This window comes from Mesorhizobium sp. M6A.T.Ce.TU.016.01.1.1, from assembly GCF_003997065.1.
Taxonomy (GTDB): Bacteria; Pseudomonadota; Alphaproteobacteria; order Rhizobiales; family Rhizobiaceae; genus Mesorhizobium; species Mesorhizobium mediterraneum.
Genome location: NZ_RZTJ01000005.1, coordinates 391,276 through 442,171, shown reverse-complemented (window position 1 = coordinate 442,171; position 50,896 = coordinate 391,276). Strand labels below are relative to the sequence as shown.

Annotated in this window: 59 protein-coding genes (1 of these 59 cut by a window edge); 27 read left to right on the top strand and 32 right to left on the bottom strand. The window is 62.6% G+C overall.

Annotated features, from left to right (window positions below; genetic code table 11):
• Window positions 1–273: 273 nt before the first annotated feature.
• The 7 genes from EOC94_RS13620 to EOC94_RS13590 all read right to left on the bottom strand — a co-directional run bounded on the left by EOC94_RS13620 (window position 274) and on the right by EOC94_RS13590 (window position 6,839).
• Entirely contained in the window at window positions 274–2,472 is a 2,199-nt protein-coding gene (locus EOC94_RS13620; protein ID WP_127291033.1) for an esterase-like activity of phytase family protein, read from the bottom strand.
• A gap of 194 nt (window positions 2,473–2,666) precedes the next feature.
• Window positions 2,667–3,683 (bottom strand): GH25 family lysozyme, encoded by a 1,017-nt coding sequence (locus tag EOC94_RS13615; protein WP_127291031.1) that lies wholly within the window; start codon window positions 3,681–3,683, stop codon window positions 2,667–2,669.
• Between the two features lie 175 nt (window positions 3,684–3,858).
• The gene (locus EOC94_RS13610; protein ID WP_127291029.1) at window positions 3,859–4,074 is read right to left on the bottom strand and encodes a hypothetical protein; all 216 of its coding nucleotides are present in this window, start codon (window positions 4,072–4,074) and stop codon (window positions 3,859–3,861) included.
• Window positions 4,075–4,209: 135 nt separating this feature from the next.
• On the bottom strand, window positions 4,210–4,608 hold the full coding sequence (locus EOC94_RS13605; RefSeq protein WP_127291027.1) for a GFA family protein: 399 nt from the start codon (window positions 4,606–4,608) through the stop codon (window positions 4,210–4,212).
• 189 nt (window positions 4,609–4,797) lie between these two features.
• Window positions 4,798–5,754: an alpha/beta hydrolase gene (locus tag EOC94_RS13600; protein WP_127291025.1), complete on the bottom strand. Its 957-nt coding sequence runs from the start codon at window positions 5,752–5,754 to the stop codon at window positions 4,798–4,800.
• A 26-nt stretch (window positions 5,755–5,780) separates the two neighbouring features.
• Window positions 5,781–6,266: an SRPBCC family protein gene (locus EOC94_RS13595; protein WP_095489677.1), complete on the bottom strand. Its 486-nt coding sequence runs from the start codon at window positions 6,264–6,266 to the stop codon at window positions 5,781–5,783.
• 324 nt (window positions 6,267–6,590) lie between these two features.
• Window positions 6,591–6,839: a ParB N-terminal domain-containing protein gene (locus EOC94_RS13590; RefSeq protein WP_095489540.1), complete on the bottom strand. Its 249-nt coding sequence runs from the start codon at window positions 6,837–6,839 to the stop codon at window positions 6,591–6,593.
• Between the two features lie 157 nt (window positions 6,840–6,996).
• Between EOC94_RS13590 and EOC94_RS13585 the strand changes: the two genes are divergently transcribed.
• The 5 genes from EOC94_RS13585 to EOC94_RS13565 are packed head-to-tail and all read left to right on the top strand — an operon-like array spanning window position 6,997 to window position 12,539.
• Window positions 6,997–8,637 (top strand): N,N-dimethylformamidase beta subunit family domain-containing protein, encoded by a 1,641-nt coding sequence (locus EOC94_RS13585; RefSeq protein ID WP_127291023.1) that lies wholly within the window; start codon window positions 6,997–6,999, stop codon window positions 8,635–8,637.
• A 1-nt stretch (window position 8,638) separates the two neighbouring features.
• A complete protein-coding gene (locus EOC94_RS13580) occupies window positions 8,639–10,015 on the top strand; it encodes an aspartate aminotransferase family protein (protein WP_127291021.1) in 1,377 nt (458 codons plus the stop codon).
• A 2-nt stretch (window positions 10,016–10,017) separates the two neighbouring features.
• Window positions 10,018–10,947, top strand: coding sequence for a 3-keto-5-aminohexanoate cleavage protein (locus EOC94_RS13575; RefSeq protein ID WP_127291019.1), 930 nt, complete (start codon window positions 10,018–10,020; stop codon window positions 10,945–10,947).
• A gap of 45 nt (window positions 10,948–10,992) precedes the next feature.
• The gene (locus tag EOC94_RS13570; RefSeq protein ID WP_164759176.1) at window positions 10,993–11,511 is read left to right on the top strand and encodes a GNAT family N-acetyltransferase; all 519 of its coding nucleotides are present in this window, start codon (window positions 10,993–10,995) and stop codon (window positions 11,509–11,511) included.
• Window positions 11,508–12,539, top strand: a complete 1,032-nt coding sequence (locus tag EOC94_RS13565; protein WP_127291017.1) for a histone deacetylase family protein — start codon at window positions 11,508–11,510, stop codon at window positions 12,537–12,539. Before EOC94_RS13570 ends, EOC94_RS13565 begins: the two co-directional genes overlap by 4 nt.
• 18 nt (window positions 12,540–12,557) lie before the next feature.
• Here EOC94_RS13565 and EOC94_RS13560 read toward each other — a convergent pair whose 3' ends face one another.
• Both EOC94_RS13560 and EOC94_RS13555 read right to left on the bottom strand, forming a co-directional pair.
• Entirely contained in the window at window positions 12,558–13,823 is a 1,266-nt protein-coding gene (locus EOC94_RS13560) for a cysteine desulfurase-like protein (RefSeq protein WP_127291015.1), read from the bottom strand.
• Window positions 13,824–13,882: 59 nt separating this feature from the next.
• Entirely contained in the window at window positions 13,883–14,950 is a 1,068-nt protein-coding gene (locus tag EOC94_RS13555; protein ID WP_127291013.1) for an aldo/keto reductase, read from the bottom strand.
• A gap of 379 nt (window positions 14,951–15,329) precedes the next feature.
• On the opposite strand from EOC94_RS13555, the gene EOC94_RS13550 reads away from it, so the two are divergent.
• On the top strand, window positions 15,330–15,494 hold the full coding sequence (locus EOC94_RS13550; protein ID WP_095489547.1) for a hypothetical protein: 165 nt from the start codon (window positions 15,330–15,332) through the stop codon (window positions 15,492–15,494).
• Between the two features lie 42 nt (window positions 15,495–15,536).
• Here the strand turns inward: EOC94_RS13550 and EOC94_RS13545 are convergent, their stop codons facing one another.
• A complete protein-coding gene (locus EOC94_RS13545) occupies window positions 15,537–16,043 on the bottom strand; it encodes a DUF1993 family protein (protein ID WP_095489548.1) in 507 nt (168 codons plus the stop codon).
• A gap of 123 nt (window positions 16,044–16,166) precedes the next feature.
• Here EOC94_RS13545 and EOC94_RS13540 point away from each other — a divergent pair, with 123 nt between their 5' ends.
• Window positions 16,167–17,216, top strand: coding sequence for a DUF1176 domain-containing protein (locus EOC94_RS13540; RefSeq protein ID WP_127291011.1), 1,050 nt, complete (start codon window positions 16,167–16,169; stop codon window positions 17,214–17,216).
• Here EOC94_RS13540 and EOC94_RS13535 read toward each other — a convergent pair.
• The 7 genes from EOC94_RS13535 to EOC94_RS13505 form a co-directional block, all read right to left on the bottom strand.
• Window positions 17,213–18,094: an alpha/beta hydrolase gene (locus EOC94_RS13535; RefSeq protein WP_185928226.1), complete on the bottom strand. Its 882-nt coding sequence runs from the start codon at window positions 18,092–18,094 to the stop codon at window positions 17,213–17,215. The two genes, EOC94_RS13540 and EOC94_RS13535, sit on opposite strands and share 4 nt — an antisense overlap.
• 31 nt (window positions 18,095–18,125) lie before the next feature.
• Complete coding sequence (locus tag EOC94_RS13530; protein ID WP_127291009.1) at window positions 18,126–19,736, bottom strand: molybdopterin-binding/glycosyltransferase family 2 protein; 1,611 nt, start codon at window positions 19,734–19,736, stop codon at window positions 18,126–18,128.
• Window positions 19,733–20,437: an XdhC family protein gene (locus EOC94_RS13525; protein ID WP_127291007.1), complete on the bottom strand. Its 705-nt coding sequence runs from the start codon at window positions 20,435–20,437 to the stop codon at window positions 19,733–19,735. Before EOC94_RS13525 ends, EOC94_RS13530 begins: the two co-directional genes overlap by 4 nt.
• 87 nt (window positions 20,438–20,524) lie before the next feature.
• On the bottom strand, window positions 20,525–20,863 hold the full coding sequence (locus EOC94_RS13520; protein WP_095489553.1) for an XdhC family protein: 339 nt from the start codon (window positions 20,861–20,863) through the stop codon (window positions 20,525–20,527).
• Between the two features lie 28 nt (window positions 20,864–20,891).
• Window positions 20,892–22,142, bottom strand: coding sequence for a VWA domain-containing protein (locus tag EOC94_RS13515; protein WP_127291005.1), 1,251 nt, complete (start codon window positions 22,140–22,142; stop codon window positions 20,892–20,894).
• Between the two features lie 4 nt (window positions 22,143–22,146).
• The gene (locus tag EOC94_RS13510) at window positions 22,147–23,076 is read right to left on the bottom strand and encodes a MoxR family ATPase (RefSeq protein ID WP_126106794.1); all 930 of its coding nucleotides are present in this window, start codon (window positions 23,074–23,076) and stop codon (window positions 22,147–22,149) included.
• 28 nt (window positions 23,077–23,104) lie between these two features.
• The gene (locus EOC94_RS13505) at window positions 23,105–23,599 is read right to left on the bottom strand and encodes a flavin reductase (protein ID WP_095489679.1); all 495 of its coding nucleotides are present in this window, start codon (window positions 23,597–23,599) and stop codon (window positions 23,105–23,107) included.
• Window positions 23,600–23,790: 191 nt separating this feature from the next.
• Here EOC94_RS13505 and EOC94_RS13500 point away from each other — a divergent pair, with 191 nt between their 5' ends.
• Both EOC94_RS13500 and EOC94_RS13495 read left to right on the top strand, forming a co-directional pair.
• Window positions 23,791–24,864, top strand: coding sequence for a branched-chain amino acid ABC transporter substrate-binding protein (locus EOC94_RS13500; protein ID WP_127291003.1), 1,074 nt, complete (start codon window positions 23,791–23,793; stop codon window positions 24,862–24,864).
• Entirely contained in the window at window positions 24,864–25,883 is a 1,020-nt protein-coding gene (locus EOC94_RS13495; RefSeq protein ID WP_127291071.1) for a P1 family peptidase, read from the top strand. Before EOC94_RS13500 ends, EOC94_RS13495 begins: the two co-directional genes overlap by 1 nt.
• A 46-nt stretch (window positions 25,884–25,929) precedes the next feature.
• Here the strand turns inward: EOC94_RS13495 and EOC94_RS13490 are convergent, their stop codons facing one another.
• Window positions 25,930–26,184, bottom strand: a complete 255-nt coding sequence (locus tag EOC94_RS13490) for a DUF2171 domain-containing protein (protein WP_095489556.1) — start codon at window positions 26,182–26,184, stop codon at window positions 25,930–25,932.
• Window positions 26,185–26,323: 139 nt separating this feature from the next.
• On the opposite strand from EOC94_RS13490, the gene EOC94_RS13485 reads away from it, so the two are divergent.
• From EOC94_RS13485 to EOC94_RS13470, 4 genes are read left to right on the top strand one after another with little or no spacing between them, the layout of a single operon-like run.
• Window positions 26,324–27,049 carry a DUF2259 domain-containing protein gene (locus tag EOC94_RS13485; RefSeq protein WP_127291001.1) on the top strand — a complete coding sequence of 242 codons (726 nt, stop codon included), beginning with the start codon at window positions 26,324–26,326 and terminating at the stop codon, window positions 27,047–27,049.
• The gene (locus EOC94_RS13480; RefSeq protein ID WP_185928225.1) at window positions 27,046–27,567 is read left to right on the top strand and encodes a hypothetical protein; all 522 of its coding nucleotides are present in this window, start codon (window positions 27,046–27,048) and stop codon (window positions 27,565–27,567) included. Before EOC94_RS13485 ends, EOC94_RS13480 begins: the two co-directional genes overlap by 4 nt.
• 59 nt (window positions 27,568–27,626) lie before the next feature.
• Window positions 27,627–28,934: an adenylosuccinate lyase gene (gene purB / locus EOC94_RS13475; RefSeq protein ID WP_126106797.1), complete on the top strand. Its 1,308-nt coding sequence runs from the start codon at window positions 27,627–27,629 to the stop codon at window positions 28,932–28,934.
• Window positions 28,934–29,506, top strand: coding sequence for an alpha/beta hydrolase (locus EOC94_RS13470; protein WP_127290999.1), 573 nt, complete (start codon window positions 28,934–28,936; stop codon window positions 29,504–29,506). Before purB ends, EOC94_RS13470 begins: the two co-directional genes overlap by 1 nt.
• Before the next feature lie 16 nt (window positions 29,507–29,522).
• Here the strand turns inward: EOC94_RS13470 and EOC94_RS13465 are convergent, their stop codons facing one another.
• Window positions 29,523–30,335: a VOC family protein gene (locus tag EOC94_RS13465; protein WP_126106798.1), complete on the bottom strand. Its 813-nt coding sequence runs from the start codon at window positions 30,333–30,335 to the stop codon at window positions 29,523–29,525.
• A gap of 250 nt (window positions 30,336–30,585) precedes the next feature.
• Between EOC94_RS13465 and EOC94_RS13460 the strand changes: the two genes are divergently transcribed.
• Window positions 30,586–31,134, top strand: coding sequence for an alpha/beta hydrolase (locus tag EOC94_RS13460; protein WP_095489682.1), 549 nt, complete (start codon window positions 30,586–30,588; stop codon window positions 31,132–31,134).
• Here EOC94_RS13460 and EOC94_RS13455 read toward each other — a convergent pair.
• Window positions 31,131–31,904, bottom strand: a complete 774-nt coding sequence (locus EOC94_RS13455) for an HpcH/HpaI aldolase/citrate lyase family protein (protein WP_095489562.1) — start codon at window positions 31,902–31,904, stop codon at window positions 31,131–31,133. The genes EOC94_RS13460 and EOC94_RS13455 overlap by 4 nt on opposite strands.
• A gap of 120 nt (window positions 31,905–32,024) precedes the next feature.
• Window positions 32,025–32,345 carry a DUF1476 domain-containing protein gene (locus EOC94_RS13450; RefSeq protein WP_095489563.1) on the bottom strand — a complete coding sequence of 107 codons (321 nt, stop codon included), beginning with the start codon at window positions 32,343–32,345 and terminating at the stop codon, window positions 32,025–32,027.
• A gap of 274 nt (window positions 32,346–32,619) precedes the next feature.
• Between EOC94_RS13450 and purC the strand changes: the two genes are divergently transcribed.
• Genes purC through EOC94_RS13420 form a run of 6 tightly spaced genes read left to right on the top strand, consistent with a single transcriptional unit; the run spans window position 32,620 to window position 35,767 of the window.
• Window positions 32,620–33,414 carry a phosphoribosylaminoimidazolesuccinocarboxamide synthase gene (gene purC / locus EOC94_RS13445; protein WP_023674725.1) on the top strand — a complete coding sequence of 265 codons (795 nt, stop codon included), beginning with the start codon at window positions 32,620–32,622 and terminating at the stop codon, window positions 33,412–33,414.
• Window positions 33,415–33,455: 41 nt separating this feature from the next.
• Complete coding sequence (purS, locus tag EOC94_RS13440; RefSeq protein WP_127291067.1) at window positions 33,456–33,698, top strand: phosphoribosylformylglycinamidine synthase subunit PurS; 243 nt, start codon at window positions 33,456–33,458, stop codon at window positions 33,696–33,698.
• An 18-nt stretch (window positions 33,699–33,716) separates the two neighbouring features.
• The gene (locus EOC94_RS13435; protein WP_091591367.1) at window positions 33,717–33,971 is read left to right on the top strand and encodes a hypothetical protein; all 255 of its coding nucleotides are present in this window, start codon (window positions 33,717–33,719) and stop codon (window positions 33,969–33,971) included.
• Window positions 33,968–34,636: a phosphoribosylformylglycinamidine synthase subunit PurQ gene (gene purQ / locus EOC94_RS13430; RefSeq protein WP_095489564.1), complete on the top strand. Its 669-nt coding sequence runs from the start codon at window positions 33,968–33,970 to the stop codon at window positions 34,634–34,636. The genes EOC94_RS13435 and purQ overlap by 4 nt, the downstream gene beginning before the upstream one ends.
• 47 nt (window positions 34,637–34,683) lie before the next feature.
• Window positions 34,684–35,100: a hypothetical protein gene (locus EOC94_RS13425; protein WP_095489565.1), complete on the top strand. Its 417-nt coding sequence runs from the start codon at window positions 34,684–34,686 to the stop codon at window positions 35,098–35,100.
• 4 nt (window positions 35,101–35,104) lie between these two features.
• Window positions 35,105–35,767, top strand: coding sequence for a Pr6Pr family membrane protein (locus EOC94_RS13420; RefSeq protein WP_126106802.1), 663 nt, complete (start codon window positions 35,105–35,107; stop codon window positions 35,765–35,767).
• A 10-nt stretch (window positions 35,768–35,777) separates the two neighbouring features.
• Here EOC94_RS13420 and EOC94_RS13415 read toward each other — a convergent pair whose 3' ends face one another.
• A complete protein-coding gene (locus tag EOC94_RS13415; RefSeq protein WP_127290997.1) occupies window positions 35,778–36,023 on the bottom strand; it encodes a DUF1127 domain-containing protein in 246 nt (81 codons plus the stop codon).
• Window positions 36,024–36,116: 93 nt separating this feature from the next.
• Here EOC94_RS13415 and EOC94_RS13410 point away from each other — a divergent pair, with 93 nt between their 5' ends.
• The 5 genes from EOC94_RS13410 (at window position 36,117) to EOC94_RS34330 (ending at window position 41,010) form a co-directional block, all read left to right on the top strand.
• Window positions 36,117–37,532, top strand: coding sequence for a PLP-dependent aminotransferase family protein (locus EOC94_RS13410; protein WP_127290995.1), 1,416 nt, complete (start codon window positions 36,117–36,119; stop codon window positions 37,530–37,532).
• A 148-nt stretch (window positions 37,533–37,680) separates the two neighbouring features.
• Complete coding sequence (gene purL, locus EOC94_RS13405) at window positions 37,681–39,921, top strand: phosphoribosylformylglycinamidine synthase subunit PurL (RefSeq protein ID WP_127290993.1); 2,241 nt, start codon at window positions 37,681–37,683, stop codon at window positions 39,919–39,921.
• An 86-nt stretch (window positions 39,922–40,007) separates the two neighbouring features.
• Window positions 40,008–40,241 carry a BolA family transcriptional regulator gene (locus EOC94_RS13400; protein WP_023674714.1) on the top strand — a complete coding sequence of 78 codons (234 nt, stop codon included), beginning with the start codon at window positions 40,008–40,010 and terminating at the stop codon, window positions 40,239–40,241.
• Between the two features lie 30 nt (window positions 40,242–40,271).
• Window positions 40,272–40,781, top strand: coding sequence for a class I SAM-dependent methyltransferase (locus EOC94_RS13395; protein WP_210212079.1), 510 nt, complete (start codon window positions 40,272–40,274; stop codon window positions 40,779–40,781).
• Entirely contained in the window at window positions 40,732–41,010 is a 279-nt protein-coding gene (locus tag EOC94_RS34330) for a hypothetical protein (protein ID WP_210212078.1), read from the top strand. The genes EOC94_RS13395 and EOC94_RS34330 overlap by 50 nt, the downstream gene beginning before the upstream one ends.
• 8 nt (window positions 41,011–41,018) lie before the next feature.
• Here EOC94_RS34330 and EOC94_RS13390 read toward each other — a convergent pair whose 3' ends face one another.
• Window positions 41,019–41,813, bottom strand: a complete 795-nt coding sequence (locus EOC94_RS13390; RefSeq protein WP_127290991.1) for a phosphodiester glycosidase family protein — start codon at window positions 41,811–41,813, stop codon at window positions 41,019–41,021.
• A gap of 164 nt (window positions 41,814–41,977) precedes the next feature.
• On the opposite strand from EOC94_RS13390, the gene grxD reads away from it, so the two are divergent.
• Together grxD and EOC94_RS13380 are read left to right on the top strand one after the other, a co-directional pair.
• Window positions 41,978–42,313 carry a Grx4 family monothiol glutaredoxin gene (grxD, locus tag EOC94_RS13385; RefSeq protein WP_127205613.1) on the top strand — a complete coding sequence of 112 codons (336 nt, stop codon included), beginning with the start codon at window positions 41,978–41,980 and terminating at the stop codon, window positions 42,311–42,313.
• Window positions 42,314–42,486: 173 nt separating this feature from the next.
• Window positions 42,487–43,731 (top strand): multidrug effflux MFS transporter, encoded by a 1,245-nt coding sequence (locus tag EOC94_RS13380; protein ID WP_095489572.1) that lies wholly within the window; start codon window positions 42,487–42,489, stop codon window positions 43,729–43,731.
• Between the two features lie 47 nt (window positions 43,732–43,778).
• Here the strand turns inward: EOC94_RS13380 and EOC94_RS13375 are convergent, their stop codons facing one another.
• The 9 genes from EOC94_RS13375 to EOC94_RS13335 form a co-directional block, all read right to left on the bottom strand.
• Entirely contained in the window at window positions 43,779–44,228 is a 450-nt protein-coding gene (locus tag EOC94_RS13375) for an OsmC family protein (protein ID WP_185928224.1), read from the bottom strand.
• Window positions 44,225–44,890 (bottom strand): GntR family transcriptional regulator, encoded by a 666-nt coding sequence (locus tag EOC94_RS13370; protein ID WP_245465558.1) that lies wholly within the window; start codon window positions 44,888–44,890, stop codon window positions 44,225–44,227. Before EOC94_RS13370 ends, EOC94_RS13375 begins: the two co-directional genes overlap by 4 nt.
• A 115-nt stretch (window positions 44,891–45,005) precedes the next feature.
• Complete coding sequence (locus EOC94_RS13365) at window positions 45,006–45,413, bottom strand: hypothetical protein (RefSeq protein ID WP_127290989.1); 408 nt, start codon at window positions 45,411–45,413, stop codon at window positions 45,006–45,008.
• Window positions 45,414–45,487: 74 nt separating this feature from the next.
• A complete protein-coding gene (locus EOC94_RS13360; protein ID WP_095489574.1) occupies window positions 45,488–46,234 on the bottom strand; it encodes an SDR family NAD(P)-dependent oxidoreductase in 747 nt (248 codons plus the stop codon).
• Between the two features lie 40 nt (window positions 46,235–46,274).
• Window positions 46,275–47,453, bottom strand: coding sequence for an alanine--glyoxylate aminotransferase family protein (locus tag EOC94_RS13355; protein ID WP_127290987.1), 1,179 nt, complete (start codon window positions 47,451–47,453; stop codon window positions 46,275–46,277).
• Between the two features lie 24 nt (window positions 47,454–47,477).
• On the bottom strand, window positions 47,478–48,284 hold the full coding sequence (locus tag EOC94_RS13350; RefSeq protein WP_127290985.1) for a 4-pyridoxolactonase: 807 nt from the start codon (window positions 48,282–48,284) through the stop codon (window positions 47,478–47,480).
• A gap of 48 nt (window positions 48,285–48,332) precedes the next feature.
• On the bottom strand, window positions 48,333–49,268 hold the full coding sequence (locus EOC94_RS13345) for an ABC transporter permease (RefSeq protein ID WP_127290983.1): 936 nt from the start codon (window positions 49,266–49,268) through the stop codon (window positions 48,333–48,335).
• Between the two features lie 4 nt (window positions 49,269–49,272).
• Window positions 49,273–50,370 carry an ABC transporter permease gene (locus tag EOC94_RS13340; protein ID WP_095489577.1) on the bottom strand — a complete coding sequence of 366 codons (1,098 nt, stop codon included), beginning with the start codon at window positions 50,368–50,370 and terminating at the stop codon, window positions 49,273–49,275.
• Window positions 50,367–50,896, bottom strand: the 3' portion of a protein-coding gene (locus EOC94_RS13335) for an ABC transporter ATP-binding protein (protein WP_127290981.1). It continues 1,039 nt past the right edge of the window; the window shows 530 of its 1,569 coding nt (coding positions 1,040–1,569); its start codon lies beyond the right edge, outside the window — the gene reads right to left on this strand; its stop codon occupies window positions 50,367–50,369. The genes EOC94_RS13340 and EOC94_RS13335 overlap by 4 nt, the downstream gene beginning before the upstream one ends.

The following is a 50,896-nucleotide window of genomic DNA, read 5'->3' as shown; positions in this document are numbered from 1 at the left end:
CAATCCGGCAGGATGGCTGCCTAAACCGACAAAGGCCTCGCAAGGGCCGCGGAAAACCGCTCTGCCGGCCTTCAAAAAGGCCCCCACTGACCACCGAACTCCACTTCGCTCCCCGTGCAAAGCCCTCACAAGGGGAGAAGGTGGATCGGCGCGTAGCGCCGAGACGGATGAGGGGTGTTGGACGGAGTGCCGTCGGTGCCAAGCTGGAACACCCCTCATCCGTCGCCTTCGGCGACACCTTCTCCCACAAGGGGAGAAGGGAAGAGCTGCCCCTCAGTTCACGGCGCTGATATTGCCTAGGCGTAAAAACAGCGTTTCGCCGGAGGAATCATCGACGCCGTCATTGTCGGTGGTGACGAAGATGTCGCCATTCTTGTCGATGGTGAAACCTTCGACCTTGTCGACGACATAGCCGTTGGTGGCTGATTTCAGGTCGCCGATGATGTCGCGCACCAGCGTCTTTTCTACCAATGGCAGTTCGCCGCCGAGCTTGGCCGGCTTGAAAGCGTCGAGCGCCACCGAATAGACGCGCTTCACCTTGGCCAGGTCGCCGATCTGGTTGTCGCGTTCGAGGATGTAGAGCTTGCCTTCATGCGCGGTGATCTCCGACAGGCCCATCCAGCCAGCTTCGGTCGCTTCGAGCGGGTAGCGCACCGCCGACCATTCCTTGGCCTTCGGCTTGTAGGCCAGAAGCTTGACCTGGCCCTTCGGATCGTCGGCCCATTCACGCTGCACTGCCATCACCAGCGTCAGGTCGTCGCCCTCGCCGATCGCGGTGATGCCTTCGAGACCGAAGCGGGTCTGGTGGGCGAGCAATTCCATCGGGAAGCCGATTTCCTGCTTGATCTCGCCCTTGTCGTTGACGCGCAGGATGGCGTGCGGGACGAGCTTTGCTGGATCGCCTTCATTGGCCAGCCAGAAGCCGCCTTCACCGTCGGCGACAAGGCCTTCGATGTCGAGCTTCTGTGCGGGGTGGCCGTTACGCGTGACGATGGTCTTGCCGGTGATCAGCGCCGAGGTCTGCGTGGCATCGATCTCGAAGATCGAGGGTGCGTTGGCGTAGAACGAGTCCGAACCCGCGAAGAGCTTGCCGGCAGTGTCGCCGGCAGCGAGCGCCGAAAGCGCGCCCCAGCCGAGCGGCGTGCCGTCTGCCGTGAGCTTTGCCGTGATCATCGGGTAAGTGGCGGGGCCCTCGGAGCGCTCGTAGACCATGACATGCGAGCGGGCGAGCCCGTCCTCGACCAGGTCGGCCTCGTTGGCGGTGACCAGGAGATTGCGCGATGGGATCGCGACCAGGCCTTCTGGAGCGATGCCGGACGGCAGGATCTGGACAAACTGAGGTTCCGCACCGGTGTCCTTGTAGACGCCGACCACAGAGCCACGCTCCGAAGCGACGAAAATCAGCCTGTCTTCGCCGAACGTGCCGGTCTCGAGACCTTCCGGCTCGATGCCCTTCTTGTTGCGGTCGTCGGGATAATGGCCGGCATTGGCAACCTGGTACTCGAAGGACGGACCGGATTCGTAGAGAACCTCGCCCTTCTTGCTGAAGATCGTGAAACCGCGCGAGCCGCCCTTATAGTCGCCTTCGTTGGCGACGACGAGACGGTCATTGTCGAGCCATTTCACGGCGTCGGGTTCGCGGGCGACGTTTTCCATTTTGCCATCGAAGGACAAGGCGCCGTTCTTCTTGGTGTCGATCTTGTCCAGCGTGACCGAGCCTGCGGAGAAATGCGTGACGATCGCGCCGGTTTCGGCGTTGACGATGGCGATGTGGTTGTTTTCCTGCAGCGTGACCGCTATCTCGCCAGCCTCGTTGAAGGCGACGAATTCCGGCTCCGGATCTTCCGCCGCGACTGCGGCAATGCCAGCAAGGTTCACGGTCTTCATCGTCGCGCAGTCAGGCTGGCCTTCGGCAAGCGTGAAAATCTTGAGGTCGCCCGCCGGCATCTGCGGTATTTCTCCGTCGTTCACCTCCTCGTCGCGCTCGTTCTCGATGGCGATGGCGAGGGACTTGCCGTCCTTGCTCAGCGCCAGCGAGTCCGGCTGGCCGCCGAGGTCGCAGGTGCTTTCGATCGCCTTGGAGGCAAGGTCGATGACCGTAAGGTTGCCCGAAGGCTTGGCTTTGCTCTCCGACGTGTTGATGCCGGCCAGCACCTTGCCGCCGATCACCACAACCGAGGTCGGCTCGCCGTCGATCTTGACGATGCCGCCGGCCTTGGGCGCCTTAGGGTCGGTGATGTCGATGAAACCGACCGCACCGAGCGGGCTGTCGGAATAGACCAGCGTCATGCCGTCTTCGGAGGCCGCGATGATCTCGGACGAAGTCGGCGTGGCCTTCTCGACGTCCGCCGGGAGGTTTCCGGCGACTGCGAAGCTCGCGACCCGGTTGAACATCATGTCGGCATGGGCCGGCAGCGAAACGGAGGCAGCAAGCGCTGCCGTCAGGACGAAAAGCGCGGAATGGCGGGGCACGGGTGGCGTCTCCTGTTCGGATGGAAGCCACCTGCTTTGGAGGAGCGACATTTCAATGCGATGACGGATCCATGACAATTCCGCGACAGTCGGTCAGGGTTCCTCAATATTCACGCCAATGCCTGCAAACGGTGGCTTTCTGCGGCCGCGATCAGTGCCGCAGGCGCGAGCGGCAGGATGCTCCAGCCGGCCCTCTACTCCGCATCGGCCACCATCTGCCGCCCGCCAACCCAGTTCCGCCAGGCTCTCTCGTCGCCGTGGAAGACGTTGAGGTCGATGCGGCCCCTCACGCCGTGCGACAGGCCGGAGCCGGAATACTGCCAGAACACCCATTTGCGGCCGGGATAGACCTTTGACGGGTGCTGCGCCACCGCCCGCAGCCAGAACGGATAGTCGGGGAAAGCGCCTCTGAGATTGTCGCGGTAGAAATCGGGCGCGGTGTAGATGATGGGCCGCTGGCCGTAGTGGCGCTCCAGCTTGTCCATGAACACCTGCATCTTCTCCAGCACGTTTTGCCGCGACGGCCGCCGCTTGCAGCTGGATTCGCCGTTCCACTCGACATCGATCACCGGCGGCAAGGCGCCCTCAACCCTCGGCACGTTGCGGATGAACCAGTCGGCCTGCTCGCCGGCCGTGCGGCACCAATAGAAGAAGTGATAGGCGCCGCGCTTGAGGCCAGCGGCGTCGGCATTGCGCCAGTTCTTCCTGAACATCGGGTCGAGATGATCGCCGCCGTCGGTCGCCTTGATGTAGGCGAAGTTCGCGCCCTGCGCGCGCAGCTTGTCCCAGTTCACGTTGCCCTGCCAGCGTGAGACGTCGACGCCGTGAACGGCGAGGTGCCTGGGCGAGGCCCTGCCGAAATTGATCGGCTTGGCGTCACGAAAACGATAGCGCTGGACCGGCTCGGCGAGGATCGGTGCTGCCCGCGCCAGCCGCTTCGGCGCCACCAGGGCAATCGGCTCGGCGGGTGGTTCAATGCTTTCCACAGGCTCTGGAGGAGCCATCGCCACGGCTTGGTCCATCGCCTCTTCCTGAGCAAAGGCGGGTGCGGCATCGGCGGCACCGACCGACGCGACCGGCGCGGGCGGCCGCACAACCGAGCTGGTCGTCTCGCTGGACGGCACTTGCAGCGCGTCGACGCCGGACGTCGACGTGCAGCCGGCAAGGCACAGCGCTGCGATCGAGAAGATAACGACGCCTGATAACCGCATCTGGACCTGTACGCAAAACACAACAGACCGATGGCAAGACAGCGCCGCCGGACAAACCAGTCCAGATTACTAACGAGAAATTACCAACAAAGTTTGAATCAAATTGTTAGGGGCTCTTCATCGAAGCGTCCGCGGGACAGCGCGAAAGACCACTGACCCTGTCAGGCACCGCTGCCTAGCTGCACAGCCATAGCTTGTGGCAGGTCTCGGCTACCATGTGGGCTGGCGGTACAAAGCGATCGGGATTGACCTGCGCATCGTCCTCCGCCCGGCGAACCTTTTCTTCAAGCAGCGTGCGAAGCGCCGCCGGCTGCACGCGATCGCGTTCCATAACGAGCTTGATCATCGGATCGCTCAAAAGCTCATCCAGGGTGTTGATTCTGTCGTTCATCCGTCGCCTCCTCGACCGCCGACCCGCAAGCAATAGATAGGTGGCAATGATGGCTCGCCAATGACGCTTTGCCGGCTATCTCGTGTCCCGAATGAAAAAAATTGGGCACGCCCTGTGCTTCAGTTCGCCTGTGCTTCAGTTCGGCGGCGGGGCGCCTTCATATTGCGGCAGTCCGTCGTCGAGCTGTACCCAGGGCTGCTTCGAGGCGGTCCACATATGCATCTGCGGCTTGAACATGGAGGGATCGTCGAGCGAGCCTGACGTGACGCCGATGACACCGGCGGAGTCGCGCCGGGAAAACATCGTCGTGCCGCAGGCCGGGCAGAAGCCGCGCTTGAGATCGGGCGAGGAATTCACCAACGCCACCGGCCCTTCTGTCGTCACGTCGTCGATGCGGAACAGCACGCGGGCGTTAAAGGCCGCGCCCAGCGCCTTCTGGCAAAGCCGGCAATGGCAGACGCGCTCGTTGATCGGCGCCGCATCAGTGCGGTAGCGCACCGCCCCGCACAGGCAGCCACCCCGATATTTCGCCATAGTTGCGCCCCTCTTTCCTAGGATTGGCGGCAAGGTAGCTGCCGGCATAGCAGCGTCAATTGAAAAGCTTTGATGGCGCCATCTGTTGGCGTGATGCGGCAGGCGGAACTTGTGATGTGGTCAGGCGCGACGCGCAACCGGCGTCGCCGGCCATCTCGCGGGAGACGGCCGGCAGGCAATTGTCAGGCGTCAGTTCGTTTCGCTGACGATCTCGTCCCAGGTCTTCACCTTGGTCTCGCCATTGAGGAAGGGCAGTGCGGCGGCTGTCAATTCCGGCGCAAAGAACACATCGTAATGGGTGCGGTTCGGCAGGATGGCCAAGCGGTTCTGCGACAGGTTCTCGCGCATCCAGCCGGCGTCCTTCAAGCCGCCGCCGAGCATCTGATAGAATTTGATCTCGTGCTCAGGCCGGTACATGTCGCTGTCGCCGAACGCCAGCATGACCGGCATCTTCAGCTTCGGCACATCGGCGGAGTAGTCGTAGTCCTTGCGCATATAGGCGCCAAGCTGATCGAGCAGCTTCGGAAAATCCTGCGGATGCGGCGCCACCGCCACATAGGATTTGTACATCGGCGTGTCCTTCATCATGTCGGCCATCGCCGCGCCGACCTGCGCCTGCTGGCCGCGCATCTCGGCATAGAAGCCGTCCGCGGCATAGCCGGTCGAGACCAGGACGAGCCGGCGCACGGCCTCGGGATGCTGGACGGCCATGCGGAAGGCGACACCGCCGCCCAACGAATAACCCATGACGTCGACCTGCTCGTAGCCGAGCGCCTTGACGATCGCCGCCATGTCGTCGCCCATCGCCTCCAGGCTCAATGGCCGGTCGCCGAGCGCGGTGCGGCCGTGGCCGTGCAGGTCGACGCCGATGACGGTGCGGTTTTCGGCAAGCTTCGGCAGGATCGGCGCGAACATATCGGTCGTGCCGAGCCCGCCATGCAGCAGAAGCAGCGGTTCGCCCTTGCCATAGACGGCATAATAGTAATTCAGGCCGTTGATCGGCAGCAGGCCGGATTTCGCCGGCTTCGGCATTGCTTTCGTTTCGGTCGTCATGGCGGGCTTTGCCTCCTCGGCTTTGGTGGCGCCCGGCGCAGCGAACAGTGCTGCGGCCGAGGCGAAAATGGCGAAAAAAATCGATCTGGACATGTCGGTCTCCTCCCGTCCCGCTGATATCAAAGCCGTTTGGCGACTTCTTCGAGCTGGTCGGCGCACTGGCCCCAGCCCTCGTGAAAGCCCATCTTCTCGTGCTCTTCGCGGTCAGTGACGGACCAATGCGCAACCCGGGCGATGTAGCGGGTCTTGCCCTCGCCCTCATCCTCGAAGGTCAGCACGACCGTCATGAACGGCTTTTCGGACGGCTCCCACGCCTTTGTATAGGCGTCGGTGAGAACGATCTTCTTGCCCGGCACGACTTCGAGGAAGATGCCGGGATTCGGGAATTCATTGCCGTCGGGACCCGCCATGACAACCAGGCTGGAGCCGCCGGTGCGCACATCCATTTCGGCGCGCGGCGTCGTCCACGGCTTTGGCGCGAACCATTGCGTCACGAGCTTCGGCTCGGTCCAGCAGCGATAGACGTTCTCGCGCGGCGCATCGATGATGCGGGCGAGAACCAGTTCGCGGTCGGAGCTGGGGGCGATGTCGAGCTTGGTGGTCATGATGGTCTCCTCACTGCTTGCAAAAGAGTTGGCTTGAATGCCGGTTTCCGTCTCAAGGACGAGCGGGCAACGCGCAGCCCGACACGGGTCTCGCGAAAAATTTCGCTAGAGCGGCCATGATGATCGACAGTCGATGTCGGTGCTGCCCCTCACCTGCCTGCCGGCATCCTCTCCCCGTAGAACGGGGAGAGGGACGCTCTTGTCAATGATTTCGCTAATCTCCTGCGTTGCAGAAAGAGCACCAAGGCTGCGGCCGTCGGGCTTCGGAGAGAAGGTGCCGGCAGGCGGATGAGGGGCAGCGCAAACCTGAAGCGATAGCCTGCGTCAGTGGCGCTTGGCTTGCACCAGATAGGCGTCGATGTCGGTCTCGCCGAGCCACTTCGCCGCTTCCAGCCGGTGCAGGCCTTCGACCAGGATATGGCGCTTGCCGTCATGGCGCACCTGGATCGGGGTCTTCATGCCGTTTTCCAGAATGTCCTCGGCCAGATGCCGGACGGTTTCGGGATGCAGTGTCTTCTTGCGCGCGGTCGGCACGTAGATGTCGTCCACCCTGACCTTTTGCACTCTCAGCATGTCGGCTCCTGTGGCGGAAAAGGCCGCCCTTTGTGAGATAATCTGTTTGGCAGGCAAGGCCAAGGCCGGCTGTGAGCTATCGCTGGCCCGATCGTTTCCAATTGACGGTTGGCCGCCAGATGGTCGAAATGACGCGTTCGACCCTTCACAGGCGTTCATGACCAAGCTTCCTACCGAATTCCCCGATTTCGGACTGACGCCCCACCAGCGCCGGCAAGCCGTGCGCGGCCATTATTACGAATGGCCGGGGATGGATGGCGAACGCGGCGAGATCTGGTGCTACAGCGACCGTTTCTCATACCGCCGGGGCGAGACGGTAGTGCTGCATGTCAGCTCGACGGCCTCCAGCTTCACCATGTCGATCGTCCGCGACGGCGGCACTGAAACGAAAATGTTCGAGAAGACTGGGATCGCGGCGCGCTGGCAGGACACACCCGACCAATGTTCGGTCGTGGGCTGCGGCTGGGATACGTCGTTTGAATTCCGCGTCGACGACGACTGGCCGTCCGGAGCCTATCGCGTCATGCTGACGGCGGACGGGCGCGACGGCAAGCCGATCCGCTACCATCATCTTTTCATCGTTAGCCCGCAGCCCGGCAAGAAACGCGGTCGTGTGTTACAGGTTGCGGCCACAGGCACATGGCTTTCCTACAATACGTGGGGCGGCTCGAACCATTACCAGGGCATCACCGGCGCGAACCGCGACCAGTATGCCCCAAGGGTGTCGACGCAGCGGCCGTGGTGCCGCGGCTTTGTCGTTCTGCCGAAGGAGGCGCCGCGCGTGCCGCTCGAGGTCGCCGTGCCGCCGAAGACCGTGCCGCGCTATCCGCATATGGAATGGGCCTTCGCCACCGGCCATTCGAAGAAATATGCCTCGTCCGGCTGGGCAAGCTATGACAGCCACTTCTTTCGATTTGCCGAGCGCGCCGGCTATGCCGTCGACCTTGCCAGCCAGCACGAACTGCATTTCTCGCCCGAAATCCTCGACGGCTATGACTGCGTCGTCTTCGTCGGACATGACGAATACTGGACCTGGGAGATGCGCGACGCGGTCGACGCCTACGTCGAGCGCGGCGGCCATGCGGCGCGCTTCGCCGGCAATTTCATGTGGCAGACGCGGCTGGAGGACGAGGGCCGCCGGCAGGTCTGCTACAAATACCGCGCCCGCGCCGAGGATCCGGCCTATCGGGGCGGCGACGTGACCCGCGCCACCAATTCCTGGGAAGCACCTGAGATTGGCCGGCCGGGTGCCGCGACCTTCGGGCTCAATGCGACCAGGGGCCTCTATGCCGGCTGGGGCGGTTGCGCGCCGCGCGGCGTGCGCGGCTTTCCGATCTACCGGCCGGAGCACTGGGCGTTCGCCGGCACAGGCATCTACTATGGCGACCTGCTCGGCGCCGACAGCCATGTCTATGGCTATGAGGTCGACGGGCTCGATCACGAAATCCGCGGCGGCCTGCCCTACCCCACGCCCGACAGCGGCGCACCCGATGGGCTGCAAATTCTCGCCGTCGGCATGGCTAGCCAGGTCGAGGAGAGCGCCGACATTGCGTTCGAGGACCAGTTTCTCGGCGATGCCGACGGCCGCTTTTCCGCCGAGACGCTGTTCGGCGAGGCGAGTGACGCCAATCTCGACAAGGTCAAGCACAGCAACGGCATGATAGTCAATTTCCGGCGCGGCAAGGGCGAGGTGTTCCACGCCGGAAGCTGCGAATGGGTCGCCGGCCTGCTAAAGCAGGACCCGATGGTCGAGCGCGTCACCAAAAATGTTCTCGACCGTTATCTTGGAAAGCCATGACATGCTGAAATCCCAGACCCCTGCTCCGGACACCGAGACGCGCCCGCCGTCGCATCTGTTCTATCTGTCCAGCCTGCGCCGGCCGCTGGTTGATCGCGCCGAAGGCATTTACATCTGGACGCAGGACGGCCGCCGCTTCATCGACGGATCGAGCGGACCGATGGTCGCCAATATCGGTCATTCCAACCGCAACGTGCTCGACGCGATGAAGCGGCAGATGGACCGCGCCACCTTCGCCTACCGGCTGCATTTCGAAAACGAGCCGGCCGAGGGGCTCGCGCGGCTATTGGCTACCAAACTCCCCGAAGGGATGGACCGCATCTTTTTCGTCTCGGGCGGCTCGGAAGCGACGGAATCTTGTATCAAGCTTGCCCGGCAATGGGCTGTCGCCACCGGCCAGCCCAAGCGCTGGAAAGTGATCACGCGCTTTCCCTCCTATCATGGCGGCACGCTTGGTTCGCTGTCCGTCACCGGCGACGATGCGCTGGCCGAAACTTTCGCCCCGATGATGCAGGTCATGCCAACCGTGCCGGCACCGGCCGCATGGCGCGATCGTGACAATCTCTCGCTGGAACAGCGCGGCATCCGCTACGCAGACATGCTGGAGGAGAAAATCCTGGCCGAGGGACCGGAAAGCGTCCTCGCCTTCATCATGGAGCCGGTCGGCGGCGCTGCCACCGCGGCGCTGGTGGCGCCGGACAGCTATTATCCGCGCATCCGCGAAATCTGCGACCGCTACGGCATCCTGCTCATCCATGACGAAGTGATGAGCGGTGCGGGCCGCACTGGAAAATTCCTCGGCGGTGACCACTGGAATTGCAAGCCCGACATTGTCGCGCTGTCGAAGGGGCTGGGCTCTGGCTACGCGCCGCTCGGCGCGCTGGCGGCACCGATGCGGCTGGTACAGCCGCTCGCATCAGGCGGCTTCCAGCATGGCCATACCTATGCCGGCAATCCGCTCGCCTGCGCCGCCGGGCTCGCTGTGCTTGGCGAGATGGATCGTCTCGGCATGATCGCCAATGCGGCTGACATGGGCGATCTTTTGATGGGCGAGTTGAAGGGGTTGGCCAAGCGCTTTCCGTTCATCGCCGATGTGCGTGGCAAGGGCCTGCTCCTAGGTGCCGAGATGGTCGCCGACCCCGATACGCTGAGACTGATCGCGCCGGAGAAGAAAGCCACCCAGCGCCTGCTCGACCTCGCCTATGAGCGCGGCCTGATCATCTATGGGCGAAAGGTCAAGGGTGGCGTCGACGGCGACAATTTCATGGTGGCGCCGCCGATGATCGTCACCCGAGAGCAGATCGGCGAGATCGTCGCCATCATCGGCGACTCGCTGCAAGTATTGGCCGGCGAGCTCGACCTGCCGGTCGAAGGCTGAAAATGGCGCCGCGAAAAGTCATCATCACCTGCGCAGTCACCGGATCGGCGCACACGCCGTCAATGTCGCCGCATCTGCCGGTGACGCCGGACCAGATCGCCGCAGACGCAATCGCAGCGGCGGAAGCCGGTGCCTCGATCCTGCATCTTCACGCCCGCGACCCGAAGGACGGGCGGCCAACGGCCGATCCCGATGTGTTCATGCAGTTCCTGCCGCGTATCAGGCAGGCGACCGATGCGGTGATCAACATCACCACCGGCGGCTCCTCGCTGATGACGCTCGACCAGCGTCTGGCCGCACCGCTCAGGGCAGAGCCCGAAATGTGCTCGCTCAACATGGGCTCGATGAATTTCGCGCTGTTCCCGATGCTCGACCGGCCAAGAGAGTGGCAGCACGAGTGGGAGCCCAAGCTGCTGGAGGCAACCCGCGACACGATCTTCAAGAACACCTTTGCCGACATGGAGACCGTGCTCGAAAGACTTGGAAAGGGCTGCGGCACACGTTTCGAATTCGAATGCTACGACGTCGGCCATCTCTATTCGCTGGCGCATTTTCGCGACCGGGGGCTGGTGTCGGGACCCATGTTCATCCAGTTCGTGTTCGGCATACTGGGCGGCATCGGCGCCGACCCCGACAATCTGGTGCATATGAAGCGCATCGCCGACAAACTGTTCGGCGACAGCTACCAGTTTTCGGTGCTGGCTGCCGGACGCCACCAGATGCCGATGATCTCGATTGCGGCTGCGATGGGCGGCAATGTCCGCGTCGGGCTGGAGGACAGCCTTTACGATGGCCGCCAGCTGGCGAAGTCCAATACCGACCAGGTGCGCCGTATCCGCAGCGTGCTCGACGGGCTGTCGCTGGAGGTTGCCACGCCCACTGAGGCGCGCGAGATGCTGGCGCTCAAGGGTGGCGATAGGGTAGCGTTCTGAGATGGTTGCTTTCACTCCCCTCTTGCCGCCTCGCTTGTCGTGACAATTGCCAATCCAGCCTCCAAAAACATCATCATCCGGCCCGGCACCGTCGAGGACGTTGAAACCATCCATGCCGCGATCCTGCGGCTTGGCGCCCATATCGGCGCGCCCGAGGAAATCACTTCTACGGCCGAAGACCTCCGCACCTATGGGTTTGGCGAAAAACCTGCCTTCTCGACGCTGATTGCGGAGGTCGGCGGCGAGTTCGCCGGCCTGTGCCTGCATTTCCCGATCTTCTCGACCTGGATGGGGCGGCCCGGCGTCTATGTGCAGGACCTCTATGTCGAAGACCGGTTTCGCGGCCGCAAGATCGGTGAACGTCTTCTGCGGCGTGCCGCGGCGCAATGCCGGAAGGACGGCGGCGCCTACCTCAGACTGTCCGTCGACACCGACAATGAAACCGCCAAGGCCTTCTACGAAAGGCTAGGCATTGCCTGGTCGAGCTACGAGCAGGTGCAGAAGATCGTCGGCGACGCGTTCTACGCCTTCGCCGATACGCCCGAGGATGAGGAGCCAAGATGAAAGCCTTCTATGCCGAAGAACAGAAGCGCCACGATCCCAAGGCGTTCCTCTCCAGCGGCGCCCAAAAGCCCAATCCGGAAAAACCGGAACGCGTCGAACGGCTGCTCGCTGGCGCAAGGGCCGTCGGCTGCACGATCGAACGGCCGAAAAATCACGGGCTTGGCCCGGTTGCTGCGGTGCATACGCCCGAATATCTCGATTTTCTCGAGCACATCTTCGCGCGCTGGCAGCGCATCGAGGGCGCTTCGGCGGAAGTGATCCCCAACATCCACCCGATCGCGCGAAACGGCTCCTATCCGGCCTCGGCGGTCGGCCAGGCCGGCTACCACATGGCCGACACGGCTTGCCCGATCTCCGGTGAGACCTGGCAGAGCGCGCTGTGGAGCGCCTGGAGCGCGGTCGAAGCCGCTGAGGTTGTCATGGCGGGCGCGCCGGCCGCCTATGCGCTGTGCCGACCGCCGGGCCATCACGCCTTTGCCGATGTCGCCGGCGGCTTCTGCTTCATCAACAATTCAGCGGTCGCGGCACAGACGCTACGCAAGAATGCAGCGCGGGTGGCGATCCTCGACGTTGACCTGCATCACGGCAACGGCACACAAGGCGTTTTCTATGTGCGGCCGGACGTGCTCACCGTCTCGGTGCATGCCGATCCGGTGCGCTTCTATCCGTTCTTCTGGGGTCATGCAGACGAGCGCGGCGAAGGGCCCGGCCTCGGCTACAATCTCAACCTGCCGTTGGCGCGCAAATCCGGCGATGCCGCATTCCTCGAAGCGCTCGACGTGGCTTTCCAGCGCATCCGCACCTTTGCGCCGGAAGCGCTAGTCGTGGCGCTCGGCCTCGATGCCTTCGAGGGCGATCCGTTCGGCGGGCTATCGGTGACGACACCGGGCTTCTCGCGCATCGGCGAGGCCATCGCCGGGCTCGGCCTGCCGACGGTCATCGTGCAGGAAGGCGGCTATCTCTGCGACGAACTCGGCGACAACCTTACTGCGTTCCTCACCGGCTTCGGTGGCGGCAGGAAGCGGTGATATCAGCCGAATGTCGCGTCAGCATCGCTCCTGTCGCAGCATGGCGATGACACGGTGCACGCTCTCCAGCGTCTCTTCGATCTCGGCCGCCGTATTGTAGTGAGCGATGCCGATGCGCACGACGCCCTGCTCGGCCGGGATGCCGATCTGGTGGACGATCTCCCAAGCATAGTTGTGGCCGGACCACAGGAAGATGTTTTCCGCATTCATCTGCCGCACGATCGTTTCCGGCACGATACCGTCGACGGTGAAAGAGACCGTCGGCACGCGCTCTCCGACACGCGCCGGATCGGTGATGCCGTGGATGACCAGGCCTGAAATAGCCGACAGCCCGTCGATCAACCTTTGAGTCAACGGGTTTTCGTAAGCTATTGATGCTTCGAACGCCTTGGCGATCCTGGCGCGGCGTGAACTGCCGTCGCCTGCTGCAATTCCCAGCTCTGCAAAGTAATCGACCGCGGCCGTCAGTCCGGCCATCAGCTCGATCTGCGGCGTGCCGAGTTCGAACCGCTCCGGCAGAGTGTCGGACGAACAGCGGCATTTGTACGGTTTCAGGGCATCGATGACATCCAGCCTGCCCCACAATATTCCCACATGCGGGCCGAAGAATTTATAGGCCGAGCAGATCAGGAAATCGCAGCCGAGATCCCTGACGTCGATCAGGCCGTGCGGCGCGAACTGCACGGCGTCGACATAGACCAGCGCACCGGTCTGCTTGGCAATGCCGGTCAGCGCCTTCGCCCGGTTGATCGATCCGGTCAGATTGCTGGCGTAGTTCAGGGCGACCAGCCGCGTCCTGTTGGTGAGCAACGCGGCAAGCGCCGCCTCCTCGATCTGCCAGCTCTGCTCGTCGAAAGCCAGCCAGCGTACGACAAGACCAACGTCTTCAGCCAGCTGCAGCCACGGCGATACGTTGCCCTCGTGATCCATGCGGGTGAGGATGATCTCGTCGCCCGGTTTCATCGTGCGGCCGAGCGTGCGCGACATGTGATAGGTCAGCGTCGTCATATTGGCGCCGATGATGATTTCCTGCAGGCTCGCAGCACCGAGGAAATCGGCCATCGCCGCATGGGCGTCGTCGACGATCTGTTGCGCCGCGATCGTGGTTTCGAAGAAGCCGCCGAGATTGGCGTTGGTGGTCAGCAGGCAGTGCGACACCGCGTCGGCAACCGCTTGCGGCACCTGCGTGCCGGCAGGGTTGTCGAGATAGATGCGACGACGGCCCTTGTCAGTCAGCGAAAGTGCTGGAAATTTCTCGCGCACGGCATCGATTGGAAAATTCACTTTTTTCTCCCCCTATTGTAATTATTGGGTAATCACACTTTACAGAGCCGGAAGTCTGCTCACGGACACGGGTTACCGACACGCTGGTGGATTGCATCGACCGCCTTCTGCATGTCCTCGGTCCAGACGACATCGGCGGAAGACAGCGCCATTTCGAGCTGGGAAAGGGTCGTCGCGCCGATGATGCTCGAGGCGACGAAAGGCCGGCTCGTGACATAGGCGTTGGCAAACAAAGCCGGCTCCATGCCGAAAGAGCGCGCCAGCTCGTTGTACTCAAGTTGCGCTTCCGCGGCGTTGGGGGTCTCGTAGCGCTGGCCGCGATTGAAAAGCTGCGAGCGCGAGCCCAGCGGCCGCGCGCCGTGATCGTATTTTCCGGTCAAATAGCCTTGTCCCAGCGGCGAATAGGCGAGCAGGGAAACCTGCTCGCGTTCGCAAACTTCGGCAAGGTTCACCTCGAAACCGCGATTGACGAAATTATAGGCGTTCTGCAGCGACACCAGGCGTGGACCAATGCCCTTGTCGGCTTCGGCGATGAACCGCATGACGCCCCAGGAACTCTCGTTCGACAGGCCGAAATGGCGGATTTTTCCGGCGTTAACCAGTTCGTCGAAGACGGCGAGCGTCTCGGTGATCGGCGTCTCGCCGGCCGGCGCGTCAACGGAATCGGCCCGTAGCGCCACGGCGCCGATACGGTTCGGATTGGCGCCCCACGGCACGTCCCGTTCCGGCCAATGGATCTGATAGAGGTCGAGATAGTCAGTGTTGAGCCTGGTCAGCGATTTCTCGACCGCATCGAAGATATCGGCGCGCACCAGCTTCGACGGGCGCCCGCCGCGGAACCATGCATTGGCGGTGCGGCCAACCACTTTCGAGGCGAGGATCACTTGATCGCGGTTGCCCCGAGCTTTCATCCAGCTGCCGATGATCTTCTCGGTCCAGCCTTGCGTCTCCGCCTTGGGCGGGATCGGGTAAAGCTCGGCAGTGTCGATGAAGTTGACGCCGCGCGAAAAGGCCAGATCCATCTGGGCGTGGCCGTCCGCTTCGGTGTTCTGCTGGCCCCAAGTCATCGATCCCAAGCAGATCTGGGAAACAAGAAGATCGGTCCGACCGAGGCGGCGTTTGTGCATGGAACTTTCTCCGGCGGGAAATTTTTGCGCGGCTGCGCGGGCAGGAAGCCGCAGCATACAGGAGGGCCCGGGCTGTCTCCAAGCCCGCCGCCAATCGCCAGCGACTTTTCCGTAGAATCCAGCCAACGGCCGCGCGGCAGTCAACAAAAAGCCGGACTGCATTTTCATGCAGTCCGGAATTTCGCCAGGAACGGCGAGGAAAAACCGGCTCAGTGCCGGCGTTCAGCTATACGGTCGGCCCGCGCCGGAAGTTTCACCGGTTGGTCGATTGTGATCAAAAAAGCCTGCGCAGCATGGCTGCCATGCAAATGCTGCACTGCACAATTGTCATGATTTGCCTATATTGCGACTCGGGGAGGACCAACCAGGGGCTTGAATCATGGGTTTCCTCACTGAAATGTTCGCCCGTCCTCGTCCGCAGGAACGTCTGCGCTATCGCGCGGCTCTGGCGCTGCTTCACTCGATGAGCAATGCCGACCGTGCGGATATCGGCATCAAACCAGCCGACTTCCCGCGCGTCGCCCGCGAAATGTCCTCACGCTAGTCGGATATCCCGGCTCCGACCGGGATATCTCCTCGCCATTCTTCAACGCGATCCCATGAAAATCGCCTTGCTCAGCGGCACGCCATTGTGACGCAGAATGTCGTAGGCGGTGGTCAGGTGGAAATAGAAATTGGGCATGGCGAGATGCAGCAGATACTGCATGCCGGCCATCGAGAATTCGCGCTGGCCAAGCTTCAGCTCGATCATTCTGTCATCGGAGCCGTCCATATCGGCAGCCGAGAATGTCGCCAGATGGTCGACGGTCTTGGCGATACGCGCCTGGAGATCGGCAAAGCTCGCCTCGTTGTCTTCGTATTTGGGCACCTCGCGGCCGGCAAGCCGCGATGGGGCGCCCTTGGCGTGGTCGGTGGCGATCTGCACCTGTCTGGTCAGCGCGTACATGTCCGGCGCCAGCCTCGACGTCAAAAACACCTGCGGATCGATCTTCCGGTCGAGCGCATTCTGCTCGGCGATGCTCAGCACGTTGGATAGCGCCTTCAACCTGGCCGAAAACACCGGCACAGACGCTTCGTACATCGATATGGTCACGTGAATCTCCTATCCGGCGGGAACGCCGACGGCGGGACGTAGCGCCTTCGCAGCCGATTCTTCAAGCGTCACCACGTCGCCGCAATCGGTATGATAGGATTTCCCATCTGGTGGAGATTCCCGATGAGAAGCGCCCTTTTCGCAGCGACCGCTTTTTTCTCCCTGGCCGTGACAGGCCAACCAGTGCTCGCCGCCGAAGCGCCCTATGTCGATGACAGGTCGGACGCCGAAGCGGTCATCCGCTCGCTCTACAGTGCCATCAACCGGCAAGAATTCGCGCGCGCCTGGGACTATTTCGGCGACACCAAGCCGGCCAAGGATTTCGACGCGTTCGTCAAGGGCTATGACGGCACCGAAAGGGTCGACGTCAAAACCGGCGCCGTATCGGACGACGGGGCGGCCGGCAGCATCTATTACAATGTTCCGGTCGCCATCCGGGCGACGGCCAAGGACGGCAGCGAAAATATCTTTGCCGGTTGCTACACGTTGCGGCAGGTCAATGCCTCGATCCAGGAACCGCCGTTCCGCCCGATCTTCATCGACAAGGGCGCGCTGAAGCCGTCCAAAGCAGATTTCGAGAACGCCGTGCCGGAAAGCTGCGGCGACGGACCACCGCCGCCGAAGAAGGATGCGGCGCTGGAGCAGGCCAAGAAGGCATTTGCGGCCACGTACGGCGAACAATGCGACAAGGAGATGCCTGGCGGCGAGCCTTTGGGAGAGCCGGATGCCTACTCCCTCCGCTACAAGGATGCCGGCGCCGAGGCCGACGAGCCCGAACGCGAGACGCGGCTATTCCGCTTCTTCTGCTCGATGGCTGCCTACAATGAGAGTGCCGTCTACTATATCTACGACGACGTATCCGGTGTCCGGCAGTTGCAGTTCGCCTCGCCGGAGCTCGATATCCACTATGAGAACAACAATAGCGAAGGCAAGGTCGAGGCGATCAACGTCATCGGCTTCCAGACCGACGACCAGCTGGTCAATTCCGAATATGACGACGCCACCAAGACGATCTCGTCCCTCAACAAGTGGCGCGGCGTCGGTGACGCCTCGTCAGCCGGGACCTATCTGTTTCGCAACGGCAATTTCTCGCTGGTGCAGTACGATGTCGACGCCTCCTATGACGGCGAGATCAACCCGCAGACGGTGGTGGACTACAACACCGCGCCTTAAGGGGCCTTCGACAGCATCCAGTTGAGCGTGCCGCGCCAGTCGGTCATGCGGATCGGTGTGCCGTGCGTGCCGGTCTCGAAGCGGACAAAGCGCGTCGGATAGCTCTTCGATTTGGCCAGTATCGAACGGAAGAAGGCTTCCTGTTTCTCGACTGGAAACACCGGGTCCTTGCTGCCCTGGCCAAAGAAAACCGGAACGCGGCGCTTGAAGGCGGGGCTGGAGAAGAAAGTTTCATCCCACAGCGAGCCGAGCAGCAGCAACCCGTCGATGCGGCCGCCCATATCCTTGCGGGCGGCCAGCTTCCAGCACAATGCGCCGCCCATCGAGCCGCAGGCAACGAAGATTTTCGCGGCCGGCGACTGTTCGGCATAGTGGCCGATCAGCGCGGCGATTTGGGCAGCACCCGTGTCGCCGAAATCGGAGAAATCCGGGCTGAGATAGAGGCCGCCATTGCCGGCCATCAGGTTCTTGATGCGGTTGAAATTGCCACCGAAGGTGAAGTCGTCGACGCCCTGCTTGCGGTTGCCGCCCTGCCCGTGCAGATAGAGCACTATGATGGCAGCACCTTGCCTGTGGCCGACGGCGACGTGGCGGATACTGCCGGCATCGGTCTTCAGCGACAGATCCTGCTGCATCTTGCGCACACCAGTGTCGACATACTGCGCCTGCGCGCGGCGCTCCGGCACCTGGTCGCGGGCGTTGATATCGCGCATCTCCCGATAGTCGATGACCGTATAGGCGCCATTGTCCTGGGATGAGAGCGTGGCCGGATAGGCGTAGAGATCGTCCTTGAAGGGCTTTAGCGACAGCGTTTGGCCATACACCAAACCCGAAAACAAAAGAAATATCGAGGTCAGAACTGATAAACGGAAAGCCATGCCAAAGGCTTCGTTTTTCGGCTTCGGTTTGTCAATCCTGCAGCACGCCGCCGGCACCTTCCAGAGCCTCGCGGGTGTCGACATCGATGGACGCCCCCTTGCCGATCTCGACATCGACGACATCAAGCCCTTCGGCCTCGACCAGATGGCGTGCGCCGGTATCGCCTTCGAGATGAGCGATCGCCGCAAACAGCGAGCGCGGCAACAGCACCGGATTGCCGCGCTTTCCCCCATGCGAGGCGCGCACGACCGATCGGCCCTCGGACTTGCGGAATGCGTCGATCAGCCTGTCGAGGTCGGCCGACGAAACACCCGGCATGTCGCCGAGAACGATCAAGGCGCCGGCGGCGTCGCCACTGACCCGCGCAATGCCGGCCTTCAGCGATGAAGACAGGCCGTCAGTGAAATCCGGATTGTCGGCGAAGGTCACGTCGAGGCCCGACAATACCGTCCGCACCCGCTCGCGCTGATGGCCGGTGACGACGATTGTATCAGAGGCTTTCGAGTCGAGCGCGCGCTCGGCGGTGCGGCGGATCAGCGGCTTGCCGTCGAACAGCGCCAGCAGCTTGTTCGGGCCGCCCATGCGGCTGGAGCGGCCGGCGGCCAGCAGCACGATATCGACCTTCAACTCGGCCCTGGCCGGCAGCGGCTCGCGCGGCTGCGGCCGCGTCGGGATTTCCATCAACAGACCACCGACCCCCATGCCGGCAATATCCTTGGCCGTCACCTCGAGACCGGCGATCAGCCGGTCGAGAACCCAGTCGAAGCCATTTTCCTTAGGGCTGCGGGCGCAGCCAGGCGCACCGATAATGCGCTTGCCGCCAAGCGTGCCGAGCACCAGCAGATTGCCGGGATCGACCGGCATGCCGGCGCGGATGACGATGCCGCCGGCCTTCTCGATCGCCGCCGGGATGACGTCGCCAAAATCGCTCATCGCCGAAGCGCCGAAGATCACCACCATGTCGTTGTCGCGCGCCAGCGAGGCCGCAGCTTCCGCAACGGGGCCAATTTCATGCGGCGTGCGGCGCTCCGCCGTCAGCCGGCCGCCGGAACGCGCCAGGCGGGCTTCGGTGACACGCAAAGTCTTGTCGAGCACACTCGGCTTGATGCCGGGCAGAACCGTCTGGATGACGCCGACACGCACCGGCTGATAGGCATTGACGGCGATGATCTCGCCGCCGGCGCAGATTTTTGTCACGGCATCGACCAAGACCGAGGCAACGGCAAAGGGAATGATCTTCACCGTCGCGACCATCTGGCCCTTTTCGACCGGCGCGTGCTGCGCCAAGGTGGCGATGGTGATGGTCGGATCGACGGCGTTGATGGCGTCGATCATCGCCGCATCGACGGTGAAGATGCCGGCCGCTTGAGCATGGAGGTTGACCCGGCCGGTTGCGGCGGGCTTAGCCTCGATGTTGCGGTGGATCATGCTTTCGGCGATTTTTTCGGCAGCAGCGTCCTCGCTAAGATCATCGGGCGCAAGGACAGCGGCTACAACCTCGTTGACCCCGGCCGCTTTCAGCAGTGACAGGTCATCGGCACTTAACCGATGTGCCTTGCGGAAACGCCGTTCTCCGGCGGTAGTGGCGTGCGCCAGCACCGCGCCTTCGGCCGTATCTACGGGGATTGGGCCAAATTTCACGCCACCGCATCCTTGGCTTCGAGGCCACGCGAACGAAAGGCCTGGATCGCCTGCGCCAGCACAGCGACGGCTATCTCGGCCGGGCTCGCTGCGCCGATGTCCAAGCCGATCGGCGCGTGGATGCGGGCGATCTGGTCGGCGGTCGCGCCCAATGCGAGCAGGCGCTCGACGCGCTTAGCATGGGTCTTGCGGCTGCCGAGCGCCCCGACATAGAAGCAGTTGGCGTCGAGCGCGGCCTTCAGCGCGAAGTCGTCGATCTTCGGATCATGGGTGACGGCGGCCAGCGCCGTATAGCTGTCGAGCGGCTGGCGTTTCAGGATGTCCTCCGGCCATTCGGCATGCAGCGCCACATCGGGAAAGCGGTCTGCTGTGGCAAAGGCCGTGCGCGGATCGACGATCTCGACGGGATAGCCGGCGATCTTGGCCATCGGCGCCAGTGCCTGGCTGATATGAACGGCGCCGATCACCAACAGGCGCGGCTGCGGCAGATAGGCATTGAGGAAGAAGGTTCGTCCTTCCGCCTCGACCGACCCGGAATTGCCTGATCGAAACGCCTTGGCGATCGCAGCGCCCAATTCGCCGGCAACCTGATCGCCTTCGCGCACGATGCGATCGCGGCCGTCGCCGAGATCGGTGACCAGAATCGCCGCGCGGCGGGCGCGGCGTTCGGCGTTCAGCGTCTTTAAGGCGAATGGATCCATCAAAAGATCTCTTGTTTGAGCATGATCTTGTCCGAAAACCGGTTCCCACTTTTCGCTGACGCGGACCTTCGGTTCGGGATCATGCTTCTAACCCAACCGCTCGACATAGACCTTGATGCGCCCACCACAGGACAGGCCGACCTGCCAAGCGGTTTCGTCGGCGACGCCGAACTCCAGCATCTTAGCCTGGCCGCTGTCGATGACGTCGACCGCCTCGGTCACCACCGCGCCTTCGACGCAGCCGCCAGAGACGGAGCCGTGGAAATTGCCGTCCGCGTCGATGACAAGATGGCTGCCGACCGGACGCGGCGCCGAGCCCCAGGTCTCGACCACAGTGGCAATGGCGACATGCTTGCCGTCCTTCATCCAGCCTTCCGCGATGATCAGCGGATCGCGTGCCTCGTCGAGATAAATACTGCTTTCCATCACCGTTTCTCCCGGAGAAAACATATGGCTATGCGGCGCTTCTCGCGCCACCCTCAATCCATCGGCGTGGGTCGACGGAGCGCGCCGACTTCTTGTCCAGCGACGCGCAGAGGTCGGCGAGCGCATCGAGATTGTGCACCGAGCGGAACTCGTCGACATGCGGCAGCATCGCCTTGACGCCACGGGCGCGGGCCTCGAAGCCGTCAAAGCGCAGCAGCGGGTTCAACCAGATCAGCCGCCGGCAGGATTTGTGCAGACGCTCCATCTCCTCCGACAGGCCGGCAACGTCGTCGCGCTCCAGGCCATCGGTGATCAGGAGAACGACAGCGCCCTGCCCCAGCACGCGCCGCGACCACAGCCGGTTGAATTCGGCCAGCGTATCGCCGATGCGGGTGCCACCCGACCAGTCCTTCACCGCCGCCGAACAATCGGCGAGTGCCGCGTCGGGATCGCGATGGCGCATCTGCCGCGTCAGATTTGTCAGCCTGGTGCCGAAAACGAAAGCGTGCACGCGCCGGCGCTTTTCGGTCAGCGCATGCAGGAAATGCAGGAAGATGCGCGTGTACTGGCTCATCGAACCGGAAATATCGGCAAGCACGACCAGCGGTGGATGAACCTCGCGCGGTGACCGGAATTTCGGCAGGATCAGTTCGCCGCCAGTGCGCGCGGCCGAGCGCATCATGGCGCGCGGATCGATGCGGCGGCCATGCGCATTGGATTTGAAGCGCCGTGTCCTGACCATGTCGAAGGGCAGCCGCAACTCGGCGATCGCCTTCTTGGCGTCAGTCATCTCGGCGGCGTTCATCTGGGCAAAATCCTTGCCCCTCAGCACCTCGTTGCCGGAAAAGGTGAAGCGGGCGTCGACCTCGATCTCGGGGATTTCCTGCACCGGCTGGTTCTTCTGATGACCCTCGAACATCGCCTGGCTGACGCGGTTTTCCGCGGCGCGCGGCTTCTGCTTCTCTCTAATGTCGGGCGCCACCGGCGAAAACATCGCCAGCATCTTTTCGATCAGCTCGTGCGATTTCCAGAACAGCCGGAACGTCTCGTCGAAGGTGGGGTGATCCTCATGCCGCGAGACCAGAACGGCATGCAGCGTCCAGTAGAAATCGTCGCGGGAACCGATGCCGGCGGCCAGCACCGCCTCGATCGCGTCTTTGACCGAGGCCGGGCCGACCCGCATGCCGGCCTTGCGCAAGGTGCGGGCGAAATAGACGATGTTGTCGGCGATCCGCCCGTCCGGCGTGGCCTCTTTCGGTTCGGGACGCGACGTTGCCATCGCCCTACTCCGCCGCCGAAAGCTCGGCCTTCACCTCGTTGAGGATGCGCCGGCCTTCGCCCTGCTCGATACGGGCAATGTCGTCCTGGTATTTCAGCAGCACGCCGATCGTGTCGGAAACGGTTTCCGGATCGAGCGCCACCTTGTCGAGTTCGGTCAGCGCGCCGGCCCAGTCGATGGTCTCGGCGACACCCGGCACCTTGAACAGCTCAATCTGGCGCAGCTTCTGGATGAACGAAACCACCTCCGCCGACAGCCGGCTGTTGGCCTGCGGCACTTTTCTGCGCACGATCTCCAATTCGCGCTCGGCATTGGGATAATCGACCCAGTGATAGAGGCAACGCCGCTTCAGCGCGTCGTGGATCTCGCGGGTGCGGTTGGTGGTGATGATGACGATCGGCGACTCCTCCGCCTTGATCGTGCCGAGTTCGGGCACTGTCACCTGAAAGTCGGAGAGGATCTCGAGCAGGAATGCCTCGAAGGCCTCGTCGGTGCGGTCTAGCTCGTCGATCAGGAAGACCGGAGCGGCGCCCGCCTTGCCGGTCAGCGCGTCGAGCACCGGGCGGCGGATCAGGTATTTTTCGGAAAAGACGTTGCGCTCCATGTCGGAGCGATCGACCTTGCCGGCCGCCTCCTCCATGCGGATCTCGATCATCTGCGCGGCGTAGTTCCACTCGTAGACGGCCGACGAGACATCGAGGCCTTCATAGCATTGCAGGCGGATCAACCGGCGGCCGAGCGCTTGCGCCAGCACCTTGGCGATCTCGGTCTTGCCGACACCGGCCTCGCCTTCGAGGAACAGCGGCCGTTTCATGCGCAGCGATAAAAACAGCACGGTCGCCAACGACCGATCCGCCACATAGTCCGCGCCGGTCAGGAGATCGAGCGTCTCGTCGATCGTCCGCGGCGCCGGACGCGGTTTCAACTCGGTCATGCTCTCTCCGTGAGTGCAACCATACCCGTCACAGAACGTGGTAGTCGCGGTCGTGATAGATCAGCGGCCGCAAATTATCGCCGATGCGCAGGCCTGTCACCTTGCCAAAAAGCACACGGTGGGTGGCCAGATCCTTGATGTCGATCAGTTCGCAGTCGAACACGGCAAGCGCGCCCTTCAACGTCGGCGCACCGGTCGAGATCACGTCCCACTCGCCCAGCGCGAAACGTTCCTCGACCGGCAGGCCTGTGAGACCGGAAAAGCCGACCGCCAACGCCTCCTGGTGCGAAGCCAGCGTGTTCAAGGCGAACTTGCCGTTCCTGACGAACGGCTCGTTCTTGGGATTTTCGCTATTGAGACAAACCAGGATGGTCGGCGGCGTGTCCGAGACCGAACAGGCCGCAATGACCGTCGCACCGCGCCTGCCACTGGGGCCATCGGTGGTGACCACATGGACGTGGCCGGCAAAATGGCTCATCGCGTCGCGATAGGCCTGCGGCCCTATGTCGTTCTTTTTCAGCACCGGCGATTTCCATTGGTTTGGAGCGAGGTGAACCCAACCGTTATATATGGCGGCATATTGCATGCCACAAGCGAAGTGGTTGACATGCATCCTGAATTTCGCGTGTTGCGTGGAAGCTAGCCAGCCTTTAGGTCTTGGCAGGAAGTGGCGCCGGCAAACACGCGACCGGCGCGGAGGAATTCTTCGCCCGCATGCGACCCAGGACAACGACAATAGCGGTGCTGGGCTGGCTGTCTCTCGCCGGCAATGCGAACGCTGAGACGCTGCTGGTCGGCGTTGCAGCACCGCTATCCGGACCGTCGGCGATCCTCGGCAAGCAGATCGAGGCGGGCGCCGGCCTGGCGGCAGAGGCGAACGGTGTCCAGCTCAAGATGGTCGACGACGGCTGCACGGCCAATGGCGGGGCTGCCGCAGCCAGGGAATTCGCCGCGGCGAAAGTCAGCGTGGTCGTCGGCTTCCTCTGCACCGAGGCGATCGAGGCGGCGCTGCCCATCCTGAAGGAGGCCAACATACCGGTCATCACCGTCGGGGTGCGCACCGAAAGCCTGACCGACCGGCGCGCCAAGACCGGCTGGCCAGTCTTTCGTCTCGGGCCGCGTGGCGACGACGAGCGCAACGCCGTCGCCTCCATCCTCACTCGCCAATGGCAGAACGAGCTGTTCGCCATCGTCGACGACGGCACGATCTACGGCCGCGAAATCGCCGAGACGCTTCGGGCGGCAGCCGAACAGGCGGCGCTGAAGCCAGTGTTCGTCGACACGTTCCGGCCGCAGCTCGATAACCAGATCGGACTGATCGGGCGGCTGAGGAAAGCCGGCGCAACGCACGTCTTCGCCGGCGGCGACGGCAGCGACGTCGCCATCATGGGCCGCGACGCCGGCCAGCTCGATGCCGGCATCATTTTTGCCGGAGGCGAAACACTGCGCACACTGCCCGGCGACGTGCCTTATGCCCAGGGCACGCTGATGATCGCGCCGCCCGAATGGGCCGATGTCGCCGACCCCAAGGTGCTGGAGGCGTTTGCCGCCCGAGAGATCGTGTCGGACGGCTACACGCTGCCGGCCTATGCGGCGGTCGAGATCGCCAAGGCGGCCTCGGCGCTGGCGGAAACCTCCAGCAAGCCATTGGCCGATGCGCTTACCGCGCATGACTTCAGCACCGCGATCGGGCCCGTCCGCTTTGACGGCAAGGGCGACTTGACCGAGAACCTCTGTCGGGTCTTCCGTTTCAACGGCGTCCGGTTCGTGCCGATCGAGGACCAATGATGTTTCGTACAGGGCCGCGCAATCTCATCACCGATGTCGCCGGCCTGCGTGTCGGCAACGCTTCCGATGCGAGGCTGAAATCCGGGGTGACCACCGTCGTCTGCGACGAACCGGCGGTGGCCGGCGTGCAGATCCTTGGCGGGGCGCCCGGCACCCGCGAGACCGACTTGCTCGAGCCGCACAATTCGATCGAGGCGATCCATGCCGTGGTGCTTTCGGGCGGCTCGGCGTTCGGTCTCGATGCCGCCTCCGGCGTGCAGGCGGCGCTGCGCGAAAACGGCGTCGGGGTGGAGGTCGGCGGCTTTCGCGTGCCAATCGTCCCGGCGGCGATCCTGTTCGACCTGCGCAATGGCGGCGACAAGCATTGGGGCCGCTATCCGCCCTATCGCGATCTCGGCTATGAGGCGGCACAGGCTGTCAGCAGCGACTTTCCGCTCGGCACGGTCGGCGCGGGCACCGGTGCATTGAGTGCCGGCCTCAAGGGTGGCCTTGGATCAGCCTCGACGGTGCTCGACAGCGGCGTCACCATCGGCGCGCTCGCCGCCGTCAACCCGACCGGCTCGGTGACAATCGCCCGTGGCAGGCATTTCTGGGCCGCACCCTTCGAGATCGGCGACGAGTTCGGCGGGCTTGGCTATCCCTCGCCGATGCCGGAGGACGCGAAACGGATCCTGCTGAAGTTTCGCGACAAGCATGTTGGGACACGGACGGCGGTCGGCGGCAACACGACCATCGCCGTCATCGCCACGGATGCCGTTCTCACCAAGGCTGCCGCCAAACGCCTGGCGATATCAGCGCATGACGGCTTCGTCCACGCCATTTGGCCGACACACACGCCGGCCGACGGGGATCTGGTTTTCGCGCTGGCGACCGGCAAGAGCGGCATCGAGCTGGCGCCCAACGACGCCATCGACCTCTACGCAGCGGCCGGCGCCACCATGGCGCGTGCCATCAGCCGCGGCGTCTTTGCCGCGACGCCTGCCAAAGGCGACCTGTTTCCGGTCTGGTCGTCGCGCTGAATGCGCGCTGCCGTAATCAAATGGGCCGTAATCAAATGGCCCGTGATCAGGTGGGGTCGGATTTTTCTTCCTCGAAGGTGACCGCGACATCCGAATTTGCCGACAGCCGCACTTTCTGACCCTCAATCTCGGCAACGAGACTGAGCGGAATGAAGTGATGATGGCCCCTATGAGCGCCCTCGCCGCTGTCACGCTTGGTCAGCTTGATTCTTTGTCCCTCAACTTTGTCGACGGTGCCGACATGGACGCCGTCGGCGCCGATCACTTCCATGTGTTGGCGAATCTTGGCTGCATCGGTCATGGTGGGGTCTCCATTTGAAGCTGCCGACAATAACAAATGACGGCACGATTGGATGCATCGGCGTTGCGTTTCAGACCGCACGACGTCTTGACCGCGTCGTGATAGTGATGAATCGACCTTGGCTGCCGGGAGTAACACCATGCGAATTCTTGTTCTGTTTGCCGTTTCCCTCCTTGCCCAGTTTACGACTTCGCTCGCCGCGCATGCCGGCGACGTCGCCGAGCTTGAAATCCTCGGCTTCACCGGGGATGGCGGCGTCTTCGCCTTCGAGGAATATGGCGTCCAGGACGGATCAGGATTCCCCTATGCCAATCGCTATTACATCAACACCGCGGACGACAGTTTTCTGAAGGGCACGCCGATCAGGGTGCGGCTTGACGACGAGAACGCAACGCCCGAAGCGGCGCGCCTTGCCGCCCGGCAGAAAGGCGAAGCCATCATCAAGCAGTCGGAATTGACCGCGAACCGCGGCATCACCGCCGGCTTCAACCCGGTGACCGAACTTTCGGCCGATCCGTTCCGCATGGTGGTCAACCCGCGGCCGATCTTCTCGCCGGTGGACGATCCGCTCGAGTTCCGGCTCGACGAGATCGGCATGAACGACACCGAAACCTGCCAGAGCCTGGGCGAGATCAACGGCTTTCGCCTGCTGCGCATCGAGGCGAAAGACGGCGGCAAGAACGAGCTTCTGCACGAGGACAAGTCGATCCCCAAAAGCAGAGGCTGCCCGAACGGCTACCGCATTGGTGCGGTGCAGACATTTTCGTTGCAAGGCCTCAGCGCCTACGCCGTGCTGATTGCGGTGCGCCAATATGGCTTCGAAGGGCCGGACTATCGCTGGATCGCGGTGACCGGCCGGCTGTGACGCCGCTCCCCGTCATACGCAACCGCGTCCGGGATCGCATCCGCAAGGCGGCCTTGCCATCGCCGGGCGCCGCGGCCTGTGGCGCCCTGCTGTGGGCCGCAGCGATGGGCGCCAGCGCGCTTGTCAATCTGCTGCTGGACGACTGGGAGACCCCGGCAAAGATCCGCTTCGTCTCGTTGCTCTATGCGGCAGGCGGTGCGCTCGCCTTTCCGGTTGGCCTGTTCCTGGCGCGGCTCGTCTCGCTCGGACGGCATTGGCAAGTCGCCTTGGCGGCCGCGTTTGTCTGTCTTCTCGTCGCGACGATCGGCTTCACCGGCGGGCTCTTTGCGCTGCACTACCGTTCCTACTATGCCCAGTGGCATGAACCCGCGCTGACCATCGCCTGGTCCATCCAGTTCGTGCACACTGTGGCGACGGCGTTCTATCAATTCGTCGTCCTGGGCATCCGGCTTTATTTTCCGCTCGGTTTCATAGCGCTCGCTCTCGCCAGCATCTGGTTTGCGCGGCAGCAGCGTTGAGCATTTTGTCAGCCTCTGTTAGGACGCGGTCGAACGCCCTCGCAAGTCAGGACTGACCGATGATCCCTCGCTACTCCCGGCCGGAAATGGTGGCCATCTGGTCGCCCGAAACCCGGTTCCGCATCTGGTTCGAGATCGAGGCCCACGCTTGCGACGCATTGGCCGAGCTCGGCGTGATCCCGAAGGAGGCCGCCAAGACCATCTGGGAAAAGGGCGGGGCGGCGAAGTTCGACGTCGAGGCCATCGATGAGATCGAGCGCGTCACCAAGCACGACGTCATCGCCTTCCTCACCCATCTCAGCGAATTCGTCGGGCCGGATGCCCGCTTCATCCATCAGGGCATGACCTCCTCGGACGTTCTCGACACCTGCTTTGCCGTGCAGCTCAGTCGCGCCAGCGACATCCTTTTGGCCGACATCGACGCGCTGCTGGCGGCGCTCAAGCGTCGCGCCTTCGAACACAAGGATACCGTCACCATCGGCCGCAGCCACGGTATCCATGCCGAGCCGACCACCTTCGGCGTCAAGCTGGCGCAGGCCTATGCTGAATTCTCGCGCTGCCGCGAGCGGCTGGTGCACGCGCGTGAAGACATTGCGACGTGCGCCATATCAGGTGCTGTCGGCACCTTCGCCAATATCGACCCCTATGTCGAAGAGCATGTGGCGAAGAAACTCGGATTGAAGCCGGAGCCGGTGTCGACGCAGGTGATCCCGCGCGACCGTCATGCGATGTTCTTCGCGACGCTGGGTGTCATCGCCTCGTCGATCGAACGGCTGGCGACAGAAATCCGCCATCTGCAGCGCACCGAGGTGCTGGAGGCGGAAGAATATTTTTCGCCCGGACAGAAAGGCTCGTCGGCGATGCCGCACAAGCGCAACCCCGTGCTGACCGAAAACCTTACCGGGCTTGCCCGCATGGTGCGTTCCTTCGCGCTGCCGGCGATGGAGAACGTGGCGCTCTGGCACGAGCGCGACATTTCGCATTCGTCGGTCGAGCGCATGATCGGCCCGGATGCGACGGTGACGCTCGATTTCGCGCTGTCGCGGCTGACCAGTGTCATCGACAGATTGCTCGTCTATCCCGACAACATGCTGAAGAACATGAACAAGTTCCGCGGCCTCGTGCATTCGCAGCGCGTGCTGCTGGCGCTGACCCAGGCGGGCGTCAGCCGTGAGGATGCCTACCGGCTGGTGCAGCGCAACGCCATGAAGGTTTGGGAGCAAGGCGCTGATTTCCTTGAAGAACTTCTCGCCGACAAGGAGGTCACCGCAGTCTTGCCCGAAGCCGAGATCCGTGAAAAATTCGACCTTGGCTATCATACCAAGCATGTCGACACGATCTTCAAGCGGGTGTTCGGAGAAGCGTGATGATTTCGGCGGCTGGAGAATTCGATTTTCTCGCCCTGCCAGGGCGCGGCAATTCCGGAGCGGATCACTGGATGTCGCATTGGTGCCGGGCGTTTCCCAATTCGAGCCGCGTGCTGCAGGCCGAATGGGACAGGCCGAACCCCGAGGACTGGATTGGCCGGGTGGACGCCGCGATTGCCGCGGCACCTCGGCGCGTGGTGCTGCTTGCGCACTCGCTGGCGGTGGCGACGGCGGTGAAATGGGCAGCCGGCGCCAGCGAAAGCCAGCTCAACAAGGTTGCGGGCGCGTTGCTGGTTGCCGCAACCAATGTCGAGGACCCTGATCCGTCCTTCGACCTTGTTCGTCCCTTTGCGCCGATGCCGTTGAAACGCTTGCCTTTCCCGACCCTGGTGGTGGCCAGCCGCACCGATCCGCGCGTCACCTTCGACCAGGCGACGGCCTTCGCCGCGGCCTGGGGCGCGGACCTCGCCGATGCCGGCGATCTCGGCCATATGGGAAACGAGACCCGCCTCGGCCTTTGGCCGGCGGGCCTGCTCATGCTCGGTCGCTTGTTGGAAAAAGCCCGGCTCTAACAGGCTTCCAAAACGCTCAAGCCTTGCCTGGAACGGTCCTGATCACCGTTCCCCATGGGTCCTCACGGGTCGTTGCGTCAGTCACATTGTCTGAACGCATTTCCACCCAGGCTAGACCGGACCGAGAAGGATCGCGTCGGCCGGCACCGGCACTCTGCCACGCATTGGCGCCGATATGGTGGTGGTAGCCGCCTGACGACAAGAACACCGCCGCGCTGCCATATTTCGCCACTGTGTCGAAGCCGAATTCCTGATGCCACCAGGCTTCGGCGTCTTCCGGCCTGCCGACGCGCAGATGGACATGTCCGATGATGCTGTTGTCCGGCGCACCCTGCCAGCCGGCATCGCCGGCCGGCACTTCGGCAACGACAGAGGAGATGTTCAGCCGTTCGGTCGCCATCGCTATCTTGTCGCCATTCCATTTCCAGTCCTCACGGCGGCGGTCGGCATAGATCTCGATGCCATTGCCTTCAGGGTCGGTCAGGTAAAGCGCCTCGCTGACCAGATGGTCGGAAGCGCCCTCGATGCCGATCTTGTTGGCGATGGCGTGGTTGATCCAACGGCCGAGATCGGCCCGGCTGGGCAGCAGGAAGGCAGTGTGGAAGAGGCCGGCACTGCGCGGATCGTCGGGCTTCGCCACTGCATCCGCCTCGATGTCGAGCAAGGGACGATTGGCAGCGCCCAGCGTAATCGTGCCGCCTGCGCGGCTCAGCTCCTGCAGGCCGACGACGTTGCGATAATAGGCAGCGAGATTTTCGGCATCGCGCGCCCGCAACCCGACGCGGGCAACGCTGACCGGGGTCGTGGCGGCAAAAGGCAGTTCGCTCATCAAACTCTCCGTTTGGGCGGCCGTCGACGATATCCCCAAGGCCAGGAGCCCGGCGCCACCTACCATTGTACGTCGTGTCAGTTCCAAAATCCTGGTTCTCATTTACACGGCTGTTTCTTTCTCGACGACAGATCGTCGATCGCGATCGTTCACACAAGATGGCAAGAAGCGAACATGGTGTTCACCATTTTGATCGCCAGGCCGGCTCGACACGGTTGCGCGAAGCAACGGTGCTCGCTACATGCGCGCCATGAAAGTCAGAGATGCAGATATTCTCATCGTGCCGGGGTATACCAATTCCGGTCCCGACCATTGGCAGAGCCGCTGGCAATCGAAATTGTCGACGGCACGCCGCGTCGAGCAGGCAGAATGGTCGAAGCCGGTGCGCCAGGACTGGACGGCGAGCGTGGCGAAGGCGGTTAACGAGGCCGAGCGGCCGGTCGTCATCGTCGCGCATTCGCTTGGGGTCGCGGCCGCAATCCAGGCAATGCCGCAGTTCCAGCGCCCGGTCGCCGGAGCCTTCTTCGTGGCGCCGCCCGACGTCGCCAATCCCAAGATAAAACCCAGGCACTTGATGACCTTCGGCCCCTATCCGCGCGAGCCACTGGCATTCCCTTCGGTGGTGATCGCCAGCCGCAACGACCCGTTCTGCGCGTTCGGCGTCGCCGAGGACATTGCCGGCGCCTGGGGCTCGCTGTTCATCGACGCCGGCGATGCCGGACATCTCAATGCGGATTCCGGTTTCGGGCCGTGGCCCGAAGGATCGATGACTTTTGCGAAATTCCTGACGGATCTTTAGGACCCGATCGAGTCCTTGACGCTCTTCAGCAGGGTCTTTGCCCCCAGACCGATCAGCGCATGCTCGGAGCCCATGGCCAGCAGCCGATAGCCCATCGATACCACGCGGCCGGCGATGGCCGGCTCGACGACGTAGATCGCGGCATGCTTGCCGGCCTTGCGTGTCCGCTCGGCGATCGAGGCGACGGTTTCCATCATGCTTTCGAGCGTCGAGTTGACGGTGGCGCCGTTCGACCAGGCAATCGAGAAATCCGATGGGCCGAGGAAGATGCCGTCGATACCCGGCGTGTCGAGGATGCCGTCGAGCGCATCGAGGGCGGCGCGCGTCTCGACCATAGCGAAAGCCATGGTGCGCTCGTTGCTGTCGCGCAGCCAGTCGGCATAATCGCCCTTGCCATGGCGCGGAAAGGCATAAGTCGGACCCCAGGAGCGCTCGCCGAGCGGCGGGTACTTCATGGCGGCGGCAAACAGCCTGGCGTCCGCCACAGAATTCACCATCGGCGCAATCACCGCCTCAGCGCCGAAATCGAGCGCGCGGCTGGCCATGTCGAAGCGGCCGACCGGAATGCGCACCAGCGCCGGTTTGTTGGCGGCCAGCACCGGCCCAAGGCCGCGCAGCACACTGTCCTCGTGATGCCCGCCATGCTGCATGTCGAGCGTGACGGCATCGAAACCCTGTCGGGCAAGAATCTCGACCGTAAGGGCATCAGGCACGCCGGACCATGCGGTGCACAACGTTTCATCGGCCGCAAGGCGTGACTTCAGGGACATAGGCGGTTTCCTCTTTGGTTGCAGCAATTCAGCCGGAAATGGCTGCAAAGGCAAAGAAAAACCGCCCGGTCCACCCGGGCGGTCGATTGGTCCAGCAGGTCGATTTGGCGCAGAGAGAGATCAGGTGTTCTTGATCTGTTCAATCGCCTGCGCCATCAGATCGTCCATGGTGCGGCGAATCTGATGGTCCGACTGGTCGACCCCGGCTTCGTCGAAATCCTTGCGGATCTTGCGGAAAACGTCGTGATCGCCAGCTTCCTCGATGTCGGCGACCACGACCTGCTTGGCATAGGCTTCGGCATCGGGTCCGGACTTGCCCAACTTTTCGGCGGCCCACAGGCCGAGCGCCTTGTTGCGGCGCGCCGAAGCCTTGAACCGAAGCTCCTCGTCGAATGCGAATTTGCGCTCGAAACCCTCTTCGCGGTCTTTCATATCGATCATGGCATCCCTCCGGTCAAATCCGATTCGCTGGCGGTTGAATATGTGTTGCCGAAGCACAAACCAAAAGGCCGCGGGCCGGTCAATATGCTACATCACTTGCTGCGCTGCGGCATTTCATTCCGGAAAGCGGTTGATTGAAAGGATTTGCCGATTGAGCAAACAGTGCGATTGGGATAGACACCGGCATTGAACCCCTACCGTTGCCGCACTAATTTAGGCATACGGACAGGAACTGGTCGTTTGCCGCCTGCCCGGAAATCCAGAGAAAAATCAGATGAAAAATCGCCGCCGCATTTATGAAGGCAAGGCCAAGATCCTCTATGAGGGACCTGAGCCGGGAACGCTGATCCAGTTCTTCAAGGATGACGCGACCGCTTTCAACAAGAAGAAGCACGAAATCGTCGATGGCAAGGGCGTGCTCAACAACCGCATTTCCGAGCATATCTTCAACCATCTCAACCGGATGGGCATTCCGACCCACTTCATCCGCCGGCTCAACATGCGCGAGCAGCTGATCAAGGAAGTCGAGATCATTCCGCTCGAGGTGGTCGTCCGCAACGTCGCCGCCGGTTCGCTGGCCAAGCGTCTCGGCATCGAGGAAGGCACGGTGCTGCCGCGCTCGATCATCGAATTCTATTACAAGGCCGACGCGCTCGACGATCCGATGGTGTCTGAAGAGCACATCACCGCTTTCGGTTGGGCGAGCCCTCAGGAGATCGACGACGTCATGGCGCTGGCCATCCGCGTCAACGACTTCCTCTCCGGCTTGTTCATGGGCGTCGGCATCCAGCTCGTCGACTTCAAGATCGAGTGCGGCCGCCTGTTCGAAGGCGACATGATGCGCATCGTCGTTGCTGACGAGATCTCGCCGGACTCGTGCCGTCTGTGGGACGTGGCGACGCAGGACAAGCTCGACAAGGATCGTTTCCGCCGCGACATGGGCGGATTGGTCGAAGCCTATCAGGAAGTCGCCCGCCGCCTCGGCATCATGAACGAGAACGAGCCGCCGCGTCCCGCCGGACCAGTGCTCGTCGCCTCGACCGATGGCGTCAAAGGCAAGCCGCACTGAGATTTTTGCCGCTCAACACTTCGAACAGGAGCATGTCCAGCGTGATCAAGGCCCGCATTACCGTCACTCTCAAGAACGGCGTGCTCGACCCGCAAGGCAAGGCGATCGAACATGCGCTGTCCGGGATGGGCTTTGACGGCGTCGGCCAGGTGCGGCAGGGCAAGGTTTTCGATGTCGAGCTTGCTGAGAGCGACAGGGCCAAGGCCGAAGCCGATCTCAAAGCGATGTGCGACAAGCTTCTGGCGAATACGGTGATTGAGAACTATAGTGTGGCCATTACCTGAGGTTGTGCAGGAGGGCAGATGGCCGAGATTGATGGAAGCTTGATATTTGAAGTCCTCAAGTCCATTCAGTCGCGGCTGGACAGGATGGATTTGACGCTCGGGGAGGTAAAGTCCGAGCTTGGCTCTATCCGCGGCCATCTCATTGCCACCGAGGGTGACGTGAAGAACATCTACGGCGTGCTGGCTCGCCAGGACGAGCGCCTGGAACATATCGAACGCCGCTTAGACCTGCGTGAACTTGCCGAAGCCCAGAGGCCTTACGAACCGAAATGAAATCAGCCGTCGTCCTCCTGCCAGGCCTCAACCGTGACCGCGACATGATCGCGGCGCTGACCAAGATTTCGGGAATGCCACCGGTCACGGTCTGGCAGACCGACACCGAAATCCCCGATGTCGACCTGATTACCATCCCTGGCGGCTTCTCCTTCGGCGACTATCTGCGCTGCGGCGCCATTGCCGCGCGCATGCCTGTGATGCGGGCGGTGGCTGAAAAAGCAGCCAAGGGCGTCATGGTCATCGGCGTCTGCAACGGCTTCCAGATCCTGGTCGAGGCCGGCCTTTTGCCGGGCGCCTTGATGCGCAACACGTCGCTGAAATTCGTCTGCCGGCAAGTCAAGCTGCAGATCGCCAATGCCAACACCATGTTCACCCGCCGCTATCAGCCGGGCCAGATCATCCGCTCGCCGGTGGCGCATCACGACGGCAATTATTTTGCCGACGACGAGACGCTTCGCAGGCTCGAAGGCGAAGGCCAGGTCGTTTTTCGCTATGCCGAAGGCACCAATCCCAACGGCTCGATCAACGACATTGCCGGCATCATCAACGGCCAGGGCAATGTGCTCGGCCTGATGCCGCATCCCGAGAACCTGATCGAAGCGGCACATGGCGGCAGCGACGGCCGGGCACTGTTCGAAAGTGCCCTCGGCATCGCCGCTTGATATCTCCAGCATTCATCCTTTTCCCGAACTCGAAATAGGGCGGCCGCATGAGCCTGAGACAGACGATCGCCCGCCTCGCTCTCGTCGCCACCGCCGGCCTTGTGCTCGCCTCCTGCCAATCGAAGCCGAAGAACGCGCCGGCACCTTCGGGCAAGAGCGCGTCGCTGCTTGCCATGGAACAGGTGGCGATCGCCGCCCACAAATGCTGGATCGCCAACAAGGATCCTGCCTTCAAGCCCTATCAGATGGCCAACGAGCTGAATTCGTTCACCGGCACGCCGCGCTTCCTGCTAGTCCCGGTCAAACACTATGGCGGAAAGCCGTTGCTGGTCGTGCAGGCGCAAGGCAATTCACGCCGCATCGACGTCTACGGTCCGCTGATGGACGAGCCGCTCGGTGCACGCATCGGCTCGGACATCGCGCGCTGGCAGACAGGCAACCCGGCCTGCGGTACGGCGGCGTAGCGTCATGGCCCGCTTGCTGCAGATAGCGGGTCTGGTCATAGGTCTGGCCGGGCTTGTCCTGCAAATCTGCATAACCGTTCCGGCGTCGATGGAAGCCGGCCGCAGTTTTGTTGGCTCGCTGGTCTTCTATTTCAGCTTCTTCACCATCCTGACCAATATCGGCGCCGTGCTCGTGCATGTTTCGCTGCTGTCACCCGGTGGCTACGCCTGGTTCCCAGCCTTTGCCGGGCCGCGGACACGGGCCGGCGTAGCGGTTGCCATAACGCTGGTCTTCATCGTCTATGCCACGGTCCTGGCGCAGCTTTGGCAGCCGCAGGGCCTGTTCCTGCTCTGCGATGTCCTGCTGCACTATGTGACGCCGGTGCTGTTCGTGCTGTGGTGGCTTGTGGCAGGCGCCGATGGCTCGACGCGGTGGCGCGACATCTCCTGGTGGATGATCTATCCGGTCGCCTATTTGGCCTATGCACTGGCGCGGGCGCCGATATCGGGCGAAGTGCCCTACCCGTTCCTCGATGTCGCCAAGAACGGCGCGGCCAGCGTCGCCGTCTCGGCGCTCGGCATCACCGGGCTTTTTCTCGCGCTGTGCGTAGTCGCCGTGCTTGCCGATCACGGCATCTCGCGGATGAGGAGCCCTGGCGTCCATCAAGGTACGAAAACGGCTTCCTGAGACCTTCTTTTCAGTCCCAGAACGGCCGCAGACCCTCACGGTGGGCATCGCAGCGCGAGACGCCGATATCCTTGAGCTGATCGTCGGTCATCTCCAGCAATATCAGCCGGCTGCGCCGGCGATCGACCATGGTGTCGATCCACTTGAAGAGCGACCTGACCACGCGGACGAGACGATTGACATAGGTCCTCCGACCTGATGGCCGCGCAGTCCGTAACTCAGCTCCTGCATAGCGAATTGTGCCGATTGTATCCATTGCTTTTCCGCCAATATCTGCGATTGTACCCTTTTTGCCAGACGCTTCATATGTATTGACTCATATTTCGGCGCAATATAGAAAATTGTTACCATGACAAGTTGGCTTCCAGATCTCACCACAGGTACCGGCCCGCTCTATCAGCGGTTGGCGGATTCCATTGAAACGGACATTGATCGGGGCGTGATCGATGCAGGGACAAAACTGCCGCCGCAACGGGATCTGGCATACGATATCGGCACGACCGTCGGCACCGTCGGCAGGGCCTATCAGCTGCTGCGGGAGCGCGGATTGGTCAGCGGCGAAGTTGGGCGCGGAACCTATGTCCTGACGCAGCGCCTGGATGTCGCGAAGCCGGATTTCCTGGAACCTGTCGAGCAAGGCACGCGCTACTACTTCGATGCGCCTCGCGACAAACTGCGCCTCGACAGCACGGCCGCGCCCGACACTGGCCAGGGCGCCATTGTCGCCGATGTGCTTTCGCGCACAACGCAGGACTATCCGCACGAGATTTCAAGCTACACGCGCGATTTCCCGGGCCGCTGGTTTGAGGCAGGCAGAAGCTGGCTGTCGCGCAATTCCTTTCGCCCGACCGCGGATACCATCGTTCCGACGCTCGGCACCCATGCCGCGGTGATGGCAGCAATTGCGGGGCTCACCACTCCCGGCGACTATGTTGTCTTCGAGCACCTCACCTACTCGCAGATTTCCCGCAGCGCCGGCCTGATCGGGCGCCGGACCGCACTGGTGGCGGCGGACGACGAAGGCATCGATCCCGATGATTTCGAGCGCGTCTGTGCGCAAAAACATCCGAAAATAATGTTCCTGATGCCGACGGCCAAGAACCCGACATTGGTGACGCTGTCGGCAACGCGCCGCGAGGCCATCGCGCGCGTCGCCCGTCAATACAATGTCGTCCTGATTGAGGATGATCTCTATGGCGGCATGACAGACGACCCAACACCATTGCTCGCCGAATATGCGCCGGAACGGACAATCGTTGCCGGCGGCCTGTCGAAATCGGTCGCGGCGGGTGTTCGTAGCGGCTGGCTAGCCTGCCCGCCGGCCTATCGCCACCGCATCAGGGTCGCCCACAAGATGATGACCGGCGGCCTCGCCTTCCTGCTGGCAGAGGTGGGCAGCCGGCTGGTGCTGTCCGGCCAGGCCAGCGAGATGCGCAAACGCAGCATTGCCGAAATCAGCGCGCGCATAGGGATCGTTCGCGAGACACTCGACGGCTTCGACTTCAAGGCGTTGGATAACGTGCCGTTCGTTTGGCTCACTTTGCCCGATCCATGGCTTTCCGGCACCTTCAAGCAAGCCTGCCTCGAGCATGGCGTGCTGATCGACGATGAGGACGAGTTCAAGGCGGGGCGCTCCGAACAGGTTTTCCATGGCGTCCGCTTTGGCGTGTCACAGCCCGAACGGCGAGAGGACTTAGCGCATGGTCTCGCGGTGATCAGGCGGCTTCTGGACGAAGGCCGTGCCGGCTACGACAGTTTCTCCTGAACCGGCTTGAAACAGGCGGGTCGAGTGGCGATCTTTCGCTACTTGCTGCCCCTGTGGCTATTCATCGTTTTCGTCGCTTGATGGGGTGTATCGGCTGCAAAGCTTGCGATAAGACGGGACTCGATCCCAAGGATATAAATTTCCGCCCATGACCATTTCCAATTCCGCCCCGATCACTCCGGAACTTATTGCCGCGCACGGGCTGAAGCCCGACGAATATCAGCGCATCCTCGACCTGGTCGGTCGCGAACCGAGCTTCACCGAGCTTGGCATCTTCTCGGCGATGTGGAACGAGCACTGCTCCTACAAATCCTCGAAGAAGTGGCTGCGCACGCTGCCCACCACCGGGCCGCGGGTCATCCAGGGCCCGGGCGAAAATGCCGGTGTGGTCGATATCGGCGACGGCGACTGCGTCGTCTTCAAGATGGAGAGCCACAACCACCCCTCCTATATCGAACCCTATCAGGGGGCGGCGACCGGCGTCGGCGGCATCCTGCGCGATGTCTTCACCATGGGCGCGCGGCCGATCGCGGCAATGAACGCGCTGCGCTTCGGTGCGCCGGACCATCCCAAGACCAAACACCTGGTTGCCGGTGTCGTTTCCGGCGTTGGCGGCTACGGCAATTCCTTCGGCGTGCCGACGGTCGGCGGCGAAGTCAATTTCGACGCACGCTACAATGGCAATATCCTGGTCAACGCCTTCGCGGCGGGGCTCGCCAAGACCGATGCCATCTTCCTGTCGGAAGCCAAGGGCGTCGGCCTGCCGGTCGTCTATCTCGGCGCCAAGACCGGCCGCGATGGTGTCGGCGGCGCGACCATGGCCTCGGCCGAGTTCGACGACAAGATCGACGAGAAGCGGCCCACCGTTCAGGTCGGTGACCCCTTCACTGAAAAATGCCTGCTCGAAGCCTGCCTCGAGCTGATGGCGTCCGGCGCCGTCATCGCCATCCAGGACATGGGGGCTGCCGGCCTCACCTGCTCGGCGGTCGAGATGGGCGCCAAGGGCGATCTCGGCATCGAGCTCGACCTCGACAAGGTGCCGGTGCGCGAGGAGCGCATGAGCGCCTATGAGATGATGCTGTCGGAGAGCCAGGAGCGCATGCTGATGGTGCTGCGCCCCGAAAAGGAAAAGGAAGCCGAGGCGATCTTCCACAAATGGGGCCTCGACTTCGCCATTGTCGGCAAGACCACCGACGATCTGCGCTTTCGCGTGCTGCACCAGGGCGATGAGGTCGCCAATCTGCCGATCAAGGACCTTGGCGACCAGGCGCCGGAATATGACCGTCCCTGGACCGAGCCGAAGAAGCCGGCGCCCCTGGCAGCCAGCGATGCACCACAAGCGGATGTCGCCGAGGCTTTGCTGAAACTGCTCGGCGGACCCGACCTGTCCTCGCGCCGCTGGGTATGGGAGCAGTACGACACGCTGATCCAGGGCAATTCGCTGCAGCTTCCGGGCGGCGATGCCGGCGTGGTGCGTGTCGAGGGTCATCCGACCAAGGCGCTCGCCTTCTCCTCCGACGTCACGCCGCGCTATTGCGAGGCCGACCCTTATGAGGGCGGCAAGCAGGCGGTCGCTGAATGCTGGCGCAACCTTACCGCCACTGGCGCCCTGCCGCTCGCCGCGACCGACAACCTGAATTTCGGCAATCCGGAACGGCCCGAGATCATGGGCCAATTGGTCGGCGCCGTGAAAGGCATCGGCGATGCCTGCCGCGCGCTCGGCTTTCCGATCGTCTCCGGCAATGTCTCGCTCTACAACGAAACCAACGGGCAAGGCATCTTGCCGACGCCGACCATCGGCGGCGTCGGACTGATCGCCGACTGGTCGAAGATGGCGCGGATCGGCTTTGCCGCCGAGGGCCAGATGATCCTGCTGGTCGGTGCGCCGTCCATGTGGGGAACGCATCTCGCCCAGTCCGCCTATATGCGCGACATTCATGGCCGCACCGACGGCCCGCCGCCGCCGGTCGACCTCGACCATGAAAAGCGCGTCGGCGACCATGTGCGCGCCCTGATCGCATCCGGCGTCGTTACATCAGCGCATGACATTTCCGATGGCGGCATTGCTGTCGCGCTGGCCGAGATGGCGATGGCGTCCGGCATAGGCGCGACCGTCCCCGGCCTGGTCGGGACCGATCCGATCCCGGTCTGGTTCGGCGAGGATCAAGGCCGCTACCTCTTGACGCTGTCGATCGATCCGCAGAGCAAGGAATGGGACGCTATTCGCGAAGAGCAGAGCAAGCTCGGTATCTTCGCGCCGTGGATCGGCTCGACCGGCGGTAGTGATCTGAAACTCGGCGAGGCGCGGGCGATCCCTGTCGTCGAATTGACCGCTGCCCACGAATCCTGGTTTCCTCGCTTCATGGGAAATGAGATCGTCGACCCGTGATATGATCGAGTGGGGCTGTTTCGGCTTGGTTCATCCGCCATTTCGATCATATCTATGAGATCACGACCTGAACAAGGAATCCTCGTATGGCAATGGACGCGCACGACATCGAACGGCTGATCAAGGAAGGCATTCCGGACGCCAAGGTGACGATCCGCGACCTGGCTGGCGACGGCGACCACTATGCGGCCGAGGTGGTGGCCGAGAGCTTTCGCGGAAAAAGCCGCGTCCAGCAGCATCAGATGGTCTATGACGCGCTGAAGGGCAATATGGGCGGCGTGCTGCACGCGCTCGCCCTGCAGACCAGCGTGCCGGACTGAACCAAGCGCGCGGCAAGAAGCCTTTTTCTCATGGTCAAAGCAAGCGACAGCAAGCCGGTTGCGGTCGATGCCTATGTCTCCTTCGCGAAGCGCTACGATGCGCTCGCACCGAGCAAGCCGCACAACGCCCTTTATGAACGTCCGGCCTCGTTCGAATTGCTGGGCGAGGTTACCGGACTGGACATACTGGACGCGGGTTGCGGCTCTGGCATCTGCTCGGAAAAACTGGCTCGCTCAGGTGCGCGGGTAAGTGCCTTCGACATCACGCCGGAAATGCTGGCCTTGGCGCGCGAGCGCTGCGCGGGACTGGATGTCGATATCCGGCTCGGCGATCTCGAAAAGCCTCTCGACTGGCTCGCAGACGGCAGTTTCGACCGTATAATTTGCTCGCTGGCGCTTGATTATGTCGAAAGGCATGCCGGCGGTATTCGCCGAGTTTCATCGCGTTGCCAGGCCTGGAGGCAAATTGGTTTTCTCGATGGGCCACCCGATGCGCGACTGGCAGGACGAGCGCACGCACGGAGCGAAAACCTATTTTGAAACCAACCGCTGGGGTATGCATTGGGGCGGCTTTGGTGAGCCCAACCCCTATGTCGAGTCCTATCGCAGACCGCTCAGTGATATCCTCAATGGCCTTACCGGCGCAGGCTGGACGCTCGACCGTTTCGTCGAGCCGCTTCCGGTGCCGGAGATGGAAGCGGTCGATCCCAGGCATTTTGCCGAACTGAGTATGGCGCCGGCATTCATATGCGTGCGCGCATACAAATAAATGTGCCGTCACCTTTTCGCTGAGACGGCAATGATCGGCCCTGCCGGATAGCTTCCGCCGACGATCATCCTCTCGCCATTCGACAGCGCCGAGACTACGCCGTCGAAGAAAAGCGCGTTGGGGCAATCTAGCTCGTCGCGGAACAGGCGTGCAAAGCTGCCGAGACTGACTTGCGAGCGTGAGATCGCCAGCACCATCGTGTTTTCATCACGCACGCCGACGCCGTTGCGAATGTGACGCGACGTGCCGTTCGCCTCGAAGCGTGGATGAGGCCGGCCGTCGATCACCAGCATCGGGCCGGACTGCGTGGCGAACGCCACGTCCGGCTTTGCGGCGGCATAGGCGTTCGTTTCCATGATCGCCGCCTTGCCGTCCTTGCGGATCAGGAACACGCCGTTTGGCTTCAGGAAGAAATTGCCTTCGCCATCAGCGAGGTCGAGCGGCGCCACCTCGTGACCATTTTCGACGAGAAGGCCGACCGGCGTCAGATCCTCATGATACATGCCGGCATTCATGGCGAGCAGCGCCGGCCTGCCCTCGCCCGACATCGACTTGTCGAACTTTTCCAGCGAACCGAAGGCCCTGCCGTCGTCGCCGGCGTGGAAGACAGCGACATCGTAGCTGCGAAGATCGATCTCGCAGACGATGTAGGGAACCGCCTCGAAGCTAAAATCCCGGCATGGTCCGGGCAGTTCGCCGCCGACGGTGACAGGCGGGTGCTCCGACGGCCAAAACCACCAGATCAGGGCCAGTGCGACAAGCAGAACACCAATCAGGATCGCCGCGCTATGTCGCCTTTTCATCGCTTCCCGGGGAAATAGCTGGCCGATGCTCTTGGCCCAATATCAAGCCATCCTTTGCGCCATTTGCGTGACGAGGCGGCAAACGTCTTGTTTCAGGCAACCTATGGGTTTATTTGAAAGGATATGTTTCGAGCCCGACTCCCGCGGGCATGAAAGGATTCTCTATGAGCGGTATCAACGACTACATCGACAGCGAAGTGAAGGGCAACGACGTCGTCCTTTTCATGAAGGGCACGCCCGGTTTCCCGCAATGCGGGTTTTCTGGTCAAGTCGTGCAGATCCTCGACTACATCGGGGCCGACTACAAGGGCGTGGACGTGCTGACCTCGGCCGAGCTGCGGCAAGGTATCAAGGAATACTCCAACTGGCCGACCATCCCTCAGCTCTACGTCAAGGGTGAGTTCGTTGGCGGCTGCGACATTATCCGCGAGATGTTCCAGGCGGGCGAACTGCAGACGTACCTCGTCGAAAAGGGCGTGAGCGTCAAAGGCGCCGCCTGAATTCTGTTTGCGCATGATCCTTTCCGAAAATCGATTCCGATTTTCGGGGTCATGCGCTAAACGCCGGGCCAGCCCCCACCTCGGTAAACTGACCACCTCCCCGCTATCGGGGCACAAGACGAATGAATGCGCCGGCGCGCCGGCGCTTTTTCGTTTGAAGATCGGACTTTGCCGTGGATCAGCATGCACAAGCGCCGCAACAGGCAAGCACCTTGCCTATTCCGCGCTGGGAATTCATCGCACTGTGCGCGGCATTGATGGCGCTCAACTCGCTGGCCATCGACATCATGCTGCCGGCGCTGCAGCAAATCGGCGCCTCGCTGGGCGTGGAGAATGAAAACCACCGCCAATATGTGATTGCCGCCTATATTCTGGGCTTTGGCGGCGGGCAGCTTTTCTTCGGACCGATCTCGGACCGTTTTGGACGCCGTGCTCCACTCGTCGTCGGACTGGTGATCTATGTCGCAGCGGCGGCTGCCGCGGCTATCGCCCCGTCATTCGCTATTCTTCTTCTGTGCAGGCTGGTGCAAGGCATTGGTGCGGCCGCCACGCGCGTCATCGCCGTCTCGATCGTGCGCGACACTTTCGAAGGCCGACGCATGGCTGAGGTGATGTCGCTGATCTTCATGGTGTTCATGGCCATTCCGGTGGTAGCGCCAGGCATCGGTCAGTTCATCATGCTGTTTGCTTCCTGGCACTGGATCTTCATCACCATGGCGGCAGGCGCGCTGATCGTCTCGGCCTGGTCGCTGCTGCGGCTGCCGGAAACGCTGCATCCCGAATATCGCCGGCCGCTGACGGCATCATCCGTCCTTGGCGGTTTCCGCATCGTGCTGACCAATCGCATCGCGCTCTGCTACGCCTTTGCCAGCACCTTCATCTTCGCCGCCATGTTCGGCTTCATCGCCTCGGCACAGCAGATCTACGTCGACGTGTTCAAAGTCGGCGAGATGTTTCCCGTCATCTTTGCCGGGGTCGCGGCGGTGCTCGCCTTCTCCAACTATCTGAACTCGCGCCTCGTCGGCCGTATTGGCATGCGGCGCCTGTCGCAGAGCGCGCTGCTGCTTTTCCTGGTGATCAGCTTTGCGTGGCTGGTGGTGTCACTGGAAATGAAGATGCCGCTCTGGCTCTTCATCACCTTCTTTGCCGGCGCCATGCTCCCGTTCGGCGCGCTGGGCGCGAATTTCAACGCGCTCGCCATGGAGCCGCTCGGCCAACTGGCCGGCACGGCATCGTCCATTCTGGGATTCATGCAGACCTTCCTCGGCGGCCTGCTCGGCACGCTGATCGGCCAAGCCTTCAACGGCACGGTGACGCCCTTGGCCGCCGGATTCTGCAGCGTGTCGCTTGGCGCATTGGTGATGGTGCTGATCGCGGAGCGCGGCAAATTCTTCCAGCCGCAGAACCCGCCGGTCTAGGTTCGAAACCCAATTGTGGTTGTCAATCGCGCCGGTAAATGGATATCTCAGGTGGCTACCTGGATTTCCGTCTTCACGGAATTGGCAATGAAGCACTGTTCATGCGCCGAGTGGTGCAGTTTCGCTTCTGTCGCGGCGGTTGGCGTTTCCCCGGCGTAGACAATAGTCGGATTGAGGTCAACGCGGCTGACTACCAATCGTCCGTCCACCTTCTCCATCATGCCGACCGCCTTGTCGGTATAGCTCTCCACGACGATCCCCCGGGGCGCCGCGATCGAGAGAAAGGTCAACATGTGGCAGCTGGAAATCGCCGCGATGTAAGCCTCCTCTGGATCGACGTTGGCTTCCACTGAATAAGGAAGCGGAACGATATGCGGCGAAGCGGATGCCAGCACCACCTGGCCTCCGTCGAAGCGCCAGATGTGCGCGCGGCTGTAGCGCTTGTCGGTGAATACCGCTCCTTCTCGCTCCCAGTGCACTTCGACGGTCATTTTCATGATTGATCCTTTGTCGGAACGGAAAGAAGTCTTGCAGTCGTCTGGGTCAGATGGCAGCGAAGATGCTGCGCCGCAGCATCGAAATCGCGCCTCGCACAAGCGGCAACGATCGCCGCGTGTTCCTCGAAGAAATCAATTCGCTCCTGGGCGCCACGCTCTTGGTGAAGGGTTGCCCGCCGGGATTCTCGTCGAAGGTCTCCGATGGTCTTAAGCAATCGAGAATTCGTGCAACCGCTGTACAGGGCTAGGTGAAACTGTTGGTCGAGCTCCAGAATCCGTGACGGATCGTACTCCGCGAACAGCTCGTCATTGAGCCTCTCAGCCTTACGCAAAGCGGAAGGCTGAAGCCCCGGCACCGACTGCTCCAAGGCAGCGACCTCCAAAATAGCCCGAACTTCGCAAAGTTCAGTCGCCTCCCGTACTGAGAGGATCGCTACCGCCAGGCTTCGATCGGGACGCCGCACGGCCATGCCACTCCCGAGTAACCGGTCCAAGGCCTGCCGGACGGGCTGGCGGCTGACCCCGAAACGCTCCGCGATCGATTCCTGCTTGAGAACGGAGCCCGGTGCCAATTCACCTGACTCAATCTCGTCTTTGAGTTCGCTAAAGATCGACTTTGGATCCATGGATCCAAAGTACGATGCCCCGGCGAAGTTGGTCAAGCTCTATTCACAATAGTCCTCCTGGGATTGCGGCGTCCCGCCCTTGCCTCGGCTCAAGAAACGAAATGACCAAGGGCCGTTGCGCCGTGCACTAATGCACATTGCCGGACGCGCTTTAGGATGCACGCCCACTCGCCGCTGTGAAGCGAGGGAACAGCGTGCGCCCTGCGATCGCTCCACCCATGCTGTCCGAAACGGGCAGTGGCAGAGCCTTGTCGAGAGCATCGAGGACGGAAGCCACGAAGGCCCGGTTGAGGGCGCCATCATTCCCGAGACGGGAGTAAGTGGCGCGAGGCTTGCCGATAAGTGTGCCGTTTCGGCGAATTGAGAACTGCAGCGTCAGGGTCATGCCCGCGGTTCCGGGCGGTGGCTCCCAACAGGCGAAGATCGCGGAGAACAACTCGTTTATGGTGTCGATGGGAGCGGGACTGCGACATGCGCGTTCCTGCGATCTTGCCTCGTTCGGGCCGGCAACCAAGGCGAAGACAACGGCCAGTGCGCCAATTGCGGGCCGAGGTTTCATATCGGATCTCCGGTTTCGCGCGAACAAATATAATTAACGAGCTTCGCATGAACCCTTTCAGACGCGACGCGCTTTTAGTGGCGCACCATCCCGGCGTCGACATTCAACGTCTGGCCGGTGATCCAGCGCGCGTCATCGGAGGCCAGGAACGACACAACATCGGCGATATGTTCCGGCTGCCCTTTGCCTTTCATCGCCTGCAGCATCTCGACGAAGCCGAACGCCTCGTTGTGCGGGCTGGCCTTGACGCCATCGCTCTCGATCAGGCCCGGCGTCACCGCGTTGGCGGTGATGTTGTATTTGCCGAGTTCTGTGGCCATCGCCCTGGTGAAGCCTATGACGCCGCCCTTGGCCGCGACATAGGCTGCCATGTTCGGCGTGCCAGCAAAGAAAGTGTTGGAGGCGATGCTTATCACCCGGCCGGCCTTGCCCGCTGCACGCATCTGGTCCGTTCCTGCGCGGCTGACGATGAAGGTGCCGGTCAGATTGACGTCGATGATCTTGCGCCAATGGTCGAGATCGACATCGTCCCAGGCGACGAACGGCACGATGCTGGCATTGTTGACCAGAATATCGATGCCCCCGGTCAGCGCCTGGATCTCGGCGAAGAGCGCCTTGACGGATGCAGGGTCGGAGATGTCGGCGGCAATCGCCTTCGCTTTTCCGCCGATCGACGCGGCCGCCGTTTCGGCGCCTTTCGCGTTGATGTCGCTGACAATGACCGTCGCGCCATCGGCGGCCAAGCGCGCGGCGATAGCCTTTCCGATGCCTTGCGCGGCCCCGGTAACCAGGGCCGTCTTTCCCGCCAGTCGTTCAGTCATGACAACGCTCCCTCAATTTGTGATCTGGTGATTTTCTGGTTCATGTGTCGGCGTCGATAACGGCCAGCGCCGCGTCGATGCCTTTGCCGACCGCGAGTTTCTGGCCCAAGGAATTCATCGCGCCGCCAAGTGCCGTCAGCGCCGCGACCGCATAGATCGGCTGGGCGGTCGGGCCCATATGGCCGATGCGTGTCAGCTTGCCCAATGTTTCGCCGCGGCCAGATGAAAACACCACGCCGTAGCGAGCGCGCGCGGCCTGGCGAAGCGCCGTCTCGTCGATGCCTTCTGGCGTCCGGACGGCGGTCGTGGTCGGCGACGCGATATTGTCGCTTGCGGCCCAGATCGACAGGCCCATGGCAGCAACACCCGCCCGCATGGCCTTGGCGGTGAGCGCGTGACGCGCCCACACCGCCTCCGCTCCCTCGTTGAGGTAGAGGTCGAGCGCGACGTCGAGCCCGTTCATCTCCGCGACGGACGGCGTGAACGGAAACGGCTTGTCCTTCGACCACGCATGCTCCCAGTCGACGATGCTGAGCATCGACGCGCTCGGCGCCAGCGGGTTTGCCTTCATCTTGGCCCACGCCCGCTCGCTGACACCCATCATCGTGAGGCCGGGAGGTGCGCCCAAGCATTTGTTCGGGCCGGTGACGTAGATATCGGCCTTGCACTCCTCCGGATGCGTTTTCATGCCGCCGAAGGACGAAACGGCGTCGACGATCAGATAGGAGCCATGCGCCGAAACCAGCGCGCCGATCGCGTCGATCGGATTGATAGTGCCGGACGGCGTGTCGTGGTGGCAGACGGAAACGACGGTGATTTCCGGATGCGCTTCCAGCATTGCCGCAATCGCCTGCGGGTCGATCGCCTCGTTGTAGGGCACCTCGATTTCGATGAGATGCGGCGAATAGCGCTTCGCCCAATAGCCAAACCCCTTGCCGTAGACACCGGAAGCAAGGTTGAGCACGACGTCGTCCGGCGTGATCAGGGAGGCTGCGGCCGCCTCCAGGCCAAGCACCGGCTCGCCATGAAGAATGACCGGCTTATTCGACAGCCGCATCGCCTTCTGCGCCTTGTCGACCACACGCTCGTAAAAGAGCTGGAACGCCGGGTCGTAATCGTAGAGCACCGTGCGGCCGAGGCCGCGGAGCACGTCGGGATAGGCGTTCACCGGCCCCGCTGTGAGCGTGATGACAGGTTCGGCGTGTTCGAAATAGCGCATGATCTTGTCTCCGGTCGGTGGCGATCAGCCGTAGAATTGCGTGCCGGTCCGATAGGTTTTGAAGTTCTCCATGTCGTGCGAATACATCAGCTCGGCGCCATAATCCTCGGCCAGCTTCTTCACCTTGCGCATCGAGTTGACACCCGCCACCGGGTCGATGTGGAAGGCCGCCTGGCACAGCGTTTCAAGGCTCTTCTGCGTGTAGGCCGCATCGATGGTGAACATGATCGGCTTGCGCTTGGGAAACTCGACCAGCAGGCTGTAATGGCCGATCGAATGACCCGGCGTCGAGATCAGCTTGACGCCCCTGGCAAGCTCGACGTCGCCCTCTATGCCTTCGAAGATCGAGTTGGCCCGAGTCGTGCCCTCCAGCAATTGCGCAGTCGCGCCACGCGCTTCGGCGGCCTCCGCCGAAAAGCTCAGATCGGAATAGCCGAGATGCTCGAAAGGCTGGGGATTGCAGGCTTGCGGCACCTCGGTCCGGTGGCAGATCTTCTTGGCATGCGGAAAATACTTGTTGCCGCCGCAATGGTCGAAATGGAAATGCGAGTTGACGACGACGTCGATATCCTTCGGCTCGAGGCCGAGCAGCGCCAGGGCGCCGGGAATGGTCTGGTGCTTTTCCTGGATCGGCTTTTCGAAAGGCAGCACCTTCATCACGTGATCATAGTCGTAGCCGGTGTCGATGAGGAACCGGCCCTCGGCATGCTCGATCAGGATCGAGTAGACGGGAAAGCGGACTTCGCCACCGGGGCCGCGATTCCAGAACACGTGATAGCCGTCGAGAACGAGCGAGCCGCCATCGAGCAGGTAGACCTTGGTATCCGACATTTTTGTCTCCTCTTTTGGCGCGGGTCCCGTCCGCGCGTGAATCTGTGATCAGCGCGCGCCGCGCTCGTATGGAATGCCGAGCGCCGCCGGCAGGCTGGCCCGCCGGCCAAACAGCACCAGCATGACCATCACCGCAAGGAACGGCAGCATCTGGATGACGTCGGTCGGTATGTTGATGCCGGCCACCTGCATGGCCGTCGTCAGCGACAGGCAGACGCCGAACAGCAAGGCGCCGAACAGCACCCAGACCGGCCGGCCGCGCGCCAGCATGGCCAGCACTATGCCGAGAAAGCCCGCGCCATTGGTGATGAAAGGAATGAACAGGCCGGCCCCGACATTGGCAAGATAGGCGCCGCCAAGCCCGGCCAGCGCTCCGGTCGTCAGCACGGCGACGGTGCGGGTTCGCACGACGTCGATGCCGGCAACGTCAAGGGCTGCCGGCTTGTCGCCGGCAGCCTGCAGGTTGAGGCCGAGCTGCGTGCGCCGGTAGATGTAGCCCATGGCGAAAACCAGCGCGACCGCCAGATAGACGATGAGATGCTGCCTGAACAGCGCCGGCCCGATGACCGGAATGTCCGACAGCAACGGAATGACCGTCACGTCCACCGCCGGCAAGCGGGGATAGCTGCGCGAGAACTGGAAATGGTGGAGCAGTGCCGTCAGGCCCTCAAGCCCCAGGGTCAGCGCGATGCCGATGACGATCTGGTTCAGCCCGATGCGCACGCAAAGCAGCGCCATGACCAGCGCCACCGCGACACCGCCGCCGGCGCCAGTGAGAAAGCCCAGCCACAGCGACCCGGAATAAAAGGCGCCGACGAAACCGAGATAGGCGCCGGCCACCATCATGCCCTCGATGCCGATGTTGAGCACCCCGGCCTTTTCCGACATCTGTTCGCCGAGGCCGGCCAGCAGCAGAGGGATCGCCGCGGTGACCGCGCCGAACAAAAGCGCGCTGAGAAAGACTTCGCTGAACAGCCCGGTCATGGCTTCAGGCCTTTCGCGACTGGTTATAGCGGTGATCAATGTATTCGGCGAGCGCGAGCACGATCAGCACGATGGAGACGAGCACCAGCGTGAAATGGTTGGGCACGCCGAGCCGGCGGGCCGCGCTCTCGCCGCCGATCGACAGCACCGAAAGCAGGAACACGAAACCGATCGCGGCAAAGCCGTTCATGCGGGCGAGGAACACGACGGGGATGACAGCCAGCCCGTAAGCGGGGTTCCAGTCCGCGCGCACATTGCCCTGGACGCCGAGGATATCGACAGCGCCGGCAAGACCGGCCAGCCCGGCCGAAATGGCGAAGACGGCAATGGTGAGCTTCGGCACGCCGAGCCCCGCATGGATGGCCGCGCGTGGGTTAGCCCCGACGATCCTCAACTTCAGGCCGAAGGCCGTGCGCGTCATCACCAGATGCACGGTGATGATCGCCACCAGTCCCAGAAGCAATCCGCTTGTGATGGTCGTGTCGAACAGGCGCGGCAGCCGGTCCTCGACCGGCAAGGTGCGGGTCTGCGGCACGGTTGTGCCCGGATCGCGAAACATCAGCTTGACCAGCACGTTGGCAAGCGAGGTGCCCAGAAACGTCATCATCAGCGTGGTGATGATCTCGTTGACGCCCTGATAGGCGCGCAGCAGCGCCGGCACCAGGGACCAGATCATCGCGACCAACATGGCGATGACGAACGAGCAGATCAGCGCCAGCCAGGCCGGCATGACCTCCACGAGAACCGGAGCGCTGGCCGCCGCCGTTACCGCGCCGAGCAGGAACTGGCCATCACCGCCGAGATTCCACATGCCGGCGCGAAAAGCCACGATCAGGCCGGCGGCAAGAAACAGCAGCGGCGCCATGCGCGTCAGCGTCTGTTGGATGCCGAGCGGCGATAAAAGCCCTCTCTTGAGGACAAAGCCATAATAGGCAAGCGGGTCGACGCCGACGGCAAGCAGGATGCAGCCGGCGATGATCAACGCGGCCAGGATCGGGCCGAGGGTCATCAGCAGCCGATGCTGGATGTCGCGGCGCGTCGCCACCGCGGCCGTGGCATCGAGGGCGGTTGCGCCGGCAGCTGGTGCGGTGTCGATGCTCATGCGGCAAGCCCGATCATCAAGCGACCGACCTTGGTGCGGGCGTCGTCGGCATTCTCGACGGTGCCGACGAGCGACCCGTTCGAGATGACGGCGATGCGGTCGCACATGCTGAGCAACTCTTCGAGATCGGTGGAGATGAGGAGCACGGCAAGGCCGCGAGCCGCCGTATCGCGGATTCGCTGGCGCGAAGCCAATGTGTTGGCGAGATCGAGCCCATAGGTTGGCTTGTTGAAGATCACCACTTTTGCGCCTTCGGCGAGTTCGCGCGCCAGCAGCACCTTCTGGATATTGCCGCCAGAGAGCCGAGCGACCGGCGTCTTCAGGCTTGGCGTGCGCACGTCATATTCGCGGACCAGTTGGGCCGCGCGCTTGTCGATTTCGGCGCGCTGCTCGACGCCTCTGCGCCAGAAGGGCGCCGCGCCAACCTGCTTCAGGAAGAAATTGATCGAGACCGGGAAGGTCCCGACCGTGCCCTCGCCGAGCCGGTCGTCGGTCAGGTAACGCAGGCCTCTCTGGCGGCGTTCGC

What these genes read in the sequence shown, in the direction of transcription:
- EOC94_RS13615 (WP_127291031.1), bottom strand. Translation starts at nt 3,683, where the DNA reads ATGCGGTTATCAGGCGTCGTTATCTTCTCGATCGCAGCGCTGTGCCTT.
- EOC94_RS13610 (WP_127291029.1), bottom strand. Translation starts at nt 4,074, where the DNA reads ATGAACGACAGAATCAACACCCTGGATGAGCTTTTGAGCGATCCGATG.
- EOC94_RS13605 (WP_127291027.1), bottom strand. Translation starts at nt 4,608, where the DNA reads ATGGCGAAATATCGGGGTGGCTGCCTGTGCGGGGCGGTGCGCTACCGC.
- EOC94_RS13600 (WP_127291025.1), bottom strand. Translation starts at nt 5,754, where the DNA reads ATGTCCAGATCGATTTTTTTCGCCATTTTCGCCTCGGCCGCAGCACTG.
- EOC94_RS13595 (WP_095489677.1), bottom strand. Translation starts at nt 6,266, where the DNA reads ATGACCACCAAGCTCGACATCGCCCCCAGCTCCGACCGCGAACTGGTT.
- EOC94_RS13590 (WP_095489540.1), bottom strand. Translation starts at nt 6,839, where the DNA reads ATGCTGAGAGTGCAAAAGGTCAGGGTGGACGACATCTACGTGCCGACC.
- EOC94_RS13585 (WP_127291023.1), top strand. Translation starts at nt 6,997, where the DNA reads ATGACCAAGCTTCCTACCGAATTCCCCGATTTCGGACTGACGCCCCAC.
- EOC94_RS13580 (WP_127291021.1), top strand. Translation starts at nt 8,639, where the DNA reads ATGCTGAAATCCCAGACCCCTGCTCCGGACACCGAGACGCGCCCGCCG.
- EOC94_RS13575 (WP_127291019.1), top strand. Translation starts at nt 10,018, where the DNA reads ATGGCGCCGCGAAAAGTCATCATCACCTGCGCAGTCACCGGATCGGCG.
- EOC94_RS13565 (WP_127291017.1), top strand. Translation starts at nt 11,508, where the DNA reads ATGAAAGCCTTCTATGCCGAAGAACAGAAGCGCCACGATCCCAAGGCG.
- EOC94_RS13555 (WP_127291013.1), bottom strand. Translation starts at nt 14,950, where the DNA reads ATGCACAAACGCCGCCTCGGTCGGACCGATCTTCTTGTTTCCCAGATC.
- EOC94_RS13550 (WP_095489547.1), top strand. Translation starts at nt 15,330, where the DNA reads ATGGGTTTCCTCACTGAAATGTTCGCCCGTCCTCGTCCGCAGGAACGT.
- EOC94_RS13540 (WP_127291011.1), top strand. Translation starts at nt 16,167, where the DNA reads ATGAGAAGCGCCCTTTTCGCAGCGACCGCTTTTTTCTCCCTGGCCGTG.
- EOC94_RS13535 (WP_185928226.1), bottom strand. Translation starts at nt 18,094, where the DNA reads ATGGCTTTCCGTTTATCAGTTCTGACCTCGATATTTCTTTTGTTTTCG.
- EOC94_RS13525 (WP_127291007.1), bottom strand. Translation starts at nt 20,437, where the DNA reads ATGGATCCATTCGCCTTAAAGACGCTGAACGCCGAACGCCGCGCCCGC.
- EOC94_RS13520 (WP_095489553.1), bottom strand. Translation starts at nt 20,863, where the DNA reads ATGGAAAGCAGTATTTATCTCGACGAGGCACGCGATCCGCTGATCATC.
- EOC94_RS13515 (WP_127291005.1), bottom strand. Translation starts at nt 22,142, where the DNA reads ATGGCAACGTCGCGTCCCGAACCGAAAGAGGCCACGCCGGACGGGCGG.
- EOC94_RS13510 (WP_126106794.1), bottom strand. Translation starts at nt 23,076, where the DNA reads ATGACCGAGTTGAAACCGCGTCCGGCGCCGCGGACGATCGACGAGACG.
- EOC94_RS13500 (WP_127291003.1), top strand. Translation starts at nt 23,791, where the DNA reads ATGCGACCCAGGACAACGACAATAGCGGTGCTGGGCTGGCTGTCTCTC.
- EOC94_RS13495 (WP_127291071.1), top strand. Translation starts at nt 24,864, where the DNA reads ATGTTTCGTACAGGGCCGCGCAATCTCATCACCGATGTCGCCGGCCTG.
- EOC94_RS13490 (WP_095489556.1), bottom strand. Translation starts at nt 26,184, where the DNA reads ATGACCGATGCAGCCAAGATTCGCCAACACATGGAAGTGATCGGCGCC.
- EOC94_RS13485 (WP_127291001.1), top strand. Translation starts at nt 26,324, where the DNA reads ATGCGAATTCTTGTTCTGTTTGCCGTTTCCCTCCTTGCCCAGTTTACG.
- purB (WP_126106797.1), top strand. Translation starts at nt 27,627, where the DNA reads ATGATCCCTCGCTACTCCCGGCCGGAAATGGTGGCCATCTGGTCGCCC.
- EOC94_RS13470 (WP_127290999.1), top strand. Translation starts at nt 28,934, where the DNA reads ATGATTTCGGCGGCTGGAGAATTCGATTTTCTCGCCCTGCCAGGGCGC.
- EOC94_RS13465 (WP_126106798.1), bottom strand. Translation starts at nt 30,335, where the DNA reads ATGAGCGAACTGCCTTTTGCCGCCACGACCCCGGTCAGCGTTGCCCGC.
- EOC94_RS13460 (WP_095489682.1), top strand. Translation starts at nt 30,586, where the DNA reads ATGAAAGTCAGAGATGCAGATATTCTCATCGTGCCGGGGTATACCAAT.
- EOC94_RS13455 (WP_095489562.1), bottom strand. Translation starts at nt 31,904, where the DNA reads ATGTCCCTGAAGTCACGCCTTGCGGCCGATGAAACGTTGTGCACCGCA.
- EOC94_RS13450 (WP_095489563.1), bottom strand. Translation starts at nt 32,345, where the DNA reads ATGATCGATATGAAAGACCGCGAAGAGGGTTTCGAGCGCAAATTCGCA.
- purC (WP_023674725.1), top strand. Translation starts at nt 32,620, where the DNA reads ATGAAAAATCGCCGCCGCATTTATGAAGGCAAGGCCAAGATCCTCTAT.
- EOC94_RS13435 (WP_091591367.1), top strand. Translation starts at nt 33,717, where the DNA reads ATGGCCGAGATTGATGGAAGCTTGATATTTGAAGTCCTCAAGTCCATT.
- purQ (WP_095489564.1), top strand. Translation starts at nt 33,968, where the DNA reads ATGAAATCAGCCGTCGTCCTCCTGCCAGGCCTCAACCGTGACCGCGAC.
- EOC94_RS13425 (WP_095489565.1), top strand. Translation starts at nt 34,684, where the DNA reads ATGAGCCTGAGACAGACGATCGCCCGCCTCGCTCTCGTCGCCACCGCC.
- EOC94_RS13420 (WP_126106802.1), top strand. Translation starts at nt 35,105, where the DNA reads ATGGCCCGCTTGCTGCAGATAGCGGGTCTGGTCATAGGTCTGGCCGGG.
- EOC94_RS13415 (WP_127290997.1), bottom strand. Translation starts at nt 36,023, where the DNA reads ATGGATACAATCGGCACAATTCGCTATGCAGGAGCTGAGTTACGGACT.
- EOC94_RS13410 (WP_127290995.1), top strand. Translation starts at nt 36,117, where the DNA reads ATGACAAGTTGGCTTCCAGATCTCACCACAGGTACCGGCCCGCTCTAT.
- purL (WP_127290993.1), top strand. Translation starts at nt 37,681, where the DNA reads ATGACCATTTCCAATTCCGCCCCGATCACTCCGGAACTTATTGCCGCG.
- EOC94_RS13400 (WP_023674714.1), top strand. Translation starts at nt 40,008, where the DNA reads ATGGCAATGGACGCGCACGACATCGAACGGCTGATCAAGGAAGGCATT.
- EOC94_RS13395 (WP_210212079.1), top strand. Translation starts at nt 40,272, where the DNA reads ATGGTCAAAGCAAGCGACAGCAAGCCGGTTGCGGTCGATGCCTATGTC.
- EOC94_RS34330 (WP_210212078.1), top strand. Translation starts at nt 40,732, where the DNA reads ATGCGCGACTGGCAGGACGAGCGCACGCACGGAGCGAAAACCTATTTT.
- EOC94_RS13390 (WP_127290991.1), bottom strand. Translation starts at nt 41,813, where the DNA reads ATGAAAAGGCGACATAGCGCGGCGATCCTGATTGGTGTTCTGCTTGTC.
- grxD (WP_127205613.1), top strand. Translation starts at nt 41,978, where the DNA reads ATGAGCGGTATCAACGACTACATCGACAGCGAAGTGAAGGGCAACGAC.
- EOC94_RS13375 (WP_185928224.1), bottom strand. Translation starts at nt 44,228, where the DNA reads ATGAAAATGACCGTCGAAGTGCACTGGGAGCGAGAAGGAGCGGTATTC.
- EOC94_RS13365 (WP_127290989.1), bottom strand. Translation starts at nt 45,413, where the DNA reads ATGAAACCTCGGCCCGCAATTGGCGCACTGGCCGTTGTCTTCGCCTTG.
- EOC94_RS13360 (WP_095489574.1), bottom strand. Translation starts at nt 46,234, where the DNA reads ATGACTGAACGACTGGCGGGAAAGACGGCCCTGGTTACCGGGGCCGCG.
- EOC94_RS13355 (WP_127290987.1), bottom strand. Translation starts at nt 47,453, where the DNA reads ATGCGCTATTTCGAACACGCCGAACCTGTCATCACGCTCACAGCGGGG.
- EOC94_RS13350 (WP_127290985.1), bottom strand. Translation starts at nt 48,284, where the DNA reads ATGTCGGATACCAAGGTCTACCTGCTCGATGGCGGCTCGCTCGTTCTC.
- EOC94_RS13345 (WP_127290983.1), bottom strand. Translation starts at nt 49,268, where the DNA reads ATGACCGGGCTGTTCAGCGAAGTCTTTCTCAGCGCGCTTTTGTTCGGC.
- EOC94_RS13340 (WP_095489577.1), bottom strand. Translation starts at nt 50,370, where the DNA reads ATGAGCATCGACACCGCACCAGCTGCCGGCGCAACCGCCCTCGATGCC.